Genomic DNA, 57,671 nt, shown 5'->3' with positions numbered 1-57,671 from the left:
TCCAAAATCGGCTGCGGACACGATCTGGGAAAAGGGCAATGCCGCTACCTTCGACGTCGCCCGTATCGATGAGATCGAAGCCGTCACCAAACATGACGTCATCGCCTTCCTGACGCATCTGGCCGAATTCATCGGCCCCGATAGCCGTTTCGTCCATCAGGGCATGACGTCTTCCGATGTTCTCGACACCACGCTGAACATCCAGCTCGTTCGCGCAACCGACATCCTGCTCGCCGGCGTCGATCGTGTCCTGGCAGCACTGAAGGCCCGCGCTTTTGAGCACAAGGACACCGTTCGCATCGGTCGCAGCCACGGCATCCATGCCGAGCCGACCACGATGGGCCTGACGCTTGCCCGTTTCTACGCCGAGATGGACCGCAACCGCGTCCGCCTCGTCGCAGCCCGTGCCGAAATCGCCACAGGCGCGATCTCGGGTGCCGTCGGCACGTTTGCGAATATCGACCCGCGCGTGGAAGAATATGTCTGCGAGAAGCTTGGCCTTATCGCTGAGCCGGTCTCGACACAGGTCATCCCGCGTGACCGTCATGCGATGTTTTTTGCCACGCTCGGCGTCATCGCCTCCTCGATCGAAAACGTCGCCATCGAAATCCGCCACATGCAGCGTACCGAGGTTTTGGAAGCGGAAGAGTTCTTCTCTCCCGGCCAAAAGGGGTCCTCGGCCATGCCGCACAAGCGCAACCCGGTCCTGACCGAAAACCTCACCGGTCTTGCCCGCCTCGTGCGCATGTCGGTCGTGCCGGCCATGGAAAACGTTGCTCTCTGGCACGAGCGCGACATCAGCCATTCCAGCGTCGAGCGCGCCATCGGCCCGGATACGACTGTGACGCTCGATTTCGCGCTGAACCGTCTGGCCGGCGTCATCGAAAAGCTTGTTGTCTATCCCGACAACATGATGAAGAACATGAACAAGTTCCGCGGCCTCGTGCATTCGCAGCGCGTTCTGCTGGCACTGACGCAGGCCGGCACTTCGCGTGAAGACGCCTATCGTCTGGTGCAACGCAACGCCATGAAGGTCTGGGAACAGGGTAAGGACTTTTTGGAGGAACTGCTGGCGGACGCCGAAGTGCGCGCTGCTCTCTCGGAAAGCGATATCCGTGAAAAGTTCGACCTCGGTTACCACACCAAGCATGTCGACACGATCTTCCGCCGCGTTTTCGGCGAAGCCTGATCGGCACTCAAACATCGATCAACCCTTGGGCCTCCGAGGGTTGATCTCTCTGATGATCGAACACAGATAAGCGGCATGAAAGCATCAGAAGCAGATATCCTCATCGTCCCCGGTTATACCAATTCCGGCCCCGATCACTGGCAGACGCGCTGGGAGCAGAAGCTCGGCTCGGCGCGCCGCGTCGAGCAGGCGGAATGGTCGAAACCGGTGAAGGAAGATTGGGTCAAGCGGCTGGTTGAAGAGGTCAATGCCTCGACCAAGCCTGTGGTTCTCGTCGCCCATTCGCTGGGTGTCGCCACCGCCATCCATGCCATTCCGCATTTCGAAAAGCCTATTGCCGGCGCCTTTTTCGTGGCACCGCCGGATGTGGCCAATCCGGAAATCCGCCCAAAGCATCTGATGACATTCGGCCCCTACCCGCGCGATCCGCTGCCGTTTCCGACGCTGACGATAGCCAGCCGCAACGATCCTTTCGGTTCCTACGAACATGCTGACGACATTGCCAATGCCTGGGGTTCGACGCTGATCGATGCCGGAGAATCCGGTCACATCAACGCCGAGTCTGGGCATGGTCCATGGCCGGAAGGCACGATGGTGTTTGCGCAGTTCCTGTCCAAGCTGAAGGTCTGAAACAACACAGCCGACAGGCCCGTCGAATTCCTGTCGCAATTTGGGTTCTAGCTCCGATTGCGACAAGGCAAGCGCCGCACAAGACCCTTGCCGGATGATGCGACGACGACTGCATCACGAGCGGGTTGAAAAGCGAACGCATAAAGCGGGGCAGACGAGCGATCTGCCGTCCTGTGAGAAGTTTGCGGCTCGCATTGTGAAAGCCGTACTTTTCCGTTAAGGGACCGCTTCAAGAGTTTCCATCGCGCCCACGCGAGCGCGCCAACAACGAGACAAATCGAATGAACCGTCGCCGCCGTATTTACGAAGGCAAGGCCAAGATCCTGTATGAAGGCCCCGAACCGGGCACGCTGATCCAGTTCTTCAAGGATGATGCCACCGCCTTCAACAAGAAGAAGCATGATGTCATCGACGGCAAGGGCGTGCTGAACAACCGTATTTCCGAATACCTGTTCACGCATCTCAACAAGATCGGCATTCCGACCCATTTCATCCGCCGCCTCAACATGCGCGAGCAGTTGATCAAGGAAGTCGAGATGATCCCGCTCGAGATCGTCGTGCGCAATGTCGCCGCCGGTTCGCTCGCGACCCGTCTCGGCATCGAGGAAGGCACGGTCCTGCCGCGCTCGATCATAGAGTTCTATTACAAGTCCGACCAGCTCAACGACCCGATGGTGTCGGAAGAGCACATCACCGCGTTCGGCTGGGCCAATCCGGCAGAGCTTGACGACGTGATGGCGCTTGCGATCCGCGTCAACGATTTTCTGTCCGGCCTTTTCCTCGGCGTCGGCATCCAGCTCGTCGATTTCAAGATCGAATGCGGCCGTCTGTTCGAAGGCGACATGATGCGCATCATCCTCGCCGACGAAATCTCGCCGGACAGCTGCCGTCTGTGGGATATCGAAACCCGCGAGAAGATGGACAAGGACCGTTTCCGCCAGGATCTCGGCGGTCTGGTCGAAGCCTATTCCGAAGTGGCCCGCCGCCTCGGCATCATCAACGAAAACGAACCGATCCGTGGCACGGGTCCGGTTCTGGTCCAGTAAGCAATCAGGAGCGATCAAGTGATCAAGGCACGGGTAACCGTCACATTGAAGAACGGTGTTCTCGATCCGCAGGGCAAGGCCATCGAAGGCGCTCTCGGCAGTCTCGGCTTTTCCGGCGTCGGCCAAGTCCGTCAGGGCAAGGTCTTCGATCTGGAACTGGAAGGCGACAAGGCCAAGGCCGAAGCCGACCTCAAGGCCATGTGCGACAAGCTTCTGGCAAACACGGTGATCGAGAACTATACTATCGCAATCGACTGACGGTTGCGGAGGGCGCCATGGCTGATGCGGTGCAGGACTTCACGCTTGAACTTTTGAAGAAGCTCAATCACCGCTTCGACAAGGTTGATTATGCGTTGGCCGAACTGCGAAGCGACAACTTGGTGATCCGCAATCAGCTTCATGCATTGCAGGGCGACATCAACGGCCTTCGCGGGACCGTCGCCCACATAGAAACCCGCAGCGACCGTATCGAAACCCGCCTCGAGCTGCGCGAGCTCTCCGAGGCCCAGGCAAGGTTTGAACCACACCCATGAAGTCCGCCGTCGTCCAGCTTCCCGGCCTCAATCGCGACCGCGACATGATCGCCGCGCTCACCAAGATTTCCGGTCATGAGCCCGTCACCATCTGGCAGACGGAAACCGAAATCGCCGATGACATCGACCTGATCGTCATCCCCGGCGGCTTCTCCTACGGTGATTACCTGCGTTGTGGCGCCATTGCTGCGCGCATGCCGGTCATGCAGGCGATCCGCGAGAAGGCGGAAAAGGGCGTGAAGGTTCTGGGCGTCTGCAACGGCTTTCAGATCCTCGTAGAAGCCCAGCTTCTGCCGGGTGCCTTGATGCGCAACTCGTCGCTGCTTTTCGTTTCAAAGGAAGTGAAGCTCGAGATCGTCAATGCCGATACCGATTTCACCCGCACTTACGAACAGGGTCAGGTCATCCGTTGCCCGGTCGCACACCATGACGGCAACTATTTTGCTGATGCCGAGACGCTGAAGAGCCTCGAAGGCAATGGCCAGGTCGTGTTCAAATATGCCGAAGGCACCAATCCGAATGGTTCGCTGAACGACATTGCCGGCATCATCAATGCCCGCGGCAATGTTCTCGGCATGATGCCGCATCCGGAAAACCTGATCGAAGCAGCCCATGGCGGCAAGGACGGTCGCGGCATCTTCGCCTCCGCCCTCGACGTCATCGCCGCCTGATCAAGAAACCTGCCGGGAGAACCAGCATGCGCCTTCGCACCCATGCCGCTTCCGGCATTCTTCTCGCCACGCTCGCACTGCTCGCCGGCTGCCAGTCGGACAAGAAGCCAGCAGTTTCACCGCAGCGCGCAGCCCTGCCGACGATGGAACGCGTCGCCATCGCCGCCAATTCCTGCTGGTTCAAGTCCAACGACCCGGCTTTCCGCGATTATCGCCTGGCGCCGGAACTTAATTCCTTTTCCGGCCGCCCACGTATTCTCGCCGTACCGCGCCACAGCCCCGAGTCACGCCCGATGCTGGTCGTGCAGGCCGAGGGCAATCCGGCCCGTCTCGATGCCTTTGGCCCGATGATGCAGGGCGCGGCAGGACAGCGAATCAAATCCGACGTATTGCGCTGGGCCGGCGGCGGTACAGGCTGCTGATCAAGGCGACCGAAAGCAGCCAGGCGTTTTGGGCCAAAAACCCTTTAAAACGTCCTGATCCTGCAACACTGCCTTACCTTTTTCATAAGCCGCACAATGTCGCCTTCTTTTCAGTTGCGTGATCACATTTTCGCGGCTTATGGTTCGCCCACTGACACGAGAGCGTGACGTTGTCGTTCGCTCCTACAAGGGTGCAAGCCACACAATGACTAGAGCTGCCAAGTCGAAATCCGCCCTCTCCGTCATTGCGGCCGCTGGCGCTTTGATGATGTCTGCCAGTGCCTCATTCGGCGCCGACATGGAAACCACCCAGAAGCCAATCTTCGACGAAATTCGCTTTGGCGCCCTTGTTGCTGTCGACAAGACCCCGCAGAATGACGAAAAAGGGGCGTTCGTGAAGGGTATGGTGTTTTTCGACCCATGGAACCACGACGAAGCGCAAGGCCTGCAGAAGCTGGTGCGTCCGCGCGTTCATGTCGGTGCGGATATTGCCACGGCCAATGAAGCCTCGCAGATTTATGCCGGTTTCTCCTGGACGGCCAACATTACCGATTTCCTCTTCCTCGAAGCCGGTTTTGGTGGTTCGCTCAACAATGGTAATCTGGAGCTTGACGGCACGCGCGGCCCGAAACTCGGCTGCCATACGCTGTTTCATGAATATGCTGCCGTCGGCGTCAATCTCGATCCGAAATGGCGCATCGTCGGCCAGATCGAGCATTCCAGCCATGCCAATCTCTGCGGCGAACCGAACAACGGCCTGACGCGCGCCGGCGTTCTGGTCGGTTACAAGTTCTGATCCGCGATACCGCGCTCAAATGTGGCGCATCGCAGTGGGATATGGGGCGTGACGGGTATTTTCCTGTCGCGCCCTTTTCGTATCTACGCTAAAGAGACCCCAAATTCAGAGCCCCTCGCCATCAGGGAAGACCATGACGATTTCGAACAGCCGCCCGATCACGCCTGAACTCATCGCATCCCACGGCCTGAAGGCCGACGAATACCAGCGGATCCTCGACCTTATCGGTCGTGAACCGACCTTTACCGAGCTCGGCATCTTCTCCGCCATGTGGAACGAGCACTGCTCCTACAAGTCTTCCAAGAAGTGGCTGCGCACACTGCCGACCAAGGGTCCGCGCGTCGTTCAAGGTCCGGGCGAAAATGCCGGTGTTGTCGATATCGATGATGGCGACGTCGTCGTCTTCAAGATGGAAAGCCACAACCACCCGTCCTATATCGAGCCCTATCAGGGTGCGGCGACCGGCGTTGGCGGCATTCTGCGCGACGTTTTCACCATGGGTGCACGCCCGATTGCAGCCATGAACGCCCTGCGTTTTGGCGCACCGGATCACCCGAAGACAAAGCACCTGGTTTCCGGCGTCGTTGCAGGTGTCGGCGGTTACGGCAACTCGTTCGGTGTTCCGACTGTTGGCGGTGAAGTCGAGTTCGACGAACGCTATAACGGCAACATCCTCGTCAACGCCTTTGCAGCCGGTCTCGCCAAGGCAGACGGAATCTTCCTGTCCGAAGCCAAAGGCGTTGGCCTTCCGGTCGTTTATCTGGGTGCAAAGACGGGTCGTGACGGCGTCGGCGGTGCGACCATGGCATCGGCCGAATTCGACGAATCGATCGAGGAAAAGCGTCCCACCGTTCAGGTCGGCGATCCCTTCACCGAAAAGTGCCTGTTGGAAGCCTGCCTTGAGCTGATGCAGACCGGCGCCGTCATCGCCATCCAAGACATGGGTGCCGCCGGACTCACCTGCTCGGCCGTTGAAATGGGTGCCAAGGGCGGTCTCGGCATCGAATTGCTGCTCGACACGGTTCCGGTGCGCGAAGACCGCATGACGGCTTATGAAATGATGCTGTCGGAAAGCCAGGAGCGCATGCTCATGGTTCTCGAACCCTCCAAGGAAGAGGTTGCCAAGGCGATCTTCGTCAAGTGGGGTCTCGACTTCGCCATCGTCGGCAAGACCACGGACGACCTGCGCTTCCGCGTCATCCATCAGGGCGAGGAAGTTGCCAACCTGCCGATCAAGGAACTCGGAGACGAGGCTCCGGAATACGATCGTCCGTGGGTGGAAACAGCGCGCCGCGCCGCCCTGCCCGCCTCGGAAGTTCAGGCCCCGGCCGATTACAATGATGCACTGATCAAGCTGGTCGGCTCGCCGAACCAGTCCAGCCGTCGCTGGGTCTACGAACAGTATGACACGTTCATCCAGGGCAATTCGCTGCAGCATCCGGGCGGCGACGCCGGCGTGGTGCGCGTCGAAGGCCATGCCACCAAGGGCCTCGCCTTCTCCTCCGACGTCACCCCGCGTTATGTCGAAGCCGATCCGTTCGAAGGCGGCAAGCAGGCGGTTGCCGAATGCTGGCGTAACATCACCGCCACCGGCGCAGAGCCGCTGGCGGCCACCGACAACCTCAATTTCGGCAACCCGGAAAAGCCGGAAATCATGGGCCAGCTGGTCGGCGCCATCAAGGGCATCGGCGAGGCCTGCAAGGCACTCGACTTCCCGATCGTCTCCGGCAACGTTTCGCTCTACAACGAGACCAATGGCGTCGCCATTCTGCCGACCCCGACCATTGCCGGCGTCGGCCTGCTGCCCGACTGGTCGAAAATGGCCAAGATCGGCACGGCCAATGACGGCGACAAGCTGATCATGATCGGTGTGGACGGCAGCCATCTCGGCTCGTCCATCTATCTGCGCGACATCCTCGGCTCGACCGAAGGCCCCGCCCCGGAAGTCGATCTGTCGGCCGAACGTCGCCATGGCGATTTCGTCCGTTCGGCGATCCGCAACGGCCAGGTCACCGCCTGCCACGACATCTCGTCGGGCGGCCTCGCTCTGGCGCTGGCCGAAATGGCCATGTCCTCGGGCAAGGGCCTCAATGTCAGCCTCAAGGACAGCCGCGGTCTGGCCCATGCGCTGCTCTTCGGTGAAGACCAGGCGCGTTACGTTCTGGCAGTACCTGCCGATCTCGCCAACTTCCTGCAGGCCAATGCCGAAGGCGCCGGTGTTCCGTTCCGTGCGCTCGGCACTGTCGGCGGTGATGCGGTTGTCATCGACGACCTCGTCAACGTCTCCGTCGCCGATCTTGGCGCGGCACATGAAGGCTGGTTCCCGGGCTTCATGAACTGAGCGGGTTCGGACAGAACACAACCGTTCGTGAAATTGTCATAAAGGTTGCACCCGGAACAATCCGGGCCTACAACCGGAGCAGATGGCGCCGCGGCATCATAGCCGTGGCGCTTTTTTTGTTTCCGCAGTTAAGATCGAGACCAACGCCACAAGTTTCAGTGACGACCTCGAAAAACCTGCATCACCTTTAGCAGTCGGCAATGCCCCGGTCCTTTTTGAAGCAACTGCAGATTTTCGTGTTTAACCCAACCCATTTCTGGCCGTATCCGCGACTGCTTGTCGATACGCTGGTCTCCGGCCTGGTGTCTTGTATGGTCGTTATCATGACGCTGCGGATTTTCGGCGTTGGCGACGACATGCTCTACGGCGAAAACGGGGTTCTGGAGACGCTGCAGGTCATCGCACTGTGCGCCGCGAGCATATTGGCAATACTCGCGGCTGTGCGACTGCGCCCTGCGGGGCGCTTTGTTGCCACCACCACCGCGCTGCTTTGTCTTGTCTTCTTCGTTCGCGAAATACCGTCCTGCCGGCCGGATATTTTGCTGGCCTGCGTGCCGCGCGAAGCGCACAGAATTGTTCCCACAGTCTGTGGCCTCCTGCTTCTTCTGCATGCCGCCATCATGTACCGAGCCAGCCCGGCAGCATTGCTGCGAATGATGCATCCAGCCTTTTCCTGGCCCCTCGTGTTTGTCGCGGGCCTTCTCGTCACCGGCGAGGTTTTCGAGGAACTGGAATTTGAATCGCTTGAGGAAATCAGCGAACTGGTCGCTTACATCGGCCTGCTTCTCAGCAGCGCCTGGATGTTGAAGACAAGCTTTCAGGCCAGGGTCTGGCAGGCCATCTGCGAGAACGCCGGCGCGCTGCTGCAGCGATTGCAGACTTCGCTTGATCGCCGCCGATAAGCTTGTTCTTTGACTGAGGAAAGCGTCGTTGATGCTTTGACCATGGCCTTTCTTTGAGGCAATCTAAACTCATCGCGGCACCATCGCCGCCAAGAATGAAGGATAGTTTCGCATGCCCATGCGCCCAGGCGATATCGAGGACATGATCAAGGCCGGCATCCCCGGCGCAACCGTCACCATTCGTGATCTGGCCGGAGACGGCGATCATTACGCCGCCGAAGTGGTGGCTGAAGCCTTTCGCGGCAAGTCGCGTGTGCAGCAGCACCAGATGGTCTACGAGGCATTGAAGGGCAATATGGGCGGCGTGCTTCACGCTCTCGCATTACAGACCTCGGCACCGAAGTGATGACATGGCGAACCTGATCAACCAGATCGTATCGGGTGTCGTCGAAAGCGTCGTCAAGGAGTTGCTCGGCAAGTCGCATGGGCGCACCGCTTCGAAACGCAAGAAACGCCAGGCCAAATCGGCCACCCGCTCTTCCACGACCGGGCGTTTTACCCGCAAGGCGAAGCCGAAGACCGCCAAGCCTGCCCGCAAGCAGGTGAGCCGCCGCCGCACCACGGCGAGCCGCAGCAAGCAGCGCAGCCGCTGAAGCGGTGCACTCTTTGCAAATTACATGCATCTACACGCTTCTGCGCTGGAAATCCGGCGGGGAGCTTGCTATCAAAGGCACAACACAGAACACCGCGGCCCTTGAACCCGCGCGTGAAAGGATTTGAGACATGAGCGGAATCAACGATTTCATCGACAACGAAGTGAAGACCAACGATGTGGTCCTCTTCATGAAGGGTACCCCGCAGTTCCCGCAGTGTGGTTTTTCCGGTCAGGTCGTCCAGATTCTGGATTACCTCGGCCTCGACTACAAGGGCATCAACGTGCTCGCTGATGGTGACCTGCGTCAGGGCATCAAGGACTATTCCAACTGGCCGACCATCCCGCAGCTCTACATCAAGGGCGAATTCGTCGGCGGCTGTGACATCATCCGCGAAATGTTCCAGTCCGGCGAGCTGAAGACGCAGCTCGAGGAACAGGGTATCGCCGTCCGCGCGGCCTGATTTTCGGGGCTTAGCCGCCCCGGTTTTAGAATTGCATATATCAGAAGGCGCCGCATCCACGGCGCCTTTCACGTTGTTTAGGAAACGCTGTGACAAAACCTTCACAATCCACGCCCGACCGCCTCAAGGGCATGGGCAAGGTCGAATTCATTGCCCTCATGGCCATGCTGATGGCTCTCAATGCGCTTGCCATTGACATCATGCTTCCCGGTCTGCAGCAGATTGGCGCCTCGCTTGACGTCGTCAACGAGAACCACCGCCAGTATGTCGTCTCGGCCTATCTGTTCGGCTTCGGCATCGCACAGCTTTTCTACGGACCGATCTCCGACCGTTTCGGTCGCCGCAAGCCGATCATCGTCGGCCTGACCATCTATATCCTTTCGTCGCTGGCGGTGGTCGGCCTGCTTGCCGTGCCGTCCTTCACCGCTCTTCTGGTCCTGCGCTTCATCCAGGGCATCGGTTCTGCCGCAACCCGCGTCATCACCATTTCCATCGTCCGAGACGTTTACGGCGGCCGCGCCATGGCGGAAGTCATGTCGCTGATCATGATGGTCTTCATGGTCGTTCCGGTCATCGCGCCCGGTACCGGCCAGTTGATCCTGCTGTTCGGCGACTGGCACCTGATCTTCGTCTTCATGGCGGCCGGCGCACTCGCTGTCGTCTTCTGGATGTACAAGCGCCTTCCCGAAACCCTGCATGCCGAGGACGTTCGCCCTTTCACCGTGTCCTCGGTGCTTGCCGGTTTCCGTATCGTGCTGACCAACCGCGTGTCGCTCTGCTACACGATTGCCAGCACGTTCATTTTCGGCGCGCTGTTCGGTTTCATCAATTCGGCTGAACAGGTCTATAACCAGATCTACGGTCTCGGCGTATGGTTCCCGGTCGCCTTCGCAGCCGTTGCCGTCTTCATGTCGCTGTCGTCCTTCCTCAACGCTCGTCTGGTCGGTCGTTTCGGCATGCGCAAGCTCTCGCATGCGTCGCTGCTTGGTTTCATCACCGTCACCTTCATCTGGCTGATGATCCAGATGTTTGGTCCTCAGCCGATGCCATTCGCGCTGTTCCTGACGCTGTTTGCGCTGGCGATGTTCCAGTTCGGCTGGATCGGCTCGAACTTCAACTCGCTGGCCATGGAACCACTCGGCCACGTGGCGGGTACCGCCTCCTCCGTGCTTGGTTTCATGGGTACGATCGGCGGCGCGTCGATCGGCGCCGTGATCGGCCAGTCCTTCGACGGCACGGCCTTGCCGATGGTTGCCGGTTTCTTCATCGTCTCGATCGCCGGCCTTATCTTCGTGCTGATCGCGGAAAAGGGAAAGCTGTTCCACCCGCATAACCCGCCGGTGTGATCAAGTCTGACTGAAAACAAAAAAAGGCCCGGACATCGCGATGATGTCCGGGCCTTTTTTTGTTTATGAACGAGATCTCCGCGTCAGGCGACAAAAATCTGTTCGTGCAGGGTTTTCCAGCTGTCCGGGTCGGTTGCGACCAGCAGGCCGCCCTCAAACTGGTGTGGTTCGTAAACCGACCCATCCAGACGGCGAACGTATCCGCCGGCCTCGGTAGCGATAAGCGCACCGGCGAGATGATCCCAGGGCATCAGCTTGTTGTAGATCATGAACTGCACATGGCCACCGGCAAAGGTGCGATACTCGTGTGCTGCGCAGCGATAGTTGGCGAAGAACCGCACCTTGGCCAGATTGCCCAACACCTTTTCACGCTGTTCGCCATAAAAATAGCCGGCGGAAGCCATGCCGATCATAGCATCCAGCGGACGTGGTTCGGACACGTTCAGACGCACAGCATCACCATCCGGACGGCGCAGGAAGGCGCCCGCGCCCTTTTCCGCCATTACCCAGTCGTCGCCCATCGGATCGTAGATGATGCCGGCCACCGTTTCGCCCTTCCAGACGACCGAGGCCATGACGCCGAAAGCCGGAATGCCCGAGGCGAAATTGAACGTGCCGTCGACCGGATCGACGATCACCGCCAGTTCGGCATCCTTCAGTTTTTCCAGAAGCGACGGATCTGCGGCCACCGATTCTTCACCGATAAACAACGCGTTCGGGGCGAGTTCCGCCATTTCCCGCTTCATCATCCGCTCGGCGGCCTCGTCGGCCTCCGTCACCAGATCGGTGGGCTCGCTTTTCGAACGCACGTCATCGCCGCCCAGACGGCGGAAGCGCGGCAGGATTTCGGCCTTGGCGGCGCGGCTCAAAAGATCGGCAAGAGCGGAGACGTCAACGGGCATGTCAGGCAAGTTTACTTCCTTTCGGCGGTCATCAGATTGCTGAAATCAAAAAGTCCGGTATCGAGAAGATGCGACGGGTTCACATGCGAGAGTGCGCGCAGCATCGTATCCTTACGGCCTGGCATGCGCTGTTCGATGCCCGACAGCATCGCCTTCATCGCATTGCGCTCCAGACCGTCTTGCGAACCGCAGAGATCGCAGGGGATGATGGGGAACTGCATGGCAGCGGAAAATTTTGTCAGGTCTTCTTCGGCGCAATAGGCCAAGGGCCGCAACACCATGACATCGCCTTCGTCATTCAGAAGTTTTGCCGGCATGGCGGCCAGGCGGCCACCGTGGAAAAAGTTCATGAAGAAGGTTTCGAGAATGTCGTCGCGGTGATGGCCGAGCACCAGCGCATCGCAGCCTTCTTCGCGCGCCACGCGGTAAAGGTTGCCACGGCGCAGGCGCGAACAGAGCGAACAATAGGTGGCGCCGGCAGGCACCTTTTCCTTCACGATGGAATAGGTATCGCGGTATTCGATGCGGTGTTTGACGCCGATCGAAGCGAGATATTCCGGCAGAATGTGTTTTGGAAAATTCGGCTGGCCCTGGTCGAGATTGCAGGCGACCAGTTCCACCGGCAGCAGGCCGCGCCATTGCAGATCGAGCAGGATGGCAAGAAGCGAATAGGAATCCTTGCCGCCCGACAGGCCGACCAGCCAACGTTTCTGGCCCTTCAGCATATCGAAATCGGCGAGCGCCTGACGCACCTGCCGGAGCAAACGCTTGCGCAGCTTGTTGAAAGACACCGAGTCCGGCGCATCCCTGAAGAGTGCCGGAGCCAGCCCTTCGGTTGCCTGTTCCAGCTCGTCTGAGATCTCGGCGTTCACGCCCATCGAAAAAGTCCTCTTGAAGCGAAAAAGCGGGCCTTGCGGCCCGCTTCAATCTCAGGCGCCGAGCGCTGCGGCCACGGCCTCAAGCGCCTCGTCGGCCTTGGCGCCATCCGGGCCACCGGCCTGCGCCATATCCGGGCGACCACCGCCGCCCTTGCCACCAAGCGCGGCGGAAGCGATGCGCACCAGATCGACGGCGCTGAACCGGCCGACAAGGTCTTCGGTGACGGCGACGACAGCACTTGCCTTGCCGTCCTCCGACACGCCGATCAGCGTCACCACGCCCGAACCAAGCGTTGCCTTGCCTTCGTCAGCGAGACCCTTCAGGTCCTTGGCGTCGATGCCATTAAGCGTCTTGCCCATGAACTTGACGCCCGACACTTCGCGGATGTCGGAAGCGCCATCACCCTGACCGCCGCCGCCCATGGCGAGGCGACGCTTGGCATCCGCCAGTTCCTTTTCGAGCTTGCGGCGCTCATCGACCAGCGTTTCGACGCGGGCGAGAACCTCTGCCGGCTGAACCTTCAGCACGCCGGAGAGCGCCTTCATGCGTTCATCCTGCTCGGCGAGATAGGCACGCGCGCCTTCCGCCGTGACGGCTTCGATACGACGCACGCCGGCGCCGACCGGACTGTCGGAAAGAACGCGCACGAGACCGATCTCGCCGGTATTGCCGACATGGGTACCGCCGCAGAGTTCGACCGAATAGGCCTTGCCGGCCTTGGAGCCCTCGATGCCGCGCCCCATCGACACTACGCGGACTTCATCGCCGTATTTTTCACCGAACAGCGCCATGGCGCCCTCGGCAATGGCATCATCGACGCTCATCAGGCGGGTGGTGACCGGTGCGGTCTGCAGGATGATGGCATTGGCCATGTCCTCGACGCGCTGCAATTCTTCCGCCGAAATCGGCTTCGGATGCGAGACGTCGAAACGCAGGCGCTCGGGCGCGACCAGCGAGCCCTTCTGGGCCACGTGGGTGCCGAGCACTTCGCGGAGCGCCTCGTGCAGAAGGTGGGTGGCGGAGTGGTTGGCGCGTAGGCGCGAACGGCGGGCGTGATCGACGGTGAGCGCAACCGGCTCGCCGACCTTGATCTCGCCTTCGGCAACAACGGCCGCATGCACGAACAAGCCGGCACCCTTCTTCTGGGTGTCGCTCACCTCGACGGCAAAACCTTCGCCGCGGATGATACCGGTATCGCCCATCTGGCCACCGGATTCGCCGTAGAACGGCGTCTGGTTGACGATGACCTGAACCGTGTCACCGGCCTTGGCGGTTTCAACCGACTTGCCGTCAGCCACGATCGCCAGAACCACGCCTTCGGCGGTTTCCGTGTCGTAGCCGAGGAATTCGGTGGCGCCGAGCTTTTCCTTGAGTTCGAACCAGATGGTTTCGGTGGCCTTGTCACCCGAACCCTGCCAGTGCGAACGGGCCTCGGCTTTCTGACGCTCCATGGCATCGGTGAAGCCGGCAATATCCACGCCGATTTCGCGGGCGCGCAGAGCGTCTTGCGTCAGGTCGAGCGGGAAACCGTAGGTGTCGTAAAGCTTGAAGGCGGTTTCGCCATCCAGCATGTCACCCTTGTTCATGGTGTTGGTGGCGTCCGACAGCAGGTTGAGGCCGCGTTCCAGCGTCTTGCGGAACCGGTTTTCTTCCAGCTTCAACGTTTCGGAAATCAGCGGTTCGGCGCGAACGAGTTCCGGATAGGCGCGGCCCATCTGGGCAACCAGCGTCGGCAGCAGCTTGTACATCAGCGGCTCGCGGGCGCCCAAGAGTTCGGCATGGCGCATGGCGCGGCGCATGATGCGGCGCAGAACATAACCACGGCCTTCGTTGGAGGGCAGCACGCCATCGGCGATCAGGAAGGATGCCGAACGCAGATGGTCGGCAATGACACGGTGGCTGGCGCGACGCTCGCCTTCCGCCTTCACGCCGGTCGCTTCTTCGGAAGCGGAGATCAGGGCGCGGAACAGGTCGATATCATAGTTATCGTGTTTGCCCTGCAGGAGAGCGGCCACGCGCTCGAGGCCCATGCCGGTGTCGATCGACGGACGCGGCAGGTCGATGCGCTGTTCCTTCGTCACCTGCTCATACTGCATGAAAACGAGGTTCCAGATCTCGATGAACCGGTCGCCATCCTCATCCGGCGAGCCGGGAGGGCCACCCCAGATATGATCGCCATGGTCGTAAAAGATTTCGGAACAAGGACCGCAGGGGCCGGTATCGCCCATCGCCCAGAAATTGTCGCTGGTCGGGATGCGGATGATGCGGTCGTCGGTCAGGCCGGCGATCTTCTTCCAGAGGTCAAAGGCTTCGTCATCGGTGTGATAGACGGTGACCAGAAGACGCTTGGCATCGATGCCGAATTCCTTGGTGATCAGGTTCCAGGCAAGCTCGATGGCGTTTTCCTTGAAATAATCGCCGAACGAGAAGTTGCCGAGCATTTCAAAGAAGGTGTGGTGACGGGCGGTATAACCGACATTGTCGAGGTCGTTATGCTTGCCGCCGGCACGTACGCATTTCTGTGCGGTGGTGGCGCGCGAATAAGGGCGGCTCTCAAGACCGGTAAAGACGTTCTTGAACTGCACCATGCCGGCATTGGTGAACATCAGGGTCGGGTCGTTGCGCGGAACCAGCGGGCTCGACGATACGATCTCGTGGCCGTTCTTGCCAAAATAGTCGAGGAAGGTCGACCGGATTTCATTCACGCCGCTCATGCTACGCCCTTCATTTCCGCCCCCAAGGCGGTTCACATCACCAGAAACCACCGGCTTTTAACGTTCGGGACCTACCCTGTCCAGCCGCACACAAGCAAACCGGCCGCACATCGGGCGATGGCGGCCGGTTTTATCAACATTCATTGCAAGCCCGCCACGCGACGGGCGGTCATTTCATCAGCTGTCGTCGCCGTCGCCGTCATTGGCGTCCGGGCCGCCATTCTGCAGGAACTTGTCGGCAATCAGGCCAGCATTCTGGCGCAGCGACAGTTCGATCTCGTTGGCGACTTCCGGATTGTCACGCAGGAAGGTCTTTGCGTTTTCACGGCCCTGCCCCAGACGCTGGCTGTTATAGGAGAACCAGGCACCGGACTTTTCGACGATGCCGGCCTTGACGCCGAGATCGACCAGTTCACCGGTCTTGGAAACACCTTCGCCATACATGATGTCGAATTCGACCTGCTTGAAGGGAGGCGCCATCTTGTTCTTGACGACCTTTACGCGCGTCTGGTTGCCGATGACTTCCTCGCGCTCCTTGACCTGGCCGATACGACGGATGTCGAGGCGGACGGAAGCGTAGAATTTCAGCGCGTTACCACCGGTCGTGGTTTCCGGCGAACCGAACATGACACCGATCTTCATGCGGATCTGGTTGATGAAGATGACCATGGTCTTCGACTTGGAGATCGAAGCGGTCAGCTTGCGCAGCGCCTGGCTCATCAGGCGGGCCTGAAGACCCGGCAGGCTGTCGCCCATATCGCCTTCGATTTCGGCGCGCGGTGTAAGCGCCGCAACGGAGTCAACGACGAGAACATCGACGGCGCCGGAGCGAACCAGCGTATCGGTGATTTCGAGCGCCTGTTCACCGGTATCCGGCTGCGAGATCAGCAGGTTCTGCAGGTCGACGCCGAGCTTGCGGGCGTAAACAGGGTCAAGCGCGTGTTCCGCGTCGACGAAAGCGCAGATGCCGCCCTTCTTCTGGGCTTCGGCAATAGTCTGCAAAGCCAGCGTCGTCTTACCCGAGCTTTCCGGGCCATAGATTTCGATGATACGACCCTTCGGCAAACCGCCAATGCCGAGCGCGATATCGAGGCTGAGCGAACCGGTCGATACGGTCTCGATCTCGACGATGTTCTCGTTCGAGCCGAGCTTCATGATCGAGCCCTTGCCGAACGAACGCTCGATCTGGGAGAGTGCCGCTTCCAGCGCCTTGCTTTTATCCACCGATTTTTCCTCTACCAGTCGCAAAGAATTCTGAGCCATTTGAACCACCCCTTTAGGTTATCGCCGCCACGCAATCAATGTTGTAACCGATGGCCAATTCGTACCCTTTTTGTTCCGTTTTCGCAAGAGGATACGATGCGATTGATTCAAATGCTCTTTTTCACCCTTCGTTCTTTTAATGTTCTCAAACAGATAAGCTGTTCCGATCTGTTCCCGGAACAGCGATTTTAGCGGCGTTCCGCCACCATTTCATGTCAGCTCGGGCGGCCGATTCGCCGCCCGCCGATATCATCAGTCCTGCCGATCCAGCATCTCGCGCACCGTCACTGCCAACTGTTTCAGCGAGAATGGCTTGGGCAGGAAACCGAACTTGGCATCGGCCGGCAGGTTCCTTGCAAACGCGTCTTCCGCATAACCGGATACGAAGATGAATTTCAGGTCCGGATAGTTCTTGCGCAACTCGCGTAGCAGGGTCGGGCCATCCATTTCCGGCATGACCACGTCGGAAACGACGATATCGACCTTGCCCTCGAGCTCTTCCATGATGTCGAGCGCCTCGACGCCGGAGCCGGCCTCGTGCACCGTATAACCACGGGTTTCCAGCATGCGCTTGCCGCCGCGACGCACCGCCTCCTCGTCCTCCACGAGAAGAACGACAGCGGAGTTGCCGGTGAGATCGACGTCTGCATTGGCGGCCGCGGCATCGGCCTTCGGCGCTTCGACAGCAACGACGGCCTCTGCATTTTCGCCAGCGACCGGTGCGGCCACCGGCTCGGGAATGTGACGCGGCAGAAAGATGCGGAAGGTCGTGCCCTTGCCGACTTCCGATTCGGGATGGATGTAACCGCCCGACTGTTTGACGATGCCATAGACCATGGAGAGGCCGAGACCGGTCCCCTTGCCCACTTCCTTCGTGGTGAAGAAGGGCTCAAAAATCTTGTCCATGATTTCGGGCGGAATGCCGGTGCCGTTGTCGGCCACTTCCACCATCACCAGATCTTCGTCCGGCAGGTCGGCGCCGCTATAGGCACGCCCCTCTTCCGCCGTCACATTGCGCGTGCGGATGGTGATGCGGCCGCCCTCAGGCATCGCATCACGGGCGTTGACGCAAAGATTGATCAGCACCTGTTCGAACTGCGACAGGTCGGTGCGAACAGGCCAGAGATCGCGGCCATAATCGACATCGAGCTTGACGTTGGTGCCGGAAATCAACCGGTCCACAAGCATGCGCAGATCGCCGACTACATCGGTGAGGTTAAGCACGCTCGGGCGCATCGTCTGCTTGCGCGAGAAGGCCAGCAACTGGCGCACCAGCACGGCGGCGCGGTTGGCATTGCGCTTGATTTCCATCAGGTCGGCAAAGCTGGCATCGGCCGGGCGCGCCTGCAAAAGCAGGTGGTCGGAGGAGAGAAGGATGGCGGTCAGCACGTTGTTGAAATCGTGAGCGATACCGCCCGCCAGCGTGCCGACGGCATTCATCTTCTGCGTCTGCGCCATCTGCGTTTCGAGCGCCTTCTGCTCGGTCGTCTCGAAGGCGTAAACGATCGCCACCTCTTCCGGTGCCTCGTCGCTTTCGTCGATCACGGCATTGACGAAGAAACGCACGTAACGGTTTTCGTCGCCAGGATGGCGGCTTTCCAATGGTGCGATATCGCTCTGGCGGTCCTTGGCCTCGGCCAGCGCCTGGGTCAGCTGCGGCCGCACGGCCTCGTTAAAAATGTTTTCGAGCGGCGCGCCGGCTTCCGCCTCATCACGCGAAACGACACCGGAAAACAGTTTCAGGAAGGGTGCGTTGACCCGAAGGATCTTGCCGTTGCCATCGACGGAGGCAATCGCCATCGGCGTATTGTTGAAGAAGCGGGTAAAGCGCATGGCGGACGAAGACAGGTCTGCCGCCTCGCCTTTCGGCCGCGCCAGCACGATCGTGCGGCTTTCGCCCGGTGCGCCGTCGCGCGCGGTGCTGACGCTGTGAACAAGGCGCGCTGGCAGGCTCTGGCCATTGGCGCGGCGCAGGTCGAGATCCAGCGTTTCTGTGCGAGTCTGGCCGGGTGTGGCCTGAACCGACTGGATCAGTGCCATGCCCTCGCCGGCGACGATATCCGTCATGGTGAGCGAACGCGGCACGAATTTGGTGAGGTCGTAACCCAGCCATTCCGCCAGCGTCGCATTGAGATAGAAAACCTCGCCCTTGCGGCCGGCGGAGAAAAAGCCGGCCGGCGCGTGATCAAGGTAATCGATGGCGTTCTGCAATTCGCGGAAAAACCGCTCCTGATCGTCGCGTTCCGAGGTAATGTCGGTGATCTGCCAGATATCCAGCGGCTCTCGCGAGGAGCCATTGGCCAGAAGCCGCGCCTTGAGGCGATACCAATGCGCGCCGGAACCATTGTTGCCCGGCCGGCCGAGCGGCTTCAGCAGGCGGAATTCCTCGTGGCCTTCGCGTCCCTCACGCAATGCGGTGGTCAGGCGGTAAAGCGCCTCGGTCGATTCGCGGTTTTTGGAAAGCAGCGTTTCCAGCGACTGCGCCTGGGCGGCGCTGGTCGCACCCGTCAGCCGGCCATAGGCGGCATTGGCGTAAATGATGCGGCCCTTGTTGTCGGTGATCAGAATGCCGTCCGGATGCCCGCCGAGAAAACCGCGCGCCAGATCATCCGAGCGCGATTGCGGCATGACCTCGACAAGACCAATGACGGAGGAGACCACGAAAAATATGCCGACCATGGCGAGAATGCCGAGCACGCCCAGCACGATCTCGCTGTCCAGCGATTCCTTGAAGACAACGAAGGAAATCGCCACCGCGATCAAAACCACGGCAAGGACGAGCAGCCGGATCACGGTTCCGCCGCGCGCTCCGTGTTCAACCAGCGGCGCGTCGTTTGGGCCGCTCTGCTGCATCTTCGTCATTTACCCTCACATGTCGGCCAAGCGCCGCGCCCAAACAATCGGCGCGGATCGGAATCGGTCGGCTTATTCTTCTTAGCAATTTGCGACACCGGCAAAAAGCTCGGAAAGCACAGAAACCCGTTGAAGATCGAAGGGATGCGATTGCCGATCCTTGCATTCGACCCATATTCCTGCCCCATGGTTCTAAACTGTCACAGATATGGCGCCACAGTGGGCGGTCGCCATGTTGCTGACACAGCCGGTTTTTAACGACCGCGTCTCAATTGCTAAGGAGCGGCTTATGCCTGAAGGTATTTTTGGAGTGGAAACCAGTCAGTTGCTCATCGCCGTCGGCGGTGTCGCTGCAGGTTTTCTCTGCCTGATCCTGGTTCTGTGGCTGATCCGCGGCCGTGGCGGCCCGTCGCCCTTCCTGCGTGGTGGCAAGAACCGCCAGCCGCGCCTGCAGGTTCTCGATGCCGCCGCCGTCGATACCCGCCGCCGCCTCGTTCTGGTGCGCCGTGACGATGTCGAACACCTGATCATGATCGGCGGCCCGACCGATGTCGTCATCGAAAGCAGCATCGTCGATGGCCGCAGCCCGCCTTATCACACGATGATGAAGACCGTTTCGGAGCCGGAACGGGCTGCGATTGCCGAAGACCAGCAGCCACGCGTTTCGGAACATCCCGCACGCCCCGTAGCGGCATCAGCTCCGCCCGCCCGTGCGATGCCATTGACCGAAAAGGTGGAAGAACCGGCCAAAACGGAAGAGAAGGACAATTTTGCCTGGCTTGGATCTGAGCCGGTCGAGTTGACTCCCGCAGCACGCCCCGCAGAGCCGGCGCGTCCTGCCACCCCGCCACAGCCCGTTGCGCGCAAGCCGGAACCGCCAAAGCTGCAGGAAACAGCAGCCGCGCCGGCACAGACCGCACCTGTTTCACCGGCTCCGGCTGCACCCGCGCCTAAAGCGGCAGAAGTCGCACCGCCCGCAGAAACACGAGCCGCCGATCCCAAGCCCGTCGTCGATTTTCCGGTCATCGAACCGCGCGCAACATCTGCCGCCATGGCAAGCCCCGCACCGGTCGTTCCCGCATTTTCGGCATCCAGTGCGGCGGTCGCCGTCGCGCCGGTTATTGTCGCTCCCATCGCTGTGAAGGCCGAACCAGCCCCCATGGTGCGCATCGATGACGCACCTTCGGCAACACCGCCAGCAACGCTCCACGACGCCCCCAAGGATGTTGCCAGAAACATTGAGCCCGGCTTCGAAATCGAATCACCGCGCGTAGAAAACGATGCGCCGTCGCTGGACAATGCCGTCGATCTTCTCGATGCCGTCCGTGATCGTGTTTTTCAGCAACCGCGCGCCGAAGCCGCAGCGGCGTCCGCAACAGCACCGATCGTGACGCCCGTCCAGCGCCCTGCCCCGGCCGTCGTGCAGATGACACCTGTTCAACAGCAGCCGGCGCCCGCAAAACCGCTCGGCTCGGATTTCGAACGTATTCTCGAAGAAGAAATGGCCACCAATCTTGCCGGTGGCAATGCGGCTCCGGCGATCGGCCCTGCAACATCGAATGCATCATCGAATACGGCGGCAAGCCAGTTGCCACGCCGCGATCCCGGCATGCCACGCGTTACCGGCGCAACGCAGGAACCGGCGCTGCAGAACGAGATCGCCCGCATTTTCGGCGAAATGTCGGTGACCAAGGACGATCGGTAAGCATTTGCCGGAGGGCGCTACGGTGCCCCTTCCGATCACACACAAAACAAAAGGCGCGGAAAAATCCGCGCCTTTTGTTAGTCTGTCTGTCAGGCAGTGTTTTGTCCTTCACCGCCAGTCACTGTCACTCGTCGCGATAAACCTTTTCGCGGCGTTCGTGGCGCTCCTGCGCCTCGATGGACAGGGTTGCGATCGGACGGGCGTCGAGACGCTTCAAGCCGATCGGCTCTCCGGTCTCCTCGCAATATCCGTAGGTGCCATCGTCGATCCGCTGAAGGGCGGAGTCGATCTTGGAAATCAGCTTGCGCTGACGATCACGGGCACGCAGTTCAATAGCGCGATCGGTTTCGGAAGAGGCTCTGTCTGCTAGGTCTGGATGGTTTGCGCTTTCCTCAGCCAGATGGCCGAGCGTTTCGCGCGCTTCTCTGAGGATGTCATTCTTCCATGCGATCAACTTGGCCCGGAAATAGGCTTTTTGTCGCACATTCATGAACTCGTCTTCTTCCGAAAGGACGAAGCTGCTAAGATCGATCTTCTCACTCAACGCGATTTCTCCTGAAGAACAGAACTTATGCGGCGCTCTATATCCCTAGGGTGGAAGCGATTCAAGTCTGATGCGCGCCGTTAAGGCATTTTTAAAACTGACACAAATTTCGGCTAAACGACTAATTTTAAAGCACTTCCCCAAGACGACTCGGAAAATACCCTCATCCGTCAACCCACAACCAAGCTGTGCATGACGAGGAGTTGACGCGGATCGCGACATGGCGTTACCCCTGAAGTCCACGCGTTTTGACCGGCAGAGGCAGCCATGACGATCATCGAACCGCCCCCTTCGCGAATCTATCTCCTGCGTCACGCCCATGCCGCGCAGGCGCAATCCGGCCAGCGCGATTTTGACCGCGAATTGGACGATCGCGGTTATGGCGAGGCTGAGCTTGTCTGTGAAAAGGCTGTGGATAAAGGGTATCGCCCAGACCTGATCCTGTCATCCACCGCCACACGTTGTCGCCAGACGGCGGATGCGATGCACCGCGCCATGGCCGGCGAATGCATTCTGCAGGCGATCGACGAGATCTATAACGGCACGTCTGACACCTATCTGGCGCTTCTGGCCGGTCAGGCGCCCTCACCCTCCGTGATGCTGGTGGGCCACAATCCCACGATCGAAGAAACGCTGGATCGCCTGATCGGCCGCGACCAGCTGCGCCTGGCCATCCCGAACGGCTATCCCACCGCCGGTCTTGCCGTTCTCGAACATGCCGAAGACAACTGGATCCTGCGGGATTTCCTCATCGCCTGAAGGCGGTGCGCGCGGTCTGCTTCCACATTCGCGCATGATCCGACAGGTGCCGTTCTTTCTTCCGGCACGTTCCCTCCCTATATGCGGGGTGGGCACCAATACGCGGTGCCGCCAGCAATCGGGATCACGCCTTGCCGCCTTCTCTGACCAGTTTCACCGACGACGCCCGCATCGCTTTCGACACATTGACGGATCGCGCCACCGGCCTCGTCAATCCGACGCTCAGGCTCGGCGTCACCGGCCTTTCACGCGCCGGCAAGACAGTTTTCATTTCCTCGCTGGTGCATAACCTGCTGAACGGCGGTCGGCTGCCGCTGTTCGAGCCGGTGCGCTCCGGCCGCGTCTCTTCCATTCGCCTTGAACCGCAGCCGGACGACGCCATTCCGCGTTTCCAGTATGAGGATCATATCCAGGCGCTGGTGCGCGAACGTATCTGGCCGGATTCCACCCGCGCCATTTCCGAGTTGCGCATCACGCTGGATTATCAGAGCGCCAGCGGCTGGAGCCGGATGTTTTCGCCCGGTCGCCTGTCGATCGACATCGTCGATTATCCCGGAGAATGGCTGCTCGATCTGCCGCTTCTGGCGCAGGACTACAAGACCTTTTCCGACAATGCAGTGTCACTTGCCGGCAACGGCGTGCGCGCCGAACTGGCGCGTGAATGGTTCGGCCTTGCCGCAAGCATCGACATGGAAGGACCGGCCGACGAGATGACGGCCCGCCGGCTTTCCGAAAGTTTTGCCGCCTACCTGAAAGCCTGCAAATCCGACGAACGCTCACTCTCGACGCTGCCGCCCGGCCGTTTTCTCCTGCCTGGAGAACTCGACGGCTCACCGGCTTTGACCTTTGCGCCGATGCCGAACGTGCCGGACACGCGCCCCGAAAAGGGTTCGCTCAGGGCGATGATGGAGCGCCGTTTCGAGGCCTATAAGAGCGTCGTCGTCAAACCCTTCTTCCGCGAGCATTTTGCCCGCCTCGACCGCCAGATCGTGCTGATCGATGCATTACAGGCGGTCAATCGCGGTCCCGAAGCCGTGCAGGATCTGGAACGCGCGCTGGCTGACGTTCTGGCCTGCTTTCGTCCCGGCACCAACTCCTTCCTGAGTTCGCTGCTCGGCCGCCGCATCGATCGTGTTCTGGTCGCCGCCACCAAGGCCGATCATCTGCATCACGAAAGCCACGACCGTTTGCAGGCGATCACCCGCCGCCTCGTCGATCGCGCCATTCACCGTATCGGCATGACCGGCGCCGGCATTGATGTCATGGCACTCGCCTCGGTGCGCGCCACCCGCGAGGCAACCGTGCGCGAGGATGGACATCTGCTGCCCGTCATCACCGGCACACCGATGCCGGGAGAGCGGATCGGTGACGAAATTTTCGACGGCATCAAGAAAACAGCGATATTTCCCGGTGACTTGCCGGAGAATCCGGAAGCGTTTTTCCGCGACATCGACGGTTCGGATGAGAAAACCTCTCTACCCGATTTGAATATCGTACGTTTTCGTCCTCCATCGGTCGATGAAATCGGTGGCGGCATCGCATTGTCGGTACCGCATATCCGCCTCGACCGCGCCATGCAGTTCCTGTTCGGAGACCGTCTCGCATGACCCCATCAGACGATCGGAACAACCGTCCAACGCCACCATCTTCGGAAACACCAAGCCGTCGCCCCACGGCCTATGCCGTCGAGGGGGAGCGCGACATGCCGCTGGCGGCCAGCCGCCCGCCGCGCAGTTTTGACGATGGTTTCACCGCCACGGCCGATGCCGACGATCCGTTTCTCGGCGTGAACGAAGATGATCTCGCCGACACGCCTGTCGCCCTGCCCCGCCGCCACCGCTTTTCCTTCGGCAAGCTCGCCGCCGGAGCGTTTGGTGTGTTTGCCTCCTTCGCCTTCGGCCTGTGGGCCGACAGCGTCATCCGCGATCTTTTTTCCCGATCCGACTGGCTGGGTTATACGGCGGTCGGCATTCTTTGCGTCGCTCTCGCCGCCCTTGCGGTGGTTGTTGGCCGCGAAGTGCTCGGGCTGATGCGCATCGGCGCAGTGCAATCGCTGAAGGCCGATGTTGCTGCCATCGAAACCGGTACTAATTCGGCCACAGGCGCCAAATCCGCCCGTGCGCTCGTCACCCGTCTCACGACCATTCTATCCCACCGCGCAGAAACCGCACACGGCCGCGCAGCCCTTGATGCGACCAAAGAAGAAATCATTGACGGCCCAAATTATCTCGATCTCGCCGAACGCGAACTGATGACGCCGCTCGACCGCGAAGCGCGCCTGCTGATTCTCGCAGCGTCCAAACGCGTCTCGGTCGTCACCGCCATCAGCCCACGCGCCGTCGTCGATCTCGCTTATGTGCTGTTCGAAGTTTCCCGTCTGGTACGCGCCATGGCCGAATTGTATGGCGGCCGCCCCGGCACGCTCGGCATGTTCCGGCTGCTGCGCGATGTGATCGCCCACCTTGCCGTCACCGGCTCGATCGCGGTCGGCGACAGCATCGCCCAGCAGGTTCTCGGCCATGGTCTGGCGGCACGCCTTTCCACCCGACTCGGTGAAGGCGTGATCAACGGATTGCTCACCGCCCGTATCGGTATCGCCGCCATGGATCTTTGTCGCCCCTTGCCCTTCCGTGCACTCAAACGCCCGGGAATTGGCGACTTTATGGGCGATATCGTTGCAACCTCGAAACCCAAAGACCCGACCTGAGACACCTTCCGACGCCCAAAAGAAACCACTCATTAACCATCCTTCGCTAATTTGCGGGCTCTACCAGTTGGCCTTTGCCAGGGATTTTTTGAATGGTTTCGCGCATCTTCTCGCTGTTCGGTGGCTTTGCCGTCGCCATCTCCGTCGCCACGGTTGCGATGGCTCCTGAGGCCGACGCCGCTTCGCGCGATCAGGTCTTTTTCGAAAGCGCCGCCGGCAGCTGGAAAGGTCCGGGCGAAATCGTTGCCGGCAAATACAAGGGCACCAAATTCACCTGCAATCTGATCGGTGAAGCCACGAACGACGGCGATGCCGGTCTGAAGCTCGACGGCACATGCCGCGTTGGCGTCTTCAAGCAGCCGATGAACGCCACGATCGTGAAGACCTCCAAGGGTTACACGGGGAAATTCCTCGATGGCGCCGAAGGCAAGGGTCTGGATATCACCACCGGTTCGCTCAATGGCGAACGCATCGTGCTCGGCATCAACCGTGCCAAGCTCAATGGCGCCATGGTCGCCAGCATGAAGAGCGATAACGACATGAACATCACCATCTCGGTGAAGGTCGAAGAGCAGATGATCCCGGTCATCGGCATGACGCTCACGCGCGACCTCGACCAGATGGCAGTCGGTTCGATCAAGAAGTGATTCCTATCTCCACCAGTCGCGGTTTTCGTCCGCGACGGTAATACCATCCGCATTCACAAGGGCGAGCCAGGATGACACCGGCTTGCCCTTTATCATTTGGTCGGCAGCGATATCGGCCAGCGGCATCAGCACGAAGGCACGCTCCGTCATGCGCGGATGCGGCAGTTGCAGCGGCTGCGTATCGCGCTCGACATCGCCATAGGTCAGCACATCGATATCGATGGTGCGCGGGCCCCAGCGCTCCAGCCGCTCCCGCTTCATGTCCTTTTCGATCGACAGACCGGTCGCCAGCAGATCTTCCGGCGCAAGCGTGGTTTCGATCAGCGCGCAGCAATTGAAAAAATCGGCCTGATCGGTCTTGCCCCATGGCGGGGTGCTGTAGAGCTTTGAAACGGCCAGCACACGACAGTCCTCGCGGCCATCCAGCAGCCGCAGCGCTTCCGCCATCGAGGCTTTTGGATCTCCAAGATTACCGCCAAGCCCGAGTGTCGCCTTATGCCACACGCTATCAGGGGCGGTGCTCAACACGCACCTCCACATAATCGAGAATGCCGGGGATCGGCACGCTCGGCTTGCGAACCGCGATTGCCGCGCGCCTGATCTGCGGAAAACGTTTGCAGAGCGCCAGCGCGATATCCTGTGCCAGCGCTTCGATCAGGTAACGGCGCTGACCTGTCACCACGTCCTCGATCACCTGAAAGGCAATGCCGTAATGAACGGTATCGCCGATCTCGTCGCTCGACAAAGCCTGCCCGCCCTCGACCTCCAGTTCCGCATCCACAAAGAAGCGCTGGCCGAGCCGCTCTTCCTCGCTCAGCACGCCATGGCGGGCAAAAAACGAACAGTTCTTCAAGTAGATCGTATAGAGCGTCATGATTTTGTCTCCGCGCTATCCCGGCTTCCGGCAGTGTCTGCCGAAAGGATTGCATCCGCCGCACGGATCGCATCCGCCACGCGAAGCGCATCGCGATTGGCAGCCACGTTATGAACCCTGAAAACATGCGCGCCCGCGAGCCTCAGAACGGCGGTTGTCGCTGCGGTTCCGACATCGCGTTCATCGGCGCACTCACGACCGGTCATCGCGCCGATGAAACGTTTTCGCGAGGTGCCGATCAGGAACGGCAGGTTCAGCGCGTGCAATTCACCAAACCGCGCCATCAGCTCCGCCTCGTCCTCGCGGCTCTTGGCAAAACCGAAACCCGGATCGAGCATGATTTTCTGCCGGTCGACACCGGCGGCATCGGCAATCTCAAGCGCCTTTTTGAAAAACAGGAACTGGTCCTCGATGACATCCGCCAGCTTTTCCGCTTCGCGGCCACGGCCGGTATGCATGATGCACAGCCCTGCCCCGGTTTCCGCAGCGATATCGGCAATCGACGGGTCGTGGCTGAGACCATACACATCGTTGATGATATGCGCGCCGGCCTTCATCGCCGCCCGCGCCGTTGCGCCGCGATAGGTATCGATCGAGATCAGCACATCGGTTTCCGCCGCCAGCCGCTCGATCACCGGCAGCACGCGGCGCTGCTCTTCCGCCTCGCTGACGGGTTCCGCACCCGGCCGCGTCGATTCTCCACCGATGTCGATAATTGTCGCACCTTCGGCGATGCAGACCTTGGCATGCGCGACAGCCGCTTCAAGATTGTCATGCCGGCCACCGTCGGAAAAACTGTCCGGCGTGACGTTGACGATCGCCATCAGATGGCCACGCGCCGCCAGGTCCAGCGATCGTCCGAAGCCGACCTGCCAGACGCCATTGCCGGAAACGCTGTTGCCGAGGAGACTCACGGTCATCCCAATCCTTGCTTTTTGCACGTGAAATTGCGCAGCTTCTGTTGCGCTTGGCAGGGCTATGCCCCAAGCTTTGCCTCAGTTCAATCTGCCAGCACCCGAGAATACCATTGATGCGCAGCTTTCGCCGTTCGCCCCGGGTGCCGGTTTTGAAAACGATAACGACATTGGCGGTCTTGCTTGGACTTACGGTGCCCGTCGCGGCCCAGCCTGTCGTCAGCAAAACCTATTCCTACTTCACCATCGGCGGCAAGACGGCGGAAGAACTCGATTCGGAACTGGAACGTCGCGGCCCTCTCACGCGCCACACCGGTGCCCGCCATCCCGGCGCCACCGAGATCAAGTTCGGTGGCGAGGTCAGTTATGTGGATCGCGGCGGTCGCTGCTCGATTGGTGCCGTCAAGGTCACGGTGCGCACGCACATCATCCTGCCGCGCTGGCGTAATCGCAATGCCGCCACCGGAAATCTGGCACGCATCTGGGATGCGTTGTCGGCTGATATCAAACGGCACGAGGAACGCCACGCCGAGATCGCCCGCACCCATGCGCGCACCCTCGAAGCAAAGCTGCGGGCCATCCGCCCTGCCAACAGCTGCGATATCCTCGAAGGCAAGGTCGGCGAGATCAGCCGCGAGGCCATCGAGGCCCATGATCGCGAGCAGATCCGCTTCGATGCCATCGAATCAAAAAACTTCGACAGACGCATCATGCGCGTCCTGAAAAACCGCAGCGGCGCCGGCGATTGACCTGAACTGCACCGCTTTTCGTAATCCCGATAAAGAATATACCGCGCAATTTCGTCGCAGTGGAACCGAACCGGCAGGCTCGGCGTTGCCTCGCCACGCTTGGGCGAGCACAAACCGGCAATATGGTCCGGCGTTGCGACCATCGCGAAACTTGACATCACGCAAATGTTGCCTTGCAGCAATTTTACATACAGACTAACACGTATGTAAAATTGCCGTCCTTGGGTCCATGGGGTTCTCTATGCGAATGAAACTGCCCGTCGCTGGTCTGTTGGTTGCCAGCCTTTCTGTTCTTGCCGCCTGCCAAAAGGAAGATGAGGCGGCCGGAGCGCCCCCTGCCCGTCCGCCATCTGCCGTCGGTGTCATCACCGTTCAGCCGGAAACACTGCCGATCAACAGCGAACTGCCGGGCCGCATCGCCCCGACTCGTCTTGCCGAAGTGCGTCCGCGCGTTTCCGGCATCATTGTCGAGCGCGTGTTCGAACAGGGCTCGCTGGTCAAGGAAGGCGATGTTCTCTATCGCATCGATCCGGCACCGTTCCAGGTCGAACTCGATCGTGCGGAAGCGACCTTGCGCAGCGCCGAAGCCCAGCAGCTGCAGGCCCGCCAGACGGCCGATCGCCAGACCCAGCTGAGCCGCAACAATGTCGCATCCCGTCAGGAATACGATAACTCGGTTGCCCAGCTCGCCCAGGCAGACGCACAGGTGGCGGTCGCCCGCGCCGGCGTTGCCGCTGCAAAGCTCAGCCTGCAATATGCCAATGTCACGGCGCCGATTTCCGGCCGCATCGGCCGTGCGCTGATCACGGAAGGCGCGCTCGTCAGCTCGTCCGGCTCGGAAAATCTCGCGACGATCCAGCAGCTCGATCCGATCTATGCCGACTTCACCCAGCCGGCCGCCGATCTCGTGCGTCTGCGTCGCGCCCTTCAGGACGGCAAGCTGATGACCGGCCCGAACGAGGCAAAGGCACAGCTGATGCTCGACGACGGCACGAAATATCCGCAGGAAGGTCGCCTTCTGTTCTCGGAAGCCGCCGTTGACGAAACCACCGGTCAGGTCACCATGCGCGGTGAATTCCCCAACCCGAACGGCGATCTTCTGCCGGGCATGTATGTCCGCGTATCGATCGAACAGGGTCTGGAGCGCGACACGTTTGCGGTTCCGCAACAGGCCATCCAGCGTGATGCCGGCGGCAAGGCCAGCCTTCTTGTCGTTGGCGCCGAAGACAAGGTCGAACCGCGTCCCGTCACCGTCGGCCGTGCACTCGGCGATCGCTGGGTCATTTCCAATGGCCTGAAGGCCGGTGACCGCGTCATCGTCGATGGTTTCCAGAAGACCGGCCCCGGCGCCACCGTCAAGCCGCAGCCATGGTCGCCGGAAAAGCCGGCAACCGAGGAAGCCGCGCAAGGCGAGAACAAGGCCGAATCCGGTGAAGCCGCCAAGCCCGGCGATGCGGAAAAGCCTGACAACGCCGAAAAGCCGGCAGAGCCCGCCAAGCAGTAAGGATCCCGTTCCATGGCACGTTTCTTCATCGAACGGCCCATCTTTGCGTGGGTCGTTGCAATCTTCATCATGCTGGCGGGCGTGATCGCCATTCCGATGCTGCCTATCGCGCAGTATCCGAATGTCGCACCGCCGCAGATCACCGTTTCCACCACCTATCCCGGCGCCTCGCCTGAAGACATCTATCAGGGCGTGACACGCCCGATCGAAGAGGAACTGAACGGCGTTCCGGGCCTCATCTACTTCGAATCGCAATCGGAATCCTCCGGCCGCGTGTCGATCAACGTCACCTTCGCACCGGGCACCAATATCGGTGAAGCCCAGGTCGAGGTGCAGAACCGTATCGCCCGCGCCGAACCGCGCCTGCCGAGTGCCGTCACCTCACAGGGTCTGCGCGTCGAACAGGCCGGCACGTCGTTCCTCATGGTCGTGTCGCTCACCTCGACGGACGGCCAAACCGATGCGATCGGTCTTGGCGACTACCTGCAGCGTAACGTCATCGGCGAACTGCGCCGCGTACCGGGCATCGGTTCCGCCCAGCTGTTCGCCAGCCAGCGCTCCATGCGTATCTGGATGGATCCGGACAAGATGGTCGGCCTCAGCCTGACCTCTTCCGACGTCATCAGCGCCATCCAGGCACAGAACGCGCAGGTCGCCGCCGGTCGTATCGGCGCAACGCCGAACCCGATCGGCCAGCAGATTTCCGCCACCATCAACGTGCAGGGCCAGCTCACTAACCCGGAACAGTTCGGTTCGATCGTGCTGCGTGCAAACCCGGACGGTTCGTCCGTGCGCCTGCGTGACGTTGCCCGTGTCGAAGTGGGTGCCGAAAGCTACAACTTCTCGTCCCGCCTGAACGGCCAGCCGAGTGCTGCCATCGGCCTGCAGCTGTCGCCCACCGGCAATGCGCTTGCGGCGTCCGAAGGCGTCAAGCAGGTCATGGAGGAGCTGAAGGAATATTTTCCGGCCGGCGTCGAATACGAAGTGCCGTATGACACCAGCCCCTTCGTGCAGGTCTCCATCGAGAAGGTCATCCACACGCTGATCGAGGCGATGATCCTTGTCTTCGTTGTGATGTTCATCTTCCTCCAGAATTTTCGTTACACCATCATTCCGGCACTCGTCGTGCCGGTGGCCTTGCTCGGCACCTGTGCCGTCATGTTCGTGGCCGGGTTCTCGATCAACGTTCTGACCATGTTCGCCATGGTTCTCGCCATCGGCATTCTCGTCGACGACGCGATCGTCGTCGTCGAAAACGTCGAACGCATCATGGCCGAAGAAAAGCTGTCGCCGAAGGAAGCGACACGCAAGGCCATGGGCCAGATTTCCGGCGCCATCATCGGCATCACCATGGTCCTGTCGGCCGTGTTCATTCCGATGGCCTTCTTCCCCGGCGCCGTCGGCATCATCTATCAGCAGTTCTCGCTGACCATGGTCGTGTCGATCCTGTTCTCCGGTTTCCTCGCCCTGTCGCTGACGCCGGCGCTCTGCGCCTCGTTCCTGAAACCCGTCGCTCATGATCATCATGAGAAGAAGGGTTTCTTCGGCATGTTCAACCGTGGCTTCGATAAGGCCTCGCATGGATATTCCGGCGGCGTTGCCAAGATCATCAAGCGCTCCGGCCGTTTCATGATCATCTATCTGGCGCTGCTCGTCGGCCTCGGCTGGGCTTACATGCAGCTTCCGAGCTCGTTCCTGCCCAACGAAGACCAGGGCTTTCTGATCGTCGACGTTCAGGCGCCGGCGGAAGCCAGCACCGACCGCACGACCGAAGTCATCTCGCAGATCGAGCAGATCGCGCTGAAGGAAAAGGCCGTCGACCGCATCATCGCCATCAACGGCTTCTCCTTCTCGGGTTCCGGCCAGAATGCCGGCCTCGCCTTCATCACCCTGAAAAACTGGGATGAGCGTGGACCGGAAGATTCCGCCGATGCGATTGCCGGACGTATCAACGGCCAGATTTTTGGCCTGCGTGATGCCATTGCCTTCTCGCTGTCGCCGCCGCCCATCCAGGGTCTCGGCAACTCGTCGGGCTTCACCTTCCGTCTGCAGGACCGTTCCGGTCAGGGTCAGGCGGCGCTCGGGGCAGCGCGTGACCAGCTGATGGCGGAGGCGGCCAAGAGCCCCATGCTGGCCGGCCTGCGTATCGAAGGCATGCCGGATGCCGCCCAGGTCAACCTGCTGATCGACCGTGAAAAGGCCAACACGTTTGGTGTCACCTTCTCCGACATCAACTCGACCATCACCGCCAACCTGGGCTCTTCCTACGTCAACGACTTCCCCAATAGCGGCCGCATGCAGCGCGTCACCGTTCAGGCGGAAGGCAATCAGCGCATGAAGACCGAAGACCTGCTGAAGCTGAACGTTCGTAACGCCAGCGGCGGCATGGTGCCGATGTCCTCCTTCGCGAGCGCCGAGTGGGTACGCGGTCCCTCGCAGGTGATCGGTTATAACGGTTATCCGTCGATCCGTATCGCCGGTCAGGCCGGTCCGGGCTACTCTTCGGGTGACGCGATTGCCGAGATGGAGCGTCTTGCCAACCAGCTGCCGACCGGTTTCGGTTACGAATGGACCGGCCAGTCGCTGCAGGAAATCCAGTCGGGCTCACAGGCTCCGGCGCTGATCGCGCTGTCCATCCTGTTCGTCTTCCTGCTCCTGTCGGCACTTTACGAAAGCTGGTCGATCCCGCTGTCGGTCATGCTCGTCGTGCCGCTTGGTGTGATCGGTTCGGTTGCCGCCGTCACGTTGCGCGGCATGCCGAACGACGTCTACTTCCTCGTCGGCCTGATCACCATCATCGGCCTGTCGGCAAAGAACGCCATCCTGATCATCGAGTTCGCCAAGGACCTGCGTGCCGAAGGCAAGAGCGTCTTCGACGCGACTGTCGAGGCAGCGCATCTGCGCTTCCGCCCGATCCTGATGACGTCGCTCGCCTTCACGCTCGGCGTCGTGCCGATGGCAATCGCGACGGGCGCCAGCGCCGCCAGCCAGAACGCCATCGGTACCGGCGTTCTCGGCGGCATGATCTCGGCCACCGTGCTGGCGATCTTCTTCGTTCCTGCCTTCTTCGTCTTCATCATGCGGCTGTTCTCCAAGGATGCCCGCAAGGAGAAGCTGGAAGCCAGCAAGAAGAATGAGGACGCCACACCGGCGCACTGAGGCGTCACCGGAGGTCGCGAGACCTCCATGGTGACGAATGCCGGCTCGTTCAGCGGGGCGCCTGCCAAGGGCGCCCCGAAAGCCGGCGGAAGGAGGAGACATGAGACGGACCAAGGCGGAGGCAGCGGAAACCCGCGCGGCCATTCTTGAATCAGCTGAAAAGATGTTTTTCGAGAAGGGCGTCGGATCGACCACGCTCGATGAGATTGCCGCAGCCGCCGGCGTGACCCGCGGTGCGGTCTACTGGCACTTCTCCAGCAAGACCGATATTTTCTTGGAACTTTACAATACGTTCCGCCTGCCGCTTCTCAACATGCTTGAACTGCGCGACCCGTCCTGCTGTGGCATGGACGCGCTGACGATGATCGAGGATTCGGCCTGCGAATGGATGCAGGTCATGGCCACCGACCAGCAGCGTCAGCGCATGCTGACCATTCTGTTGCGCACCAATTTCACGGATGAATTCGTGCCTGTCCAGCAGGCGATGAAAGAGTTGGAAGACCTCCATAACAGTCAACTCGAAGCCATCCTGCGGCGTGCCCAGGAAAATGGCAGGCTTGCCTCCGGCTGGACGCCGGCTTCGGCGTGTCATGCGGTCAAGTGGATGATCAAGGGAATCTGCTGGGACTGGTTGCTTGGCGGCCGCGATTTCGACCTCGACACGGAAGGCTGTGGCTGCGTGCGAAAACTGTTTGCCAGCTTCCGTAATCCGTCGGCACCCTGCAACCTGGCGGCGGTCTGAACCGGCCGATATTGCGCCATTGCGGGACTCTGCGTGTGCCATCATATGGCAAACCCGGCTGCAATTTGAAACTTACGCGAGCCTTGCGGCGCCTACAGTCAATCAGAGGTGATTTCTTCGACTGGCGCATTTCACCAATCTCTTATATTATCACTTTCAGTTGATCGGGTTTCAAATCCTGCTGCACCAGAGCAAGGCGGTGCGAAAGTTCAGCAGGTGCGCCGATCCTGATAACCGACAGTCGGTTTCGGATCGTGCGCCATTCTTTCCGGCCTGTTTAGGCTCTGTACGGTGTTCTCCCGGTGCGTCCCATTGCTGCTGGTGTTCCCTCCCTCGCCTGCAGTGACGTACCTACCTCCAGCCTCGCTCCGCTTCGGCGCAGCGAGGCATTTTTTTCTTCCGGAGAATACGCGTCAGCCCTGACGTTCGGGCACGCTGACGACCAGCCCGTCGAGGGCCGGCGTCATCTTGATCTGACAGGAGAGCCGCGAGGTCGGACGCAGATCGAAGGCGAAATCCAGCATGTCCTCTTCCATCGGCTGAGGCCCGCCGACGGTTTCCGTCCAGGCATCGTCGACATAGACATGACAGGTGGCACAGGCGCAGGCACCGCCGCATTCGGCATCGATGCCAGGCACGGAATTGCGCACCGCATTTTCCATCACCGTCGAGCCTTCAGCGGCGTCGAGTTCGAATCGGGTACCGTCGAAGGCAACGATGGTGAGCTTGGTCATGATCTCAGTATCCGGACTTGAAGGGCTGATGCAAAGCGCATCTCTTCTGACAAAACGCCCAGCCAGTCAACAACCGCCGCGCTCCAAAAACGTCCAGAGCGCCGCATTCTCGGGCGCTCCGGCTTGTTTAGGGTCAATTCAGCGGCACAGCTTGTTGATGAAGTTTTCCGCCTCGATCACCGCCGCGCCGAAACGCGCCAATGTGGCGGCGTCTGCCTGGCCTGCCTCGATCTCACCGGCAACGCCTGCCACCTTGAAGGCACCCACGGCGCTTGCCGCCCCCTTGATTCGGTGGGCCACGGTCGCAGGCGGTACGTTGCCCGCCGTCATGTCCAAAAGCGCCGCCCTCGCCTGCCGGGCGAACAGGGACAGAATCTCGATTTCCAGATCCTTGTCACCCATTGTCTGACGGGCCAGATGAACGAGATCGATACAGCGCGACGCCGAAGGTGCTACGGCTGCGGCGCCGAGATCTGGCGCATGATCGGCAAGTTCGAAGGCGGAAACGGCGACTGGCATGAGCAATTGTCCTGTTGATCGATATGAGACAATTCCCGATCATGTCGGGCAAAAATGCGTATCAACCTAAAATCCGGCGCATTCCCCACGGCTTTTCTGCAGTCATGGTTAATTTTGACCAACCCTCGCATTTTGAAGGGCTTTCACGTCCCGATATGGTATATTTTCTGTTAACAGCCTGCCGCACAAGGGCCTCAGGGGTCACCCCGAATTGTAACGGAGGGGGTAATGTGCCACTACAATACGCTTGGCAGGCGCGTATGCCTCGGTTTCGGCCAAATTTTCGCGCACCGGAAGGCGGGTCGGTAAGCATTCCTTATCATCCCTTTGAAATGAAAGCGTTCCGGACTGGAATAAAAAGAGGACGATCCGATCGCCGACATCCGTCGGTGGCGGCTTCAACCGACAGGCATGTCACCCGTACCCATTTGCATGCGGCACCGGGTCGGATGGTATGACCGGTGTTAGTAACGAGGCGTAACCGCATGGTGAAGAAAAACAACAGCGATGCGATCGACGAAACGGCGTTTCAGGCGTTGGAAGACGCGCTGAACAACGATTTCGACGAGGATTTGAAGCCTCGCTCTGGCTCCGCTTCCCAAGCGCGGGAGAAGTCTGTGTCCGAAAAGCCGCAACAGCCCAAGGCGTCCCAGCCCAATCCCGGCGAGCGTGAAGCATCGCCGCGCGAAAAGCAGGCCGTCGCCCGTCAGGCGGAAGTTCGCAAGGCAGCTGCCGAACAGGCGCGCCCGACGACTAGTGAGGCAAAATCGCCAACCTTCGCGCCGGCCAATGATGCCAGCCGCCGACCGACCGCTGCTCTTCTGCGCACGCTGGATGGCGGCGCCATGCGTGCGGCGCTGCGCAACTCGACCATTTTGTCCACGCTCTGGGCGATCGGTGGTCTCGGCCTCGGCCAGCTGATCTACGGTTCGCAGATCTGGCAGTTCAATTCGGTCGAACAGGTTCTCGAAACACCCGGCGTCGTTGCCATCGGTGTCGGCATCTTCGTGCCGATCATGCTGTTTTATGCCTTCTCCATCATGATGGCGCGTGCGCACGAATTGCGTGTCGCTGCCCGTTCGATGGCGGAAGTGGCCCTGCGCCTGTCCGAACCAGAAACCATTGCCACCGACCGCATCATGACGGTCGGTCAGGCCGTTCGCCGCGAAGTCATGGCGATGAACGAAGGCATCGAGCGCACCATCGCCCGTGCCACCGAACTCGAGACCCTCGTCCATTCGGAAGTGAATGCGCTTGAGCGCAGCTATGCCGACAACGAGTTGCGCGTGCGCGGCCTCGTTCAGGAACTCGGCTCGGAACGAGACGCGATCGTCAACCATGCAGACCGCATCCGCTCCTCCATCGTCGGCGCCCACGATCAGCTCAAGGAAGACCTGTCGCTGGCAACCGAGGAAATCTCGGTTCGTCTCGCCACCTCGGGCGAAGCCTTTGCCTCGATGATCGAGACACGTGCCGCCACCCTGATGGAACGTTCGAACGCCGCCGGCGAAGCCCTTGGCTCGCTGCTGACGGCCAAGACCGATTCGATGATCGAGACATTGCAGTCCTCCGGCAAACAGCTCGCCGGCGAATTCGATGTGCGTCTTGAAGATCTGTCCAAGACGCTTGCCGAACGCGGTGAGGATCTGCTCGGCCAGTTCGAGACCCGCGCCTCGACGCTCGATGCCAATACCGAAAAGCTGAATGCGGCTCTTTCCGACCGCACCCGCCAGCTCAACGAAACGCTGGTTGCGCGCACCCGCGAAATCACCGAGGGCCTCACCTCCGGCGAACGCGCCATCACCGGCACGCTCGACGGCGTTCTCAATTCGCTCAACACCACCCTCGAAGAACGTGGCTCCAGCTTCCGCCAGAGCCTGCAGACAGCTGCCGACGATGCGGTCATGGATCTCGACCTGCGCACCGGCCTTTTCGAAGAGCGCCTGCAGGGCACGATCGGTCAGCTCAGCACCACCTTCGATGAAGGCCTGAACGAATTCACTGCCGCTTTCGACCAGCGTTCGGGTTCGCTCGATACGAAGCTCAACGATAGCCTGCTGGCCATCAAGCAGAGCGTCGAAAGCAATTCGGAAGCCATGGAAGGCATTCTATCTTCCAGCATCGAACGCATCGGCTCGGCCTTTACCGACCAGTCGCTGGCGCTTGCAACCACGCTCGGCACCAGCCAGGAAATGCTCGAAAGCACGCTGGAATCCGGCACAAGCCAGATCGGCGAAGCGCTCGACGCCCGCAGCCGTGCCTTCACCGAAGCGTTTGACGCCCGCAGCACCCAGCTTCAGGAAGCAATCGACGACAAGAGCCTCGCGCTCAGCGTCGGTCTCGCCACTTCGGCTGCCGCCCTCACCGAAGGTCTCGACGCCCGCACGGCCGAATTCCAGCAGGCCATCGATGACAAGAGCCTTGCGCTCACCATCGGCCTTGCCACGTCGGCTGCTGCTCTCACCGAAGGTCTGGATGCCAGCACCAACGAGTTCCACCAGGCGATCGACGAGCGCAGCCGTACGCTTGCCGAAACGCTGGACACGTCCGGCCGCAACCTGACCGAAAACCTCGAAAAGTCCGGCCGCGCTCTCAACGAAAGCCTCGAAGCTTCCGCCAGCGCCTTCTCGACCGATTTCGACGCCAAGAGCCGCGAGCTTTCCGGCGCGCTCGAAGGTCGTGCGCAGGAATTCACCGAAACGCTCAACGCCCGTGCTGCCGAAATCACCGACAGTTTTGGTGGCGCACACGAGCGTATCGATGCCGTCATGGCGGAACGCAGCGGCGCCCTCTTCAACGCTCTCACCGACAGCCAGACCCGTTTCGACGACACGCTGGCCGGTCATTCGGCTGCCATCGTCAATGCCGTCAGCGGCAGCCACGAGCGTCTGGCCGAAGTGCTGGACGAGCGCACCGCCCGTCTTGAAAACGCCGTTGCCGGCACGCCGGAGCGCCTTGCAGGCGTTCTCGACGACCGCATCGCCGGCATGGAAACCGTTCTGTCCGCCGGTCATCAGCGCATCGAGCAGGATCTCGGCCGCCGCATGACCGACATGGGCGACATGGTGTCCAAGAGCAGCGAACGCATCGGCGAAATCCTCGACGACAAGTCGATGGAAATGGCGACCTCGCTGGCTCTCGGCGAAGACCGCCTCACCGGCGCCATCGAGGAAAAGACCAGCACGCTTCTCGACACCATCAACAGTGCCGACGAACGCGTTGCCGCAGCCTATGCCGCCCGCACCGAAAACCTGCAGGGCGTCTACGCGGAAAGCCAGCAGCGTCTCGAAGCCACGCTCGACAATCGCGGCGCGGAAATCACCCGTGCTCTCGAACAGGGCGCCGAACAGATCGACCGTTCGGTCGGCGGCGGTGCCGGTCGCATCGAAATGGCGCTCGGCCAGAATGCCGAACGTTTCGAAGACACGATCACCGACGGCCTGCTGCGCATGGAAACCATGATGAGCACCGGCCATGAGCGCGTTGCCGAATCCATGGAAGCCGGCAATGACCGCCTGTCCGAAACGCTGGACGGCTCCTACGAGCGCATGCGCGCCACGCTGGACGATCGTCGCGAGATGATTTCGGCGACGCTGACCGAGGCCGAAGGCCAGTTCAGCGAAATGCTTGCCGATCAGGCAACCTCCATCGGCACGTCGATCGCCACCAGCGCCAGCATGCTGGAAATGACGCTCGAGTTGCAGCAGGAAGGCCTGCGTGGTCTGGTCGACGGCGTCGGTAACGATCTCGAAGGCCGCCTCACCTCCAGCGCCGGCGAAATCGCCGCCAAGCTGAGCACGGCTGCCGCCGAAATCAACCAGTCTGCCGACCAGTTCTCCAGCCGCATCGAAAAGACCGTCGGCAGCGTTTCGACCGCTCTCAACGAAACCAGCGAACGCGTCGATGGCACGCTGACCGGCCTTGAAGGCCGCATGCGCGATCAGCTTGGTTCGGTTTCCGAACTGGTGGATGGCGTTGGCCGCAATCTCGGCGAAACGCTTGCCGAGCGCACGGCAGATCTCGAACGCGCTGCAGGCGCTGCCGCGGCCCGCATCGAAACCAGCCTCGAAGGCGGCAGTGCCCGTCTCGAAGCCGCCGGCGAGCAGGCAGCATCGCGTATCGACGGGACGTTCGATGCCGGCACCGGCCGTCTCGAAGAACGTCTCGGCACCATGGACCGCGCGCTCAATGTCGGCCTCGACGCCGTCAGCCGCACCATCGAAGGCAAGGCCGCCACGCTTGCTTCCGCCATGCGTGACGCCGTCACCACGGCTGCCGAAGGCATGGACAGCGAGGCCATGCGTTCGACCGAAGCTCTGGCACGCGCCGGCGCCCAGTTTTCCGAACAGCTGGAAGCCCGCAACGCCGAATTCACCAAGTCGATCGAGGATCGCTCCAACGAGATCGTCGGCCGCATTTCCGAAACACAGGGCCGCCTGTCGGGTCAGGCTGCGGCCGTGGCTCAGGCCTTCTCGGATGCCGGCAATTCAATCGTCAACAAGGTTGCCGAAGCCGACGCTCTGGTAAAGGGTCAGGTCGCGGCCATTTCCGATGCGCTCGGCGAAGCCGAAAAGTCGCTCGGCGACCGTGGCGACAGTGTCCGCAACGCGCTTTCGCAGACTGCCGGTGAAATCAATGCCGCCATCGATCAGGTCGACAAGGCGCTGGAAGCCCGTGGCGAAGCCATCCGCACCTCGCTCGACAACCGCTCGCGCGATCTCAACTCGATGCTGTCCAGCCGTTCGGCCGAGTTCTCGCGCCTGATCGACGAAAAGGCACGTCCGGCCCTTGAACAGGCTGCCGAAAGCGGCCGTCAGGCAGCAGAACAGCTGGCAACCGCCGCCGAACAGTCCGCCGGTCGCCTCTCCGCTGCTGCGGAAGAGACAAGCCAGCGCCTGCGCAACGAGAACAACGCTCTGGTCGATGCGCTCGCCGCCCGCACCAACGACACGCTCTCGGCCATCAGCCAGCGCGGTGAAGAAGTGTCCGGCAAGATGCTGGGTGTCGAGCAGGGTCTCGCCGCCAGCGTCCAGAGCCTCATCTCGCGCCTCGAAGACAGCAATACCGGCATCGCTTCGCTGGTACAGCGCACGGCGGCCGAACTTGGTGGCACGATCGAACGCGCCGCCGAACAGCTGGGCGATGCCGACGCACGCCTTGGCGCCACCGCCGACCGCTTCTCGCAGTCGGCAGCGCAGTCGGCCGATGTTGTTTCCAGCGCCAGCCGCCTTTTGGAGAACAATGTCGAGCGCCTCTCGACCGTTTCCTCGGCAACGCTGTCGCAGGTGGGCAATATCGTCGGTCGTTTCGACGATCACTCGCGCGTTCTCGGCCAGGCATCGGAACTTCTGGGTGCTGCCCAGTCCAACCTCGTCGGCACGCTCGACGAACGTCAGACCGCGCTGCGTGACCTGTCGGTCGGCCTCGTCAAGCGCTCGGAAGAGATCGAACTGACGATGCGCAACCTGACGAACCTCGTCGAAGGCGCATTCGACCGCGCCGAGGATCGTTCGTCGCAGGTATCCTCGCGTCTGCGTGATGGTCTGCAGGCCTCCTTCGCCGATATCGGCCGCACGCTGGGCGAAACCCAGCAACGCGCCGAAGCCACGGCGGAAAGCATGCGCAGTGCCTTCTACAATGCCGGCGAGGAAGCTGCCCGCGCCATCGAAGGCACGATGAGCGACGCCGAGCGTCGTTCGCGTGAATTGACCGACCGCATGCGTGGCGGCATTGCCGGTTCGCTTGCCGATGTCGAGCGCATGCTCACCGATGCCACCGGCAAGTCCGATACGGCTGCCGACCAGCTGCGCGAAACACTGCGTCAGTCGGTCGACGATGCGATCGGCCGTTTCGCCGGCGCAACCGACGAGATCCGCCGCTCGGCCGGCGATATCCGCAAGGAACTGGACGCCACCCGTTCGGAACTGAAGCGCGGTGCCTTCGACCTGCCGGAAGAAGCCAAGGAAAGCGCTGCCGCCATGCGTCGCGCCGTTTCCGAGCAGATCAAGGCCCTGCAGGATATCTCCACGCTGGTCGGCCGTTCGGCCCAGCAGCTGGAAGTCGCCGAACCGGTTCGCCCGGCACCGGCGCCGGCCCCTGTCGCAGCCCCTGCTCCGGCTCCGGTGGCACCGCCGCCGTCCTACGCCCAGGCACCTGTGGCACCGGCACCGATTGCACAGCAGCCCGCTCCGGCATACCAGCCGGCTCCTGCCCCGCAGCAGCCGAGCCTGGCGCAGCGTGTTGCCCAGCAGCCCGCAGCGTCCCAGCCGCAGCCGCAGCGCGACATCCTGTCGGGTCTTGGCGGTGCCTTGGGCGGTGCATTGGCCGGCAGCGCGCCCGGTGGTCTTCTGCGTGGCAGCTTGCCCGCGGATCAGGCAGCCCCGGCACAGCAACCGCGCGCAGCCGAGCCGGCACAGCGCCGTGACGACAATGGTGGCTGGATCAGCGATCTTCTGCGCGGTGCATCGCGTGACGAACAGGTGGAAGCCGCTCCGCGCCAACAGGTGCGCAGCACGCCGGAAGCCTCGACCCGCCACGGCGACAACCGCAATCCGCGCCACATGGTGGAATCGCTGAACTCGCTTTCGGTCGATATCGCCCGCGCCATCGATCACAATGCCTCGGTCGAACTGTGGCGCCGCTACCAGCGTGGCGAACGCGATGTGTTCACCCGTCGCCTCTACACGCTCAAGGGCCAGCAGACCTTTGACGACATCAAGCGCAAGTATGATCACGAGCCGGAATTCCGCACGGCCGTCGATCGTTACATCGCCGATTTCGAAAAGCTGCTTGCCGATGTGGCCCGCACCGATCGCGACAAGACGGTCACCCAGAGCTACCTCACTTCGGATACCGGCAAGGTCTACACCATGCTGGCACACGCGGCAGGTCGCTTCAGCTGATCAACAATCGTTACGGTTGTTGATCCATAGTTGATACATCGTCATTTTCTGATAAAGTGCGCCACAGGAACCAGGAGGTTTCTGTGGCGCATCGGCATTCGGACGACATCGATCTGAAACTCAATCGCCTGCGGGACATCCGCCGGTCAGCCATTCCATTGCGGAGCGATGGCGAGGCCATCCGCTTGCTGCTTTCCACCCAGCATGCCTTTCACGCCCTGATCTGTGCGCGGGACAGTGAAGAACCGGCGATTGAGAAACTCGACAGCTAGAGCGGTTCATTGTTAAATGGAATCAGTTCTGTTGGCTCAAACGGAGTCGGATGGTCGCATGGCCGGCGCGTGTCATAGCCAAAGCATACGTCCAAGCCGGCCATGCGATCAGGCGGCCCGTTTCAGCCAACCCGAAGGGCCGGGCATCTTTCCGCCGGGATCAACGGCGATCGGCTCGCACGTACACCCGTGGTATGCGCTTCGCCAATCGCCGCTGCCCCGACGAAAACCTGCTCCGGCAGAACTGTTTCCATTTAACAATGAACCGCTCTAACCCATTTGGGGGTCGTTCTTTCACCTTATCCGCTATTCTCTGGTCGCGGATAATCTGTGGTTGACGTTCTGTCGGGAGGAACACATGCGTCTCATCATCACCACCATGATTGCTGCCAGCCTTGCCGGACCGGCACTTGCCGATATGTCCGCCTCGGTCGACTGGGGGCCGACGAAGAAGTGCTTTGACAGCAAATCCCCACCCATCAAGCTTTCAGGCGTGCCGGCCGGCACGACCAGGCTCGATATTCGGATGATCGATCTCGATGCACCGAACTTTCATCATGGTGGCGGCAAGGTCGACTACGCTGGCAATGCCAGCCTGGCTTACGGCGCCTTCAGCTACAAGGGCCCATGCCCGCCGACCCGCCACAAATACAGGTTCACCATCAAGGCGCTTGATGCCAAGGGAAAGGCTCTCGCCACGGCCAGTGCCAACAAGAACTTTCCCTGACGATCTGTAGGCCGCGAACGGCAGATCATGCACGGGCGTAAAACGACAACAGCCCCGGAGCGCTTCGCTGCCGGGGCTGTTGTCTGCAATTTCTGTCGCGTGAAGGATCAGATCGACTTCAGCGTCCAGTCGACGATATCGGCGCCGACCTTGGCAAAGGCGCGGTTGATGCCGGCGATGAAGGTGGCATTGTCCTCACCAGACACCGGCACCGTGGCGCGGAACACGTTCTGCGCCCGCACCGAACCGTTGCGATCGTTGAGGATTTTTACCGAGATCTCGACAACGGCCGCCTTCGGGCTCGACGCATTGACCTCGAAGGCGCGGATATCGGTAACGACCTGATAATCGATTGCCAGTCCCTGTCCCGGCTTGCCGACGCCACCCAGCTTGCCGGTGTTTTCGAACGCCTGCACCAGCTTGGACTGCACGATACGCGGCAGACGATCACCCCATTGCGAATTGCCGAGATAGCGAATTTCAGACGGCGAAACACGCACCACCACCTGCTCGCTGTCGAGCGATTTCAGCGCCGTCGGCTCGGGCACGAGGATCTGGCGAGCCTTCGCGCTGTCGGCAGAGCTTGCCACCGGCGTCAGCGACAGATCGAACGTGTCGTTATTGGCCTTGCTGCCGCAGCCGGACAGCAGCACTGCCACGAGCGGCAGGGCAAGCATGGCACCGCCGCGACCCAAACCAAAAGACTTCGAACCCATATTCACGCTCCCATCAGCCCTGTACTTGAACGCGCCACACGCCATCAACGTCGGGTCCTGCCGTCATATGTCTTGACCTCGTCCCCGCCAAAGATCAGACGCTGCGGGTCGTTGTCGAAATTGGTGATCGCGCGGTTGAGATTGTCCACCGTGCGGCGCATGTCGCCCACCAGCGTCTGCACGTTCTGCAGGCCGGACGACGAGAAGCGATTGATATTGTCGGCGATCGGGCCGATACGGCCATTGAGATTGTCGGCGGCGGCACGGATCGACTGCAGCGTCTTCTGCGCCTCGGCGAACATGCCTTCGGAACCCTCGCCGCTCACCATCGTATCGACCTTGGCAAGAATGCCATCGACACGGCTGGATGCTTCATTGAGCTTCTTCGCCAGTTCGGAGAAATCACCGATCGCCCGGTCGATCTCGTCACGGCGAGCAGCAACGCCATCAACCACGTCACGCGCCGAAGCAACGGCTCCGCGTGCATCGACTGATGCCTGGGCGAAGTTGTCGACAACCGCACCGACCTGTTTCGGATCCACCGAAGCCATGATCTGTTCGGCGCGTTTCAGAACGCTCTGCGTGTCGATACCGACCTGGCGGAAACTCGCAGCCGTTTCCTTCACCTCGGCGACGATTGCCGGCAGTTCCGTCGAGGATGCGGCGATGTCGCCGGATACCTTTTCGGCATTGCTGAGGATGTTGTTGATCTTGTTGGCATCGACGGCCCGAACCAGCTGTTCGGCTGCCTCAAGCGTCGAATCGATGCGCTGGGAAACAGTATTGAACGTGCCGGACAGCGCCGACAGGCTCTGCAGGAACTCGTCGATCGCGCCGGAATTCTGGCTCAGCGATGCGGTAAACGTCTCGGCATTCCTGATCGTCTGCGTCAACGGCCCGCGCGCGTCGGCGACAAAACCCTGAATATCGCCGATCGCCGTATCGGCGCGCTTGAGGATCTGGTCGGCGGTTGCGAGCAGGTTGGTGACGCTCGACTGGTCGGCAATCAGCACAGCCGGCTTGCCCTGTTCCTGCGCCTTCCTGACGATGTTTTCCTCGCCGGTACGACCGCCGGACAATTCGATATAGGCGGCACCCGTCAGGCCCTGCACTTCCAGCACCGCCTTGGTGGACGGATAAACAGGTGCTGCCAGTTGCACTTCGGTGAAAGCGATCGAATAACGCGGATCATCCGGATCGATGGCAAGGTTGCGCACCGTGCCGACCGGGATACCGTTGAAGCGCACGGCGGACCCCACGGAAAGGCCGTTCGCCGAACCCGGGATACGGATCGCCAGTTCACCGGTCGGGCCGCCGCGTCCATATTGCGCCATCCAGTAGACGAAGCCGAATGCGGCAACGACCACCAGAAGCGTGAAAAATCCGACGAGGGCGTAGTTGGCTTTGGTTTCCATGAATTCCGGTCACTTTTCTGGGTGTTCGGTGGCTCGGTCGATCGGCTCTGTCACCACCGATCGTGCGCGCTTGCCGCGGAAATAGGACTGAACCCAAGGGTCGTCGCAGGCAAACATGTCGTCCAGCGTTCCTTCCACCAATACCTTTTTCTCCCCCAGAACCGCAATACGGTCGCAGACGGAGAACAGGCTATCGAGGTCGTGTGTCACCATGTAGACGGTCAGGCCCAGCGTATCGCGCAGCTTGGCGATCAGGGCATCGAAATCGGCAGCGCCGATCGGGTCGAGACCCGATGTCGGCTCGTCGAGAAAAACGAGATCGGGGTCGAGCGCCAGCGCACGCGCCAGTGCCGCACGCTTGATCATGCCGCCGGAGAGTTCGGACGGGTATTTGTCGGCAGCGTCAGGCGGCAGGCCGACAAGTTCCAGCTTCAGATAGGCCAGTTCGTCCATCAGCGACTGCGGCAGTTGCAGATATTCGCGCATCGGCAACTGGATGTTTTCCTTCACCGTCAGCGCCGAAAACAGCGCTCCGTGCTGAAAAAGAACGCCAAGCCGTGTGTCGAGCGCGATCCGTTTCTGGTCGTCGGCCGTGTCATAATCGACACCGAGAATCTTGATCGTACCGGAGCGGTGCGGCAAAAGCCGTAGTACGGTGCGCATCAGCACCGATTTGCCGGTACCGGATGCGCCGACGAAACCGAGGATTTCGCCGCGATAGATATCGAGGTTCAGATTGTCGAGAACGATCTTCGAGCCGAAACCGACGGTCAGATCGCGCACTTCGAGAATGACGTCGCGATCGCTCTGCGCCGGTGCATTTCTCTCCAGTGTTTCGCTGTCTGCGCTCATCACCACCTCAAAAATCGATCGCGGAATAGAAGATCGCAAACATCGCATCCATCAGGATGACCGCGAAGATCGACTTCACCACGGATGCCGTCACGTGCTGGCCGAGCGATTCGGCACTGCCGCCGACCTTCAGGCCTTCCACGGCAGAGACGATGCCGATGGCCAAAGCCATGAACGGCGCCTTGATCATGCCGGATGCGACGGAGGAATAATCGATCGCCTCGTTGAGACGACCGAGAAAAGTCTCGAACGTGATGCCGGAATAGGCCCAGGTGATCACCGCAGCGCCGCTCAGCGCCGAAAAGTTCGCGATGATGGTGAGAAGCGGCAACGCGATCGTCAACGCCACCAGACGCGGAAACACCAGAACCCCGATCGGGTTGAGGCCGATAACCGTCAGCGCATCGATTTCCTCGCGCATCTTCATCGAGCCGATTTCGGCCGTAATCGCGCTGCCGGAACGGCCGGCGATCATGATGGCGGTCAAAAGCACGCCGATTTCGCGAAGCTGCAGAATGCCGACCAGATCGACCACGAACAGTTCGGCGCCGAAATAACGCAGCTGAAACGCGCCCTGCTGGGCAATGATCGCACCAATCAGAAACGACATTAGCAGAATGATCGGCGTCGCGCGCACACCCATGCGATCGATATGCGTCACGACAGAGGCAGGCGATACGCCGGAACCATGGCCAAGCTTCATCTGCGCACCACGCACGGCGGAGCCCAGAATGTTCATTGCCGACACGAGATCCTGTCCGAGCCCGACCATGGCCTTGCCGGTCGGCGCAAAGATGCGCTGGAACAATGTGCTGTCGTCGGCAACTTTTTCCGGCGCAGGCGTCTTTTCCGGCAGAACGTCGAGCAGTTCCTGCAGCTTGGCATCGGCACCCGTCAGCGCAACTTCGCCGCCGGCCTCCTTCCGCTGCGTCATCAGGCGGCGCAACAGCCAGGCGCCGGCCGTGTCTATACCCTCGATATCGCTGACATCGATTTCAAGACCGCCATTGGCCTTGCCGGATTCGATTTTGGAGAGCTTTGGCAGCACGGCCGAAATGCCATGGCTTCGCCAGTTCCCGGTCAGAACCAGACGCTGGCCGCCATTGTCGATCTCTTCGATCTTTATGTCCGCGTCCGACATCTCGGCGGGGTTAGGCTGTGCCTGCATAAATCTTCTTCTGCTCAAACGCCCGTTGATCGCGCCTAGGGAAACGGCAATATAAACACCTGTTAACGAAATGCCATGTGCGGGAAAGCTAAAACCATGCGGCGTCACCTTGAAGCCACAACAGAATCCTTCCCTATTGCCGGTACCTTCACGATTTCACGGGGTTCGAAGACCGAGGCCGAGGTCGTGACCTGCACCATTAGCGCGAATGGCGTGACCGGACGCGGCGAATGCGTGCCGTATCGCCGTTATGGCGAAACGATCGACGGCGTTCTCGAAGCGATTCGCACCGTCACGCCGGCCATCGAACAGGGTTTGAACCGCGAATCGCTGCTCACCGAAATGAAGCCCGGCGCCGCCCGCAATGCGATCGATTGCGCCCTGTTCGATCTCGAAGCGAAAACAAACAACACAACCGTCGCCGCCATGCTCGGTGTTACGGATCTCGCGCCGATGGTCACCTGCTACACGATCTCGTTATCCGATCCGCAGACCATGGCAGCCCAGGTGGCTGCCAATGCGCATCGTCCGCTGCTGAAGATCAAGCTCGGCACCGAAAACGATGCCGAACGCATCCGCGCCGTGCGACTGGCGGCGCCGAATGCGCGTATCGTCGTCGATGCCAATGAGGGCTGGACGGAAGGCAATATCGAGCACCATCTGGCGGTGGCAGTGCAGGCCAATATCGAACTGATCGAACAACCGCTACCGGTCGGGAAGGATGCCATCCTTGCCGACCTGAGACGCAAGGTGACGATCTGCGCCGACGAGAGCGTCCATGCAACAAAAGACCTCGCCGCGCTTCGCGACCGTTATGATGCCGTCAACATCAAGCTCGACAAGACGGGCGGGCTCACGGAGGGCCTCTTGATGAAGGCGGAAGCTCAACGGCTGGGTTTCAGGATCATGGTCGGCTGCATGGTCGGTACATCGCTGGCCATGGCGCCCGCCGTGCTGCTGGCGAGCGGCTGCGATTACGCCGATCTCGACGGTCCGCTCCTTCTGGCGCGGGATCGCGTACCGGGCCTGCGTTACGACGGCTCGCTGGTCAGCGCGCCCCTGCCGGAATTGTGGGGCTAAACGAAAACAGCGCCCGTAAAGGCGCTGCGCTCAATTCTTTCGATTTGGAGGTTTCAAGCCGCCTGCGTGGCCGAAATCTCGCGTTCTTCCGGTGCCGGCAGCGCATGCACCTGCGCCGTCGCGGCCACCTGTCGCCAGGTGATCAGCTCGAACGTACCATCCATATGCTCGGCAATCGCCGTACAGCTTTCCACCCAGTCGCCGGTGTTGACGTAATGGATACCGTCGATGTCTTCCATCACGGCGTGGTGGATATGGCCGCAGATGACGCCATCGACTTCGGCGCGGCGGGCCTCGTCAGCCACCACGTTCTGGAACTCGCCGATGAAATTGACCGCCTGCTTGACCTGCAGTTTTGCCCAAGCCGAAAACGACCAGTAAGGCAGGCCGAGTTTGCGGCGGATGGCGGCAAGGCCGATATTGATGACGATGGCTGCGTCATAGGCCCAGTCACCGAGATAGGCGAGCAGGCGGATGTTGCGCACCACGACGTCGAACTGGTCGCCGTGCAGAACCAGATATTTGCGGCCGTCCGCAGTTTCATGGATGATCCGGTCGGCGACCTCGATGCCGCCGAAATGCACGCCCGGAAAAGAGCGCAGGAATTCGTCGTGATTGCCGGGAATGTAGATGATGCGGGTGCCCTTGCGCGCCTTGCGCAAAAGCTTCTGCACCACGTCATTGCAATCCTGCGGCCAGTACCAGCTGCGCTTCAGCCGCCAGCCGTCGACGATATCGCCGACCAGCACGATCGTTTCGGCCTCGTGGTAACGCAGGAAATCCAGAAGGAAATCCGTGCGCGCTGCCTTCGAGCCGAGATGCACGTCGGAAATGAACAGGGTTCTGAAATGTTTCGTTTCCATTTGCCCGGTTTGCATTTGCCTGGTCACGAGATCGCCCTTTCGTCGCGTCGTCCTGGCTCCTGAAAAACAGAGTCTTGTTTCACGAACATGACAAAACCCGGCTTTTGCCCCGGTTCCGGCCTAACGTCACCCGCATGCAACATCACCGACCCGGAAATACCCCAATTCGCCAATATGCGGCTGGACCCTCATGTCATTTGTTGTATTGAGGGACCCTCAAGAAGAATTTTGACCGAGGTCGCAATGACATCGAACATGTCCGATACACCTGCAAATCCTGCCAGCAATGGCGAACTCGAAGAGCAGGCACTGCATTTCCACAAGTTCCCACGCCCCGGCAAGCTTGAGGTCACCGCCACCAAGCCGCTCGGCAACCAGCGCGACCTCGCGCTCGCCTATTCGCCGGGTGTAGCGGCCCCCTGTCTCGCCATCCGCGACAATCCGGAAACCGCAGCCGATTACACGGCGCGCGCCAACCTTGTCGCCGTGATCTCCAACGGAACCGCCGTTCTGGGTCTTGGCAATATCGGCCCGCTGGCATCCAAGCCGGTCATGGAAGGCAAGGCCGTCCTCTTCAAGAAATTCGCCGGCATCGACGTTTTCGATATCGAGATCGACGCTCCCAAGGTCGATGAAATGGTCTCGACCATCGCGGCCCTCGAACCGACTTTCGGCGGCATCAACCTTGAAGACATCAAGGCGCCTGAATGTTTTGAAGTCGAGCGCCAGCTGCGCGACAAGATGAACATCCCGGTTTTCCACGACGACCAGCATGGCACCGCCATCATCGTCGCCGCCGGCATTCTCAATGGCCTCGAACTGGCGGCTAAGAACATTGCCGACGTCAAGATCGTCGCATCCGGTGCCGGTGCCGCCGCCCTTGCCTGCCTTAACCTTCTCGTGTCGCTCGGCGCGAAAAAGGAAAACATCTGGGTCCACGATATCGAAGGTCTGGTCTATGAGGGCCGAACCGAGCTGATGGACGAGTGGAAAGCAGTCTACGCACAGAAGAGCGACAACCGCGTTCTCGCCGACAACATTGCCGGTGCCGACGTCTTCCTCGGCCTGTCGGCCGCAGGCGTCCTGAAGCCGGAACTTTTGGCCCAGATGGCGGAAAAGCCGCTGATCATGGCGCTCGCCAACCCGACGCCGGAAATCATGCCGGAACTCGCCCGTGCCGCCCGCCCGGACGCGATGATCTGCACCGGCCGTTCGGATTTCCCCAATCAGGTCAACAACGTTCTCTGCTTCCCATATATCTTCCGTGGCGCTCTCGATTGCGGCGCAACCACCATCAACGAAGAGATGAAGATGGCGGCGGTCAAGGCGATTGCAGCCCTTGCCCGCGAAGAAGTCTCGGACGTTGTCGCCCGCGCCTATTCCGGCGAGACGCCGATCTTCGGTCCCAACTACCTGATCCCCTCGCCATTCGATCCGCGCCTCATCCTGCGCATCGCGCCGGCTGTCGCCAAGGTCGCCGAGGAAACCGGTGTCGCCACCCGTCCGATCCAGGATTACGACGCCTATCTCGACCAGCTGAACCGCTTCGTCTGGCGTTCGGGCTTCGTCATGAAGCCGATCTTTGCCACCGCCAAGGCGGCAGAAAAGAAGCGCGTGATCTTTGCCGAAGGTGAAAACGAACGCGTCCTGCGCGCCGTTCAGGTCCTCCTCGACGAACAGATCGCCGTGCCCACCCTGATCGGCCGTCCTTCGGTCATCGAAGCCCGCCTCAAGCGTTTTGGCATCCGCCTTCGCCCGAACGAGGACTTTTCCGTCGTCAATCCGGAAGACGATCCGCGTTACCGCGAATATGTCGACGATTATTTTGCCCTCGTCGGCCGCGCCGGCATCAATCCGGAAGCCGCCCGCACGCTGGTGCGCACCAACAACACCATTATCGGTGCCCTGTCGGTCAAGCGCGGCGAAGCCGATGCGCTGATCTGCGGCCTCGAAGGCCGTTACGACAGCCATCTGCGCCACATTCGCCAGATCATCGGCATGCGCCCCGGTGCCTGCACGCTGTCGGGTCTCAGCCTCCTGATCTCGCAGCGCGGCGCGATGTTCTTCACGGATACATTCGTGAACTACAGCCCGTCGGCCACCGAAATCGCCGAGATCACCATTCTGGCGGCACAGGAAGTGCAGCGTTTCGGCATCAAGCCGAAGGCGGCGCTGATCTGCCACTCGAATTTCGGCTCGCGCGATTCGGAAAGCGCCCGCAAGATGCGTGAGGCGCTTGCCCTTGTGCGTGAAAAGGCGCCGCATCTGGAAATCGACGGCGAAATGCAGGGTGGTGCAGCACTTTCGGAAGTGGTGCGCAAGCGCGCCATGCCGGACAGCACGCTGACCGGTGAAGCCAATCTTTTGATCTTCCCGAACCTCGATGCCGCCAGCATCTCGCTCGGCATCGTGCGCAACATGACCGATGCGCTGCATGTCGGGCCGATCCTCATCGGTGCCGCACTGCCGGCCCATATCCTCGGCCAGTCGGTCACCTCGCGCGGCGTCGTCAACATGACGGCGATTGCAGTCGCGGAGGCCTCCCAGCCGACGCTTCCGGCGATCCTCGCCTGAGAAATCCACAGCCTCGTTCAAGGCTGTTAGGACAATGTCAATCCGAAGGCGGGACCATCCGCCTTCGGACTTCGACAGTGAAATAAGCGGCCCCACGACAAGCGGGATCGAATGGAGGATACGGATGCGCCCTCACCGGCTGTTCGCCCTGGCACTATGCCTCAGCCCGCTTCCCGCGATTGCGCAGGACAATGCCGCGCTCTGCGAAGACCTCTACCGCCGTCTCGCCAATGCTCCCCACATCATCGGCAATACCAGCAATGTGCGTGAACATGCGCAGGCGCTGACAAAACAGAATATCGAGATCCGCAAGCTGCGTCTCGACATGCGCCGCCACGAATGCGGTTCCATCAGCATCACGCCGCTTGGCGGCCCCAATGATCACGCCTGCCGCGCGCTCCGCCAGATGTTGTCCGACATGGAACAGAACCGCAAGGATATCCTGTCGGCCCGCAATCAGGCACGCAGTCTGGTCATCACCAATCACGAAACGAAACTGATCCGCGCCGATATCCAGGCCAACAATTGCGTGGCCCCGGATTTCGAGGCGACGACCGTTTCCGTCGATCCGCAACAGGACATGCCCGCCTCCGGCACAGAGACGGACCAGCAGTCATCCGTCGTCACGCTGAAGGCACCGAAGGAATCCTCGATCATCGAGTTCCAGACCCCGCCGCCAGAGCCGGAAGTCGCCAAGGCGCCGGAACTGCCGCCGGTACCGGTGCGTGATTACGATCCGTCGAAGAAAGTGCGCATCGTCGGTCCACGCTTCTTCCCCAATCCGTCGGATATCGACCTCGCCAATCCGGCCGGCGGTGTGCAGTTGCGCCAGTAAAGACCTTCAGCGCTTCTCCTGCGGCCAGCGCCCTTCGTGCACGAGCTCGCCTAACGGCAGGCGTTCACGCCAGCCCTTTACCGCCAGTTCCGGCTCACTGTAGAGCTGGTCGACATATCCGAGACAGAGCCAGGCGACGATCTCGACACGCTCGGGAATGCCCAACAGTGCCTTGATATCGGCATCATGAAAAATGCTGACCCAGCCGACACCGACACCTTCCGCCCGCGCCGCCAACCACAGGTTCTGCACGGCGCAGACGGTCGAATAGACATCCATGCGCGGATTGTGGGTGCGCCCCAGCACGACGGGGCCGGCCCGGTCGGGGTCGCAGGTGATGCAGATCGACAGCGGCGCCTTGCGGATACCTTCCAGTTTCAGGCTGCGATAGGTTTCCGCCTGTGCTCCGGAAAACAGTTCGGCTGCCTCGTCATTCGCCCGCAAAAAAGCCTTGTGCGCGGCCTCCCGTGTCGCTTCGTCGCGAATGAGAATAAAGCTCCATGGCTGCATGAAACCGACGGACGGTGCCGCATGCGCCGCTTCCAGCAGCCGCTGCACAAGTTCGTCCGGCAACGGATCGGGCAGGAACTGGTCGCGCACATCGCGGCGGGAATGGATGGCGCGGTAAACCGCCTCCAGTTCGTGCCTCGGAAAAGGACCCGCAGCGGTCAGCGCGTCCTCGTGGTTCGGTTTCATCGGCATGTAAAAAGTCTTCAGGGCAGCGGGAAATAACGGACATAGGCGAATTCGTCGCCACTGGGTGCCCAGTTGGGCGAGTTCATCGTACCCTGCCCGCCAAACAGCTCGAACAGCGTTTCGACATTGCCGCCATCCATGTCCATCAGGCGCACGCGTACATCGAGATCGCGCGGGTGATCAAACACCTCGCCGTCATAGGACACAAACACGACCTTGTCGCCCTTCGGTGACGGATGCGGAAACCAGTCGCCGTATTCGCTGTCGGTGATGCGTTCGGCAGCACCACCTTCGGCGGGAACACGCCAGATCTGCATGCGCCCGGTGCGGCTGGAATTGAAATATATCCATTCGCCGTCGGCGGAAAAATCCGGCCCGTCATTGCGGCCCTCGCCAAAAGTCAGCCGCCGCTCCTCGCCACCGTCGACCGGGATGGAATAGATATCGAAAACCTGATCGCGGATGCCGCAATAGGTGAAGCGCGTGCCATCGGGCGACCAGCCATGCCAATAGGACGGCAGGTTTTTCGTCACCAGTTTCGGTTCGCCGCCGACTGCCGGCAGAACATAGATCGCCGATTTGTCGAATTCGCATTTGTCGGAAATGGCGATCAGCGTGCCATCGGGCGAGATGCCGTGGTCGTTGTTGCACCGGATCGCAAAACCGGTATCGACCGGTTGCGGAACGGTCGCCTCTTCCAGTGCCAGCCGATACATGCGGCCATCGCAGTTGAGCATCAGGTAACGCCCGTCCGGAGACCAGTTCGGCGCCTCGAAAAGCTGTTCCGTCTGCCACAACACGCGGTTTTCGCGGGTGCGGATATTGAAGATCTCGATCGAGCTGCGCAGCAAACCGGTACTCCCTCTTGGACTGGAGGCACGGTGCTAACACACAAATCCGGCAAGGTCTCGGCAGGCCGCAAATCTTCACCCGAACGGGTGAGACACACCTTAAAATAGCATATGCAAATTAGTTGTCGCTAAAGAAAGGATTCGTTAATGTCTGCGAGTCAGTATATGCATGTTTTCAAATATACGTTACGCGCCAGACCCCACCCCCCAATCTCGCCGGGCGTATGTTCGAAGACTTCTTTATACGCGGGTTCCCCCATCCACCCCGCGCCCGTCCTGTTCAGCGTTTGCGGACGGGCAAACTGAAAAGGCCGGCGTCTACCCCCGACGCCGGCCTCTTTTTTCAGCTCAAACCATCAACGATCAGATCGCGACAGCGGCCATGCGCTTCTCGTCGCGACCGCTCTTCATGCGCTCGGCCAGAAGGAAGGCCAGTTCGAGCGCCTGATCGGCGTTGAGGCGCGGGTCGCAATGGGTGTGGTAACGATCCTGCAGATCGGCACCGGTCACCGCACGTGCACCACCCGTGCATTCCGTCACGTCCTTGCCGGTCATCTCGACATGGATGCCGCCCGGATGCGTGCCTTCGGCGCGGTGGATCTGGAAGAAGCTCTCGACTTCCGACAGGACACGCTCGAACGGACGCGTCTTGTAGTTGTTGAGCGTGATCGTGTTGCCATGCATAGGATCGCAGGACCAAACGACCTTGCGGCCTTCCTTCTCGACAGCACGGATCAGCTTCGGCAGATGATCGGCAACCTTGTCGTGACCGAAACGGCAGATCAGCGTCAGACGGCCGGCTTCGTTGGCAGGGTTCAGGATATCGATCAGCTTGATCAGGTCATCCGGCTGCAGCGAAGGACCGCACTTGAGGCCAAGCGGGTTCTTGATGCCACGGCAGAATTCCATATGCGCATGGTCGGCCTGACGCGTACGGTCGCCGATCCAGATCATGTGGCCCGACGTGGCGTACCAGTCGCCCGAGGTGGAATCGACGCGGGTCAGCGCTTCTTCGTAGCCGAGAAGCAGGGCTTCATGGCTGGTGAAGAAATCGGTTTCGCGCAGGCTCGAATTGTTTTCCGAGTTGATGCCGATCGCCCGCATGAAATCCATGGTTTCGGAAATGCGGTCGGCCAGCTTGCGGTAACGGTCCGCCTGCGGACTATCCTTGATGAAGCCCAGCATCCACTGCTGCACGTTGTCGAGATTGGCATAACCACCCATCGCGAAGGCGCGCAGAAGGTTCAGCGTCGCGGCAGACTGGCGGTAAGCCATGATCTGGCGTTCCGGGTCAGGAATACGCGCAGCCTCGGTGAATTCGATGCCGTTGACGATATCGCCACGGTAGCTCGGCAGGCTCACGTCACCCTGGGTCTCGATGCCCGAGGAGCGCGGCTTGGCGAACTGGCCGGCGATACGGCCGACCTTTACCACCGGCAGCTGGGCGCCATAGGTCAGGACAACAGCCATCTGCAGGAAGGCGCGGAAGAAATCGCGGATGGTATCGGCACCGTGTTCGGCAAAGCTTTCGGCACAGTCGCCGCCCTGCAGAAGAAAGCCGTTGCCTTCCGCCACGTTCGCGAGCGACTTTTTCAGCCGGCGCGCTTCGCCTGCAAAGACGAGCGGCGGCCAGGTCGCCAACTGCTGCTCGGTCTCGCGCAGCTTGTTGGCGTCCGGATATTCCGGAACCTGCTGAATAGGCTTCTGCCTCCAGGTGCTCGGTGTCCAGTTCTGTGCCATGATACTCACCCAATCTGCACGTTACGGCCATCCCGGCCATGGTGCCTGTCGAAAATTTGAGGCGGCTTATAACCCTTTGCCCCTCACTTGCATAGACCGGCGACCCCGCCGATCGGTACGATCCGCCACCATGGTGGCGGATCGGATATCATCACATCGGGCAGATCAGCCGTCGACGCGCTCACCGTTCTTCAGCAGGTAGCTCGGCTTGTACATCGTCACCAGCTCTTCGGAAGCGGTCGGATGCACGGCCATGGTGCGGTCGAAATCGTCCTTGGTGACGCCTGCCTTCAGCGTGATGCCGAGAAGCTGCGCCATTTCCCCGGCCTCATGGCCGAGAATATGCGCGCCCACCACCTTGCGGTCGCTCGCATTGACGATCAGCTTCATGATCGTGCGCTCGGTACGGCCGGAAAGCGTCGCCTTCATCGGGCGGAATTCGGCGCGGTAGACTTCCACGTCAGTGAACTTCTTGCCCGCCTCTTCTTCCGACAGGCCGACCGTGCCGATTTCCGGCTGCGAAAACACGGCGGTCGCGATCATGTCGTGATCCGGCGAGGTCGGGTTGCCGCGATATTCGGTCTCGATGAAGCACATCGCCTCATGGATCGCCACCGGCGTCAGCTGTACGCGATCGGTGACATCACCCAGCGCATAGATGTTTTCGACGTTGGTGCGCGAATATTCGTTGACGATGATGGCGCCGCGACCATCGGTCTTCACGCCAGCCGCCTCAAGGCCCAGACCCTTGGTGTGCGGGTCGCGGCCGAGCGCCAGCATGACAGTTTCCACCTGCAGCGTCTCGCCGGCCTTGGTGCGTGCTCTCAGGCCGCCATCGGGATTTTTCGCCACCTCATCGATCACGTCGGTGAGGATGATGCGGATGCCCTTGGCCTCCATGGCCGCATGCAGGCCACGACGCATGTCGATATCGAAGCGCGAAAGAATTTCCTTGCCGCGATAAATCAGGGTCGTTTCGACACCGAGGCCGTGGAATATGTTGGCGAACTCCACGGCGATATAACCGCCGCCGGCGATCAGGATCGATTTCGGCAGCGTTTCAAGATGGAATGCCTCGTTGGAGGTGATGCACAGTTCATGGCCAGGCAGCGATGCATGCGGGTTCGCAGTGCCGCCCGTGGCGACGACGATACGATCCGCCGTCACGGTCTTGCCGGTCGCGACCAGGCGCACGGTATGGGCATCCACCAGCTCGGCGCGGGTCGCCAGAATTTCGGCGCCGGCGTTTTCGAGGCCGCGACGATAGAGACCTTCGAGACGGTCGATTTCCTTGTCCTTGGCGGCAATCAGCTTTTTCCAATCAAACGTGCTTTCACCAACGCTCCAGCCGTAACCGGCGGCATCCTCGAAATGCTCGGGGAACTGCGAGGCATAGACAAACAGCTTTTTCGGCACGCAGCCACGGATGACGCAGGTGCCGCCAAAACGGTATTCCTCGGCGATCGCCACCTTCTTGCCGAGCGAGGCGGCCACACGACCTGCGCGCACGCCGCCGGAGCCGCCGCCGATGACAAAGAGGTCGTAATCATAGGTCGTGGCGGCAGTGGTCATGGATGGCTCCAGTCAGGAATTTGGGAGGGAGAAACAATTGAGAACGGCATCGATATAATGTGCCGTTTCGCAATTGCAAAAGCGTAGCGTGAAAAGGCAGAAGCTGCCGTCTAACGCGAAACGACAAAGGGCGCCAGTGGCGCCCTCCAGACTGCTGACAAACCCCGTCATTTTTTGGCGGGGTTTTGTTTTATGCGAACCACCGGGTTTGCTGGCCGCGTTCGAATGAGGCAATGAAGATCCTTCTGCCTCATGCCATGGCTGGCTGAGTGGCCCTTGTGAGGGCGATTGCGATCTTCTTGATGTTC

The 57,671-nt window shown here is 60.8% G+C and carries 49 protein-coding genes (1 of these 49 running past the window's edge); 29 read left to right on the top strand and 20 right to left on the bottom strand.

Features of this window, described 5'->3' with window-relative positions; genetic code table 11:
* The 14 genes from purB to J2T09_RS20775 all read left to right on the top strand — a co-directional run.
* Positions 1-1,189: the 3' portion of an adenylosuccinate lyase gene (gene purB, locus J2T09_RS20840; protein ID WP_306838044.1), read on the top strand. The gene continues 119 nt to the left of window position 1, outside the view; the window shows 1,189 of its 1,308 coding nt (coding positions 120-1,308); its start codon lies beyond the left edge, outside the window; the stop codon is at positions 1,187-1,189.
* A gap of 75 nt (positions 1,190-1,264) precedes the next feature.
* Positions 1,265-1,819, top strand: a complete 555-nt coding sequence (locus J2T09_RS20835) for an RBBP9/YdeN family alpha/beta hydrolase (protein ID WP_306838040.1) — start codon at positions 1,265-1,267, stop codon at positions 1,817-1,819.
* 281 nt (positions 1,820-2,100) lie between these two features.
* Entirely contained in the window at positions 2,101-2,865 is a 765-nt protein-coding gene (gene purC, locus J2T09_RS20830) for a phosphoribosylaminoimidazolesuccinocarboxamide synthase (protein WP_112733334.1), read from the top strand.
* An 18-nt stretch (positions 2,866-2,883) separates the two neighbouring features.
* Positions 2,884-3,123 (top strand): phosphoribosylformylglycinamidine synthase subunit PurS, encoded by a 240-nt coding sequence (gene purS, locus J2T09_RS20825; protein ID WP_112733336.1) that lies wholly within the window; start codon positions 2,884-2,886, stop codon positions 3,121-3,123.
* 17 nt (positions 3,124-3,140) lie between these two features.
* Positions 3,141-3,398, top strand: coding sequence for a hypothetical protein (locus J2T09_RS20820; protein ID WP_306838035.1), 258 nt, complete (start codon positions 3,141-3,143; stop codon positions 3,396-3,398).
* Complete coding sequence (gene purQ, locus J2T09_RS20815) at positions 3,395-4,069, top strand: phosphoribosylformylglycinamidine synthase subunit PurQ (RefSeq protein WP_306838033.1); 675 nt, start codon at positions 3,395-3,397, stop codon at positions 4,067-4,069. Before J2T09_RS20820 ends, purQ begins: the two co-directional genes overlap by 4 nt.
* Before the next feature lie 26 nt (positions 4,070-4,095).
* On the top strand, positions 4,096-4,491 hold the full coding sequence (locus J2T09_RS20810) for a hypothetical protein (RefSeq protein ID WP_306838031.1): 396 nt from the start codon (positions 4,096-4,098) through the stop codon (positions 4,489-4,491).
* Positions 4,492-4,696: 205 nt separating this feature from the next.
* Positions 4,697-5,287: an acyloxyacyl hydrolase gene (locus J2T09_RS20805; RefSeq protein ID WP_306838029.1), complete on the top strand. Its 591-nt coding sequence runs from the start codon at positions 4,697-4,699 to the stop codon at positions 5,285-5,287.
* Positions 5,288-5,420: 133 nt separating this feature from the next.
* Positions 5,421-7,628 carry a phosphoribosylformylglycinamidine synthase subunit PurL gene (gene purL, locus J2T09_RS20800; protein ID WP_306838026.1) on the top strand — a complete coding sequence of 736 codons (2,208 nt, stop codon included), beginning with the start codon at positions 5,421-5,423 and terminating at the stop codon, positions 7,626-7,628.
* A gap of 215 nt (positions 7,629-7,843) precedes the next feature.
* A complete protein-coding gene (locus tag J2T09_RS20795; RefSeq protein WP_306838024.1) occupies positions 7,844-8,530 on the top strand; it encodes a hypothetical protein in 687 nt (228 codons plus the stop codon).
* A gap of 112 nt (positions 8,531-8,642) precedes the next feature.
* Positions 8,643-8,876 carry a BolA family transcriptional regulator gene (locus J2T09_RS20790; RefSeq protein WP_306838021.1) on the top strand — a complete coding sequence of 78 codons (234 nt, stop codon included), beginning with the start codon at positions 8,643-8,645 and terminating at the stop codon, positions 8,874-8,876.
* Between the two features lie 4 nt (positions 8,877-8,880).
* The gene (locus J2T09_RS20785) at positions 8,881-9,123 is read left to right on the top strand and encodes a hypothetical protein (RefSeq protein WP_306838019.1); all 243 of its coding nucleotides are present in this window, start codon (positions 8,881-8,883) and stop codon (positions 9,121-9,123) included.
* 130 nt (positions 9,124-9,253) lie between these two features.
* The gene (gene grxD / locus J2T09_RS20780) at positions 9,254-9,586 is read left to right on the top strand and encodes a Grx4 family monothiol glutaredoxin (RefSeq protein ID WP_306838016.1); all 333 of its coding nucleotides are present in this window, start codon (positions 9,254-9,256) and stop codon (positions 9,584-9,586) included.
* Positions 9,587-9,717: 131 nt separating this feature from the next.
* Complete coding sequence (locus J2T09_RS20775; RefSeq protein ID WP_306838153.1) at positions 9,718-10,932, top strand: multidrug effflux MFS transporter; 1,215 nt, start codon at positions 9,718-9,720, stop codon at positions 10,930-10,932.
* An 83-nt stretch (positions 10,933-11,015) separates the two neighbouring features.
* On the opposite strand, the gene J2T09_RS20770 is transcribed toward J2T09_RS20775, so the two are convergent.
* From J2T09_RS20770 to cckA, 5 genes are all read right to left on the bottom strand, one after another.
* A complete protein-coding gene (locus J2T09_RS20770; RefSeq protein ID WP_306838151.1) occupies positions 11,016-11,834 on the bottom strand; it encodes an inositol monophosphatase family protein in 819 nt (272 codons plus the stop codon).
* Between the two features lie 11 nt (positions 11,835-11,845).
* Positions 11,846-12,712, bottom strand: a complete 867-nt coding sequence (gene ttcA / locus J2T09_RS20765; protein WP_306838014.1) for a tRNA 2-thiocytidine(32) synthetase TtcA — start codon at positions 12,710-12,712, stop codon at positions 11,846-11,848.
* Between the two features lie 51 nt (positions 12,713-12,763).
* Positions 12,764-15,427, bottom strand: coding sequence for an alanine--tRNA ligase (alaS, locus tag J2T09_RS20760; protein ID WP_306838012.1), 2,664 nt, complete (start codon positions 15,425-15,427; stop codon positions 12,764-12,766).
* A 177-nt stretch (positions 15,428-15,604) separates the two neighbouring features.
* A complete protein-coding gene (gene recA, locus J2T09_RS20755) occupies positions 15,605-16,690 on the bottom strand; it encodes a recombinase RecA (RefSeq protein ID WP_306838010.1) in 1,086 nt (361 codons plus the stop codon).
* Between the two features lie 252 nt (positions 16,691-16,942).
* On the bottom strand, positions 16,943-19,552 hold the full coding sequence (gene cckA / locus J2T09_RS20750; protein ID WP_306838008.1) for a cell cycle histidine kinase CckA: 2,610 nt from the start codon (positions 19,550-19,552) through the stop codon (positions 16,943-16,945).
* 280 nt (positions 19,553-19,832) lie between these two features.
* Between cckA and J2T09_RS20745 the strand changes: the two genes are divergently transcribed.
* On the top strand, positions 19,833-21,248 hold the full coding sequence (locus J2T09_RS20745) for a flagellar biosynthetic protein FliO (protein ID WP_306838006.1): 1,416 nt from the start codon (positions 19,833-19,835) through the stop codon (positions 21,246-21,248).
* Between the two features lie 124 nt (positions 21,249-21,372).
* Here the strand turns inward: J2T09_RS20745 and dksA are convergent, their stop codons facing one another.
* Positions 21,373-21,792, bottom strand: a complete 420-nt coding sequence (gene dksA / locus J2T09_RS20740; protein ID WP_306838004.1) for an RNA polymerase-binding protein DksA — start codon at positions 21,790-21,792, stop codon at positions 21,373-21,375.
* Between the two features lie 267 nt (positions 21,793-22,059).
* Here dksA and J2T09_RS20735 point away from each other — a divergent pair, with 267 nt between their 5' ends.
* From J2T09_RS20735 to J2T09_RS20720, 4 genes are all read left to right on the top strand, one after another.
* Positions 22,060-22,551, top strand: a complete 492-nt coding sequence (locus J2T09_RS20735; protein ID WP_306838002.1) for a SixA phosphatase family protein — start codon at positions 22,060-22,062, stop codon at positions 22,549-22,551.
* Positions 22,552-22,682: 131 nt separating this feature from the next.
* Complete coding sequence (locus J2T09_RS20730; protein ID WP_306837999.1) at positions 22,683-24,158, top strand: YcjX family protein; 1,476 nt, start codon at positions 22,683-22,685, stop codon at positions 24,156-24,158.
* Complete coding sequence (locus J2T09_RS20725; protein ID WP_306837997.1) at positions 24,155-25,258, top strand: YcjF family protein; 1,104 nt, start codon at positions 24,155-24,157, stop codon at positions 25,256-25,258. The genes J2T09_RS20730 and J2T09_RS20725 overlap by 4 nt, the downstream gene beginning before the upstream one ends.
* 92 nt (positions 25,259-25,350) lie before the next feature.
* Positions 25,351-25,905 carry a hypothetical protein gene (locus tag J2T09_RS20720; RefSeq protein WP_306837996.1) on the top strand — a complete coding sequence of 185 codons (555 nt, stop codon included), beginning with the start codon at positions 25,351-25,353 and terminating at the stop codon, positions 25,903-25,905.
* 3 nt (positions 25,906-25,908) lie between these two features.
* On the opposite strand, the gene folK is transcribed toward J2T09_RS20720, so the two are convergent.
* The 3 genes from folK to folP are packed head-to-tail and all read right to left on the bottom strand — an operon-like array spanning position 25,909 to position 27,699.
* Positions 25,909-26,430 carry a 2-amino-4-hydroxy-6-hydroxymethyldihydropteridine diphosphokinase gene (gene folK, locus J2T09_RS20715; protein ID WP_306837994.1) on the bottom strand — a complete coding sequence of 174 codons (522 nt, stop codon included), beginning with the start codon at positions 26,428-26,430 and terminating at the stop codon, positions 25,909-25,911.
* Positions 26,414-26,779, bottom strand: a complete 366-nt coding sequence (folB, locus tag J2T09_RS20710; protein ID WP_306837991.1) for a dihydroneopterin aldolase — start codon at positions 26,777-26,779, stop codon at positions 26,414-26,416. The genes folK and folB overlap by 17 nt, the downstream gene beginning before the upstream one ends.
* Positions 26,776-27,699, bottom strand: coding sequence for a dihydropteroate synthase (gene folP, locus J2T09_RS20705; RefSeq protein ID WP_306837989.1), 924 nt, complete (start codon positions 27,697-27,699; stop codon positions 26,776-26,778). The genes folB and folP overlap by 4 nt, the downstream gene beginning before the upstream one ends.
* A 110-nt stretch (positions 27,700-27,809) precedes the next feature.
* Between folP and J2T09_RS20700 the strand changes: the two genes are divergently transcribed.
* The 4 genes from J2T09_RS20700 to J2T09_RS20685 all read left to right on the top strand — a co-directional run bounded on the left by J2T09_RS20700 (position 27,810) and on the right by J2T09_RS20685 (position 33,847).
* Entirely contained in the window at positions 27,810-28,442 is a 633-nt protein-coding gene (locus J2T09_RS20700; RefSeq protein ID WP_373458547.1) for a DUF922 domain-containing Zn-dependent protease, read from the top strand.
* A 241-nt stretch (positions 28,443-28,683) separates the two neighbouring features.
* Positions 28,684-29,946, top strand: coding sequence for an efflux RND transporter periplasmic adaptor subunit (locus J2T09_RS20695; protein ID WP_306837984.1), 1,263 nt, complete (start codon positions 28,684-28,686; stop codon positions 29,944-29,946).
* 12 nt (positions 29,947-29,958) lie between these two features.
* A complete protein-coding gene (locus J2T09_RS20690; protein ID WP_306837982.1) occupies positions 29,959-33,105 on the top strand; it encodes an efflux RND transporter permease subunit in 3,147 nt (1,048 codons plus the stop codon).
* A 100-nt stretch (positions 33,106-33,205) separates the two neighbouring features.
* Positions 33,206-33,847, top strand: a complete 642-nt coding sequence (locus tag J2T09_RS20685; RefSeq protein ID WP_306837980.1) for a TetR family transcriptional regulator — start codon at positions 33,206-33,208, stop codon at positions 33,845-33,847.
* A gap of 413 nt (positions 33,848-34,260) precedes the next feature.
* On the opposite strand, the gene J2T09_RS20680 is transcribed toward J2T09_RS20685, so the two are convergent.
* Both J2T09_RS20680 and J2T09_RS20675 read right to left on the bottom strand, forming a co-directional pair.
* Positions 34,261-34,581: a 2Fe-2S iron-sulfur cluster-binding protein gene (locus J2T09_RS20680; protein WP_306837977.1), complete on the bottom strand. Its 321-nt coding sequence runs from the start codon at positions 34,579-34,581 to the stop codon at positions 34,261-34,263.
* Between the two features lie 138 nt (positions 34,582-34,719).
* A complete protein-coding gene (locus J2T09_RS20675; RefSeq protein WP_306837975.1) occupies positions 34,720-35,100 on the bottom strand; it encodes an Hpt domain-containing protein in 381 nt (126 codons plus the stop codon).
* Between the two features lie 485 nt (positions 35,101-35,585).
* Here J2T09_RS20675 and J2T09_RS20670 point away from each other — a divergent pair, with 485 nt between their 5' ends.
* The 3 genes from J2T09_RS20670 to J2T09_RS20660 all read left to right on the top strand — a co-directional run bounded on the left by J2T09_RS20670 (position 35,586) and on the right by J2T09_RS20660 (position 43,001).
* On the top strand, positions 35,586-42,002 hold the full coding sequence (locus J2T09_RS20670; RefSeq protein WP_306837973.1) for an apolipoprotein A-IV repeat region-like domain-containing protein: 6,417 nt from the start codon (positions 35,586-35,588) through the stop codon (positions 42,000-42,002).
* An 83-nt stretch (positions 42,003-42,085) separates the two neighbouring features.
* A complete protein-coding gene (locus J2T09_RS20665; RefSeq protein ID WP_306837972.1) occupies positions 42,086-42,274 on the top strand; it encodes a hypothetical protein in 189 nt (62 codons plus the stop codon).
* A 358-nt stretch (positions 42,275-42,632) separates the two neighbouring features.
* On the top strand, positions 42,633-43,001 hold the full coding sequence (locus tag J2T09_RS20660; protein WP_306837970.1) for a YbhB/YbcL family Raf kinase inhibitor-like protein: 369 nt from the start codon (positions 42,633-42,635) through the stop codon (positions 42,999-43,001).
* 107 nt (positions 43,002-43,108) lie between these two features.
* Here the strand turns inward: J2T09_RS20660 and J2T09_RS20655 are convergent, their stop codons facing one another.
* Genes J2T09_RS20655 through J2T09_RS20640 form a run of 4 tightly spaced genes read right to left on the bottom strand, consistent with a single transcriptional unit; the run spans position 43,109 to position 47,152 of the window.
* Positions 43,109-43,717, bottom strand: coding sequence for an ABC-type transport auxiliary lipoprotein family protein (locus J2T09_RS20655; RefSeq protein WP_306837968.1), 609 nt, complete (start codon positions 43,715-43,717; stop codon positions 43,109-43,111).
* 44 nt (positions 43,718-43,761) lie between these two features.
* The gene (locus J2T09_RS20650; protein ID WP_306837966.1) at positions 43,762-45,132 is read right to left on the bottom strand and encodes an MlaD family protein; all 1,371 of its coding nucleotides are present in this window, start codon (positions 45,130-45,132) and stop codon (positions 43,762-43,764) included.
* Positions 45,133-45,141: 9 nt separating this feature from the next.
* Complete coding sequence (locus J2T09_RS20645) at positions 45,142-45,984, bottom strand: ABC transporter ATP-binding protein (RefSeq protein ID WP_306837965.1); 843 nt, start codon at positions 45,982-45,984, stop codon at positions 45,142-45,144.
* A 7-nt stretch (positions 45,985-45,991) separates the two neighbouring features.
* Positions 45,992-47,152 (bottom strand): ABC transporter permease, encoded by a 1,161-nt coding sequence (locus J2T09_RS20640; RefSeq protein ID WP_306837963.1) that lies wholly within the window; start codon positions 47,150-47,152, stop codon positions 45,992-45,994.
* A gap of 96 nt (positions 47,153-47,248) precedes the next feature.
* On the opposite strand from J2T09_RS20640, the gene dgcA reads away from it, so the two are divergent.
* Positions 47,249-48,232, top strand: coding sequence for an N-acetyl-D-Glu racemase DgcA (dgcA, locus tag J2T09_RS20635; RefSeq protein ID WP_306837961.1), 984 nt, complete (start codon positions 47,249-47,251; stop codon positions 48,230-48,232).
* 53 nt (positions 48,233-48,285) lie between these two features.
* Here the strand turns inward: dgcA and J2T09_RS20630 are convergent, their stop codons facing one another.
* Positions 48,286-49,095 (bottom strand): UDP-2,3-diacylglucosamine diphosphatase, encoded by an 810-nt coding sequence (locus J2T09_RS20630; protein WP_306837959.1) that lies wholly within the window; start codon positions 49,093-49,095, stop codon positions 48,286-48,288.
* 255 nt (positions 49,096-49,350) lie between these two features.
* Between J2T09_RS20630 and J2T09_RS20625 the strand changes: the two genes are divergently transcribed.
* Together J2T09_RS20625 and J2T09_RS20620 are read left to right on the top strand one after the other, a co-directional pair.
* Positions 49,351-51,669: an NADP-dependent malic enzyme gene (locus J2T09_RS20625; protein ID WP_373458544.1), complete on the top strand. Its 2,319-nt coding sequence runs from the start codon at positions 49,351-49,353 to the stop codon at positions 51,667-51,669.
* A gap of 124 nt (positions 51,670-51,793) precedes the next feature.
* Positions 51,794-52,504 carry a hypothetical protein gene (locus J2T09_RS20620; RefSeq protein ID WP_306837955.1) on the top strand — a complete coding sequence of 237 codons (711 nt, stop codon included), beginning with the start codon at positions 51,794-51,796 and terminating at the stop codon, positions 52,502-52,504.
* Positions 52,505-52,510: 6 nt separating this feature from the next.
* On the opposite strand, the gene bluB is transcribed toward J2T09_RS20620, so the two are convergent.
* From bluB to gor, 4 genes are all read right to left on the bottom strand, one after another.
* Positions 52,511-53,200, bottom strand: coding sequence for a 5,6-dimethylbenzimidazole synthase (bluB, locus tag J2T09_RS20615; protein WP_306838148.1), 690 nt, complete (start codon positions 53,198-53,200; stop codon positions 52,511-52,513).
* Between the two features lie 17 nt (positions 53,201-53,217).
* Positions 53,218-54,048, bottom strand: a complete 831-nt coding sequence (locus J2T09_RS20610) for a TolB family protein (protein WP_306838146.1) — start codon at positions 54,046-54,048, stop codon at positions 53,218-53,220.
* Between the two features lie 366 nt (positions 54,049-54,414).
* Positions 54,415-55,791 (bottom strand): class II 3-deoxy-7-phosphoheptulonate synthase, encoded by a 1,377-nt coding sequence (locus J2T09_RS20605; protein WP_306837953.1) that lies wholly within the window; start codon positions 55,789-55,791, stop codon positions 54,415-54,417.
* Positions 55,792-55,956: 165 nt separating this feature from the next.
* Positions 55,957-57,363 carry a glutathione-disulfide reductase gene (gene gor / locus J2T09_RS20600; protein WP_306837952.1) on the bottom strand — a complete coding sequence of 469 codons (1,407 nt, stop codon included), beginning with the start codon at positions 57,361-57,363 and terminating at the stop codon, positions 55,957-55,959.
* Positions 57,364-57,671: the final 308 nt, after the last annotated feature.

This window comes from Neorhizobium huautlense, assembly GCF_030811685.1.
Taxonomy (GTDB): Bacteria; Pseudomonadota; Alphaproteobacteria; order Rhizobiales; family Rhizobiaceae; genus Neorhizobium; species Neorhizobium huautlense_A.
Note: the sequence above shows the minus strand (reverse complement) of the source record. Positions and strands in the feature narration are given on the sequence as shown.

Coding starts and splice junctions, on each gene's coding strand:
- J2T09_RS20835 (WP_306838040.1), top strand. CDS start 1,265: ATGAAAGCATCAGAAGCAGATATCCTCATCGTCCCCGGTTATACCAAT.
- purC (WP_112733334.1), top strand. CDS start 2,101: ATGAACCGTCGCCGCCGTATTTACGAAGGCAAGGCCAAGATCCTGTAT.
- J2T09_RS20820 (WP_306838035.1), top strand. CDS start 3,141: ATGGCTGATGCGGTGCAGGACTTCACGCTTGAACTTTTGAAGAAGCTC.
- purQ (WP_306838033.1), top strand. CDS start 3,395: ATGAAGTCCGCCGTCGTCCAGCTTCCCGGCCTCAATCGCGACCGCGAC.
- J2T09_RS20810 (WP_306838031.1), top strand. CDS start 4,096: ATGCGCCTTCGCACCCATGCCGCTTCCGGCATTCTTCTCGCCACGCTC.
- J2T09_RS20805 (WP_306838029.1), top strand. CDS start 4,697: ATGACTAGAGCTGCCAAGTCGAAATCCGCCCTCTCCGTCATTGCGGCC.
- purL (WP_306838026.1), top strand. CDS start 5,421: ATGACGATTTCGAACAGCCGCCCGATCACGCCTGAACTCATCGCATCC.
- J2T09_RS20790 (WP_306838021.1), top strand. CDS start 8,643: ATGCCCATGCGCCCAGGCGATATCGAGGACATGATCAAGGCCGGCATC.
- J2T09_RS20785 (WP_306838019.1), top strand. CDS start 8,881: ATGGCGAACCTGATCAACCAGATCGTATCGGGTGTCGTCGAAAGCGTC.
- grxD (WP_306838016.1), top strand. CDS start 9,254: ATGAGCGGAATCAACGATTTCATCGACAACGAAGTGAAGACCAACGAT.
- J2T09_RS20775 (WP_306838153.1), top strand. CDS start 9,718: ATGGGCAAGGTCGAATTCATTGCCCTCATGGCCATGCTGATGGCTCTC.
- J2T09_RS20770 (WP_306838151.1), bottom strand. CDS start 11,834: ATGCCCGTTGACGTCTCCGCTCTTGCCGATCTTTTGAGCCGCGCCGCC.
- ttcA (WP_306838014.1), bottom strand. CDS start 12,712: ATGGGCGTGAACGCCGAGATCTCAGACGAGCTGGAACAGGCAACCGAA.
- alaS (WP_306838012.1), bottom strand. CDS start 15,427: ATGAGCGGCGTGAATGAAATCCGGTCGACCTTCCTCGACTATTTTGGC.
- recA (WP_306838010.1), bottom strand. CDS start 16,690: ATGGCTCAGAATTCTTTGCGACTGGTAGAGGAAAAATCGGTGGATAAA.
- cckA (WP_306838008.1), bottom strand. CDS start 19,552: ATGACGAAGATGCAGCAGAGCGGCCCAAACGACGCGCCGCTGGTTGAA.
- J2T09_RS20745 (WP_306838006.1), top strand. CDS start 19,833: ATGCCTGAAGGTATTTTTGGAGTGGAAACCAGTCAGTTGCTCATCGCC.
- J2T09_RS20735 (WP_306838002.1), top strand. CDS start 22,060: ATGACGATCATCGAACCGCCCCCTTCGCGAATCTATCTCCTGCGTCAC.
- J2T09_RS20725 (WP_306837997.1), top strand. CDS start 24,155: ATGACCCCATCAGACGATCGGAACAACCGTCCAACGCCACCATCTTCG.
- J2T09_RS20720 (WP_306837996.1), top strand. CDS start 25,351: ATGGTTTCGCGCATCTTCTCGCTGTTCGGTGGCTTTGCCGTCGCCATC.
- folB (WP_306837991.1), bottom strand. CDS start 26,779: ATGACGCTCTATACGATCTACTTGAAGAACTGTTCGTTTTTTGCCCGC.
- folP (WP_306837989.1), bottom strand. CDS start 27,699: ATGACCGTGAGTCTCCTCGGCAACAGCGTTTCCGGCAATGGCGTCTGG.
- J2T09_RS20700 (WP_373458547.1), top strand. CDS start 27,810: ATGCGCAGCTTTCGCCGTTCGCCCCGGGTGCCGGTTTTGAAAACGATA.
- J2T09_RS20695 (WP_306837984.1), top strand. CDS start 28,684: ATGCGAATGAAACTGCCCGTCGCTGGTCTGTTGGTTGCCAGCCTTTCT.
- J2T09_RS20690 (WP_306837982.1), top strand. CDS start 29,959: ATGGCACGTTTCTTCATCGAACGGCCCATCTTTGCGTGGGTCGTTGCA.
- J2T09_RS20685 (WP_306837980.1), top strand. CDS start 33,206: ATGAGACGGACCAAGGCGGAGGCAGCGGAAACCCGCGCGGCCATTCTT.
- J2T09_RS20680 (WP_306837977.1), bottom strand. CDS start 34,581: ATGACCAAGCTCACCATCGTTGCCTTCGACGGTACCCGATTCGAACTC.
- J2T09_RS20675 (WP_306837975.1), bottom strand. CDS start 35,100: ATGCCAGTCGCCGTTTCCGCCTTCGAACTTGCCGATCATGCGCCAGAT.
- J2T09_RS20670 (WP_306837973.1), top strand. CDS start 35,586: ATGGTGAAGAAAAACAACAGCGATGCGATCGACGAAACGGCGTTTCAG.
- J2T09_RS20660 (WP_306837970.1), top strand. CDS start 42,633: ATGCGTCTCATCATCACCACCATGATTGCTGCCAGCCTTGCCGGACCG.
- J2T09_RS20655 (WP_306837968.1), bottom strand. CDS start 43,717: ATGGGTTCGAAGTCTTTTGGTTTGGGTCGCGGCGGTGCCATGCTTGCC.
- J2T09_RS20650 (WP_306837966.1), bottom strand. CDS start 45,132: ATGGAAACCAAAGCCAACTACGCCCTCGTCGGATTTTTCACGCTTCTG.
- J2T09_RS20645 (WP_306837965.1), bottom strand. CDS start 45,984: ATGAGCGCAGACAGCGAAACACTGGAGAGAAATGCACCGGCGCAGAGC.
- J2T09_RS20640 (WP_306837963.1), bottom strand. CDS start 47,152: ATGCAGGCACAGCCTAACCCCGCCGAGATGTCGGACGCGGACATAAAG.
- dgcA (WP_306837961.1), top strand. CDS start 47,249: ATGCGGCGTCACCTTGAAGCCACAACAGAATCCTTCCCTATTGCCGGT.
- J2T09_RS20630 (WP_306837959.1), bottom strand. CDS start 49,095: ATGGAAACGAAACATTTCAGAACCCTGTTCATTTCCGACGTGCATCTC.
- J2T09_RS20625 (WP_373458544.1), top strand. CDS start 49,351: ATGTCCGATACACCTGCAAATCCTGCCAGCAATGGCGAACTCGAAGAG.
- J2T09_RS20620 (WP_306837955.1), top strand. CDS start 51,794: ATGCGCCCTCACCGGCTGTTCGCCCTGGCACTATGCCTCAGCCCGCTT.
- bluB (WP_306838148.1), bottom strand. CDS start 53,200: ATGAAACCGAACCACGAGGACGCGCTGACCGCTGCGGGTCCTTTTCCG.
- J2T09_RS20605 (WP_306837953.1), bottom strand. CDS start 55,791: ATGGCACAGAACTGGACACCGAGCACCTGGAGGCAGAAGCCTATTCAG.
- gor (WP_306837952.1), bottom strand. CDS start 57,363: ATGACCACTGCCGCCACGACCTATGATTACGACCTCTTTGTCATCGGC.